42 protein-coding genes and 2 pseudogenes are annotated in these 46,430 nt (G+C 41.5%); 36 read left to right on the top strand and 8 right to left on the bottom strand.

Annotation, left to right across the window (positions count from 1 at the left end):
* Window positions 1-205: 205 nt before the first annotated feature.
* From LQ50_RS18355 to LQ50_RS18225, 27 genes and pseudogenes are all read left to right on the top strand, one after another.
* Entirely contained in the window at window positions 206-466 is a 261-nt protein-coding gene (locus LQ50_RS18355) for a DUF1146 family protein (RefSeq protein ID WP_308417933.1), read from the top strand.
* An 834-nt stretch (window positions 467-1,300) separates the two neighbouring features.
* The gene (gene murA, locus LQ50_RS18350; protein ID WP_034632012.1) at window positions 1,301-2,620 is read left to right on the top strand and encodes a UDP-N-acetylglucosamine 1-carboxyvinyltransferase; all 1,320 of its coding nucleotides are present in this window, start codon (window positions 1,301-1,303) and stop codon (window positions 2,618-2,620) included.
* 164 nt (window positions 2,621-2,784) lie between these two features.
* A complete protein-coding gene (spoIID, locus tag LQ50_RS18345; RefSeq protein WP_034632010.1) occupies window positions 2,785-3,810 on the top strand; it encodes a stage II sporulation protein D in 1,026 nt (341 codons plus the stop codon).
* Window positions 3,811-4,220: 410 nt separating this feature from the next.
* On the top strand, window positions 4,221-5,081 hold the full coding sequence (gene spoIIQ / locus LQ50_RS18340) for a stage II sporulation protein SpoIIQ (protein ID WP_034632008.1): 861 nt from the start codon (window positions 4,221-4,223) through the stop codon (window positions 5,079-5,081).
* Window positions 5,082-5,283: 202 nt separating this feature from the next.
* Entirely contained in the window at window positions 5,284-5,460 is a 177-nt protein-coding gene (locus tag LQ50_RS25820) for a hypothetical protein (protein ID WP_034632005.1), read from the top strand.
* Between the two features lie 378 nt (window positions 5,461-5,838).
* Entirely contained in the window at window positions 5,839-6,141 is a 303-nt protein-coding gene (locus tag LQ50_RS18330) for a DUF4212 domain-containing protein (protein ID WP_034632004.1), read from the top strand.
* A gap of 43 nt (window positions 6,142-6,184) precedes the next feature.
* Window positions 6,185-7,846, top strand: coding sequence for a sodium:solute symporter family protein (locus tag LQ50_RS18325; RefSeq protein WP_034632002.1), 1,662 nt, complete (start codon window positions 6,185-6,187; stop codon window positions 7,844-7,846).
* The gene (locus LQ50_RS18320) at window positions 7,827-9,731 is read left to right on the top strand and encodes a DUF294 nucleotidyltransferase-like domain-containing protein (RefSeq protein WP_034632001.1); all 1,905 of its coding nucleotides are present in this window, start codon (window positions 7,827-7,829) and stop codon (window positions 9,729-9,731) included. Before LQ50_RS18325 ends, LQ50_RS18320 begins: the two co-directional genes overlap by 20 nt.
* 172 nt (window positions 9,732-9,903) lie before the next feature.
* The gene (locus LQ50_RS18315) at window positions 9,904-10,575 is read left to right on the top strand and encodes a 3'-5' exonuclease (RefSeq protein WP_052144850.1); all 672 of its coding nucleotides are present in this window, start codon (window positions 9,904-9,906) and stop codon (window positions 10,573-10,575) included.
* A 95-nt stretch (window positions 10,576-10,670) separates the two neighbouring features.
* Complete coding sequence (gene spoIIID, locus LQ50_RS18310) at window positions 10,671-10,955, top strand: sporulation transcriptional regulator SpoIIID (RefSeq protein WP_034632000.1); 285 nt, start codon at window positions 10,671-10,673, stop codon at window positions 10,953-10,955.
* 127 nt (window positions 10,956-11,082) lie between these two features.
* Entirely contained in the window at window positions 11,083-12,105 is a 1,023-nt protein-coding gene (locus LQ50_RS18305; RefSeq protein ID WP_034631997.1) for a rod shape-determining protein, read from the top strand.
* Between the two features lie 20 nt (window positions 12,106-12,125).
* Window positions 12,126-12,945, top strand: a pseudogene (locus LQ50_RS18300) (flagellar hook-basal body protein).
* Between the two features lie 57 nt (window positions 12,946-13,002).
* Complete coding sequence (locus LQ50_RS18295; RefSeq protein WP_034631996.1) at window positions 13,003-13,845, top strand: flagellar hook-basal body protein; 843 nt, start codon at window positions 13,003-13,005, stop codon at window positions 13,843-13,845.
* Between the two features lie 57 nt (window positions 13,846-13,902).
* The gene (locus LQ50_RS18290) at window positions 13,903-14,538 is read left to right on the top strand and encodes a DNA-directed RNA polymerase subunit beta (RefSeq protein WP_237563748.1); all 636 of its coding nucleotides are present in this window, start codon (window positions 13,903-13,905) and stop codon (window positions 14,536-14,538) included.
* Window positions 14,539-14,653: 115 nt separating this feature from the next.
* Complete coding sequence (fabZ, locus tag LQ50_RS18285; RefSeq protein ID WP_034631994.1) at window positions 14,654-15,076, top strand: 3-hydroxyacyl-ACP dehydratase FabZ; 423 nt, start codon at window positions 14,654-14,656, stop codon at window positions 15,074-15,076.
* Between the two features lie 103 nt (window positions 15,077-15,179).
* Window positions 15,180-16,976, top strand: coding sequence for a putative bifunctional diguanylate cyclase/phosphodiesterase (locus LQ50_RS18280; RefSeq protein ID WP_084138930.1), 1,797 nt, complete (start codon window positions 15,180-15,182; stop codon window positions 16,974-16,976).
* Between the two features lie 312 nt (window positions 16,977-17,288).
* Complete coding sequence (locus LQ50_RS18275) at window positions 17,289-17,567, top strand: hypothetical protein (RefSeq protein ID WP_052144848.1); 279 nt, start codon at window positions 17,289-17,291, stop codon at window positions 17,565-17,567.
* A 543-nt stretch (window positions 17,568-18,110) separates the two neighbouring features.
* The gene (locus LQ50_RS18270) at window positions 18,111-19,175 is read left to right on the top strand and encodes a TRAP transporter substrate-binding protein (RefSeq protein ID WP_034631993.1); all 1,065 of its coding nucleotides are present in this window, start codon (window positions 18,111-18,113) and stop codon (window positions 19,173-19,175) included.
* Between the two features lie 179 nt (window positions 19,176-19,354).
* Window positions 19,355-19,903 carry a TRAP transporter small permease gene (locus LQ50_RS18265; protein ID WP_034631992.1) on the top strand — a complete coding sequence of 183 codons (549 nt, stop codon included), beginning with the start codon at window positions 19,355-19,357 and terminating at the stop codon, window positions 19,901-19,903.
* A gap of 14 nt (window positions 19,904-19,917) precedes the next feature.
* Window positions 19,918-21,189 carry a TRAP transporter large permease gene (locus LQ50_RS18260; RefSeq protein ID WP_034631991.1) on the top strand — a complete coding sequence of 424 codons (1,272 nt, stop codon included), beginning with the start codon at window positions 19,918-19,920 and terminating at the stop codon, window positions 21,187-21,189.
* Window positions 21,190-21,458: 269 nt separating this feature from the next.
* Entirely contained in the window at window positions 21,459-21,719 is a 261-nt protein-coding gene (locus tag LQ50_RS18255; RefSeq protein WP_034631990.1) for an HPr family phosphocarrier protein, read from the top strand.
* 100 nt (window positions 21,720-21,819) lie between these two features.
* Window positions 21,820-22,767: a sugar kinase gene (locus tag LQ50_RS18250; protein WP_034632021.1), complete on the top strand. Its 948-nt coding sequence runs from the start codon at window positions 21,820-21,822 to the stop codon at window positions 22,765-22,767.
* A gap of 14 nt (window positions 22,768-22,781) precedes the next feature.
* Window positions 22,782-23,423 (top strand): bifunctional 4-hydroxy-2-oxoglutarate aldolase/2-dehydro-3-deoxy-phosphogluconate aldolase, encoded by a 642-nt coding sequence (locus tag LQ50_RS18245; protein ID WP_034631989.1) that lies wholly within the window; start codon window positions 22,782-22,784, stop codon window positions 23,421-23,423.
* A gap of 11 nt (window positions 23,424-23,434) precedes the next feature.
* On the top strand, window positions 23,435-24,583 hold the full coding sequence (gene dgoD / locus LQ50_RS18240) for a galactonate dehydratase (protein ID WP_034631988.1): 1,149 nt from the start codon (window positions 23,435-23,437) through the stop codon (window positions 24,581-24,583).
* Window positions 24,584-24,618: 35 nt separating this feature from the next.
* A complete protein-coding gene (locus LQ50_RS18235; RefSeq protein ID WP_034631987.1) occupies window positions 24,619-25,515 on the top strand; it encodes an AEC family transporter in 897 nt (298 codons plus the stop codon).
* An 18-nt stretch (window positions 25,516-25,533) separates the two neighbouring features.
* Window positions 25,534-26,532, top strand: a complete 999-nt coding sequence (locus LQ50_RS18230) for a C-terminal binding protein (protein WP_034631986.1) — start codon at window positions 25,534-25,536, stop codon at window positions 26,530-26,532.
* Window positions 26,533-26,701: 169 nt separating this feature from the next.
* Complete coding sequence (locus tag LQ50_RS18225; RefSeq protein WP_034631984.1) at window positions 26,702-29,749, top strand: efflux RND transporter permease subunit; 3,048 nt, start codon at window positions 26,702-26,704, stop codon at window positions 29,747-29,749.
* Window positions 29,750-29,925: 176 nt separating this feature from the next.
* Here LQ50_RS18225 and LQ50_RS18220 read toward each other — a convergent pair whose 3' ends face one another.
* Window positions 29,926-30,120, bottom strand: coding sequence for a helix-turn-helix transcriptional regulator (locus LQ50_RS18220; RefSeq protein ID WP_034631983.1), 195 nt, complete (start codon window positions 30,118-30,120; stop codon window positions 29,926-29,928).
* 2 nt (window positions 30,121-30,122) lie between these two features.
* Window positions 30,123-30,620, bottom strand: coding sequence for a DUF6773 family protein (locus LQ50_RS18215; protein ID WP_034631982.1), 498 nt, complete (start codon window positions 30,618-30,620; stop codon window positions 30,123-30,125).
* A 215-nt stretch (window positions 30,621-30,835) separates the two neighbouring features.
* Here LQ50_RS18215 and LQ50_RS24465 point away from each other — a divergent pair, with 215 nt between their 5' ends.
* The 3 genes and pseudogenes from LQ50_RS24465 to LQ50_RS18205 all read left to right on the top strand — a co-directional run bounded on the left by LQ50_RS24465 (window position 30,836) and on the right by LQ50_RS18205 (window position 33,737).
* Entirely contained in the window at window positions 30,836-31,924 is a 1,089-nt protein-coding gene (locus LQ50_RS24465) for a methyl-accepting chemotaxis protein (RefSeq protein ID WP_052144847.1), read from the top strand.
* Between the two features lie 15 nt (window positions 31,925-31,939).
* Window positions 31,940-32,518 (top strand): annotated as a pseudogene (locus LQ50_RS24460) (methyl-accepting chemotaxis protein); the annotation flags it as partial.
* 172 nt (window positions 32,519-32,690) lie between these two features.
* Complete coding sequence (locus tag LQ50_RS18205) at window positions 32,691-33,737, top strand: CapA family protein (protein ID WP_052144845.1); 1,047 nt, start codon at window positions 32,691-32,693, stop codon at window positions 33,735-33,737.
* 112 nt (window positions 33,738-33,849) lie between these two features.
* Here the strand turns inward: LQ50_RS18205 and LQ50_RS18200 are convergent, their stop codons facing one another.
* A complete protein-coding gene (locus LQ50_RS18200; RefSeq protein WP_034631981.1) occupies window positions 33,850-34,308 on the bottom strand; it encodes an NUDIX hydrolase in 459 nt (152 codons plus the stop codon).
* 84 nt (window positions 34,309-34,392) lie between these two features.
* On the opposite strand from LQ50_RS18200, the gene LQ50_RS18195 reads away from it, so the two are divergent.
* Window positions 34,393-34,590, top strand: coding sequence for a PLDc N-terminal domain-containing protein (locus LQ50_RS18195; protein WP_034631980.1), 198 nt, complete (start codon window positions 34,393-34,395; stop codon window positions 34,588-34,590).
* Between the two features lie 158 nt (window positions 34,591-34,748).
* On the opposite strand, the gene LQ50_RS26320 is transcribed toward LQ50_RS18195, so the two are convergent.
* From LQ50_RS26320 to LQ50_RS18185, 3 genes are all read right to left on the bottom strand, one after another.
* On the bottom strand, window positions 34,749-34,874 hold the full coding sequence (locus LQ50_RS26320; protein WP_272913734.1) for a hypothetical protein: 126 nt from the start codon (window positions 34,872-34,874) through the stop codon (window positions 34,749-34,751).
* A 384-nt stretch (window positions 34,875-35,258) separates the two neighbouring features.
* Window positions 35,259-35,672, bottom strand: coding sequence for a VanZ family protein (locus LQ50_RS18190; RefSeq protein WP_034631979.1), 414 nt, complete (start codon window positions 35,670-35,672; stop codon window positions 35,259-35,261).
* 196 nt (window positions 35,673-35,868) lie between these two features.
* Window positions 35,869-36,600, bottom strand: coding sequence for an SGNH/GDSL hydrolase family protein (locus LQ50_RS18185; protein WP_034631978.1), 732 nt, complete (start codon window positions 36,598-36,600; stop codon window positions 35,869-35,871).
* A gap of 404 nt (window positions 36,601-37,004) precedes the next feature.
* On the opposite strand from LQ50_RS18185, the gene LQ50_RS18180 reads away from it, so the two are divergent.
* Window positions 37,005-37,901: an LCP family glycopolymer transferase gene (locus LQ50_RS18180; protein ID WP_084138921.1), complete on the top strand. Its 897-nt coding sequence runs from the start codon at window positions 37,005-37,007 to the stop codon at window positions 37,899-37,901.
* A 272-nt stretch (window positions 37,902-38,173) separates the two neighbouring features.
* A complete protein-coding gene (locus LQ50_RS18175) occupies window positions 38,174-39,424 on the top strand; it encodes an ATP-binding protein (protein WP_052144844.1) in 1,251 nt (416 codons plus the stop codon).
* 88 nt (window positions 39,425-39,512) lie between these two features.
* On the opposite strand, the gene LQ50_RS18170 is transcribed toward LQ50_RS18175, so the two are convergent.
* Both LQ50_RS18170 and LQ50_RS18165 read right to left on the bottom strand, forming a co-directional pair.
* Entirely contained in the window at window positions 39,513-41,045 is a 1,533-nt protein-coding gene (locus LQ50_RS18170) for a gluconokinase (RefSeq protein ID WP_034631975.1), read from the bottom strand.
* A gap of 22 nt (window positions 41,046-41,067) precedes the next feature.
* Window positions 41,068-41,943: a MurR/RpiR family transcriptional regulator gene (locus LQ50_RS18165; protein ID WP_237563747.1), complete on the bottom strand. Its 876-nt coding sequence runs from the start codon at window positions 41,941-41,943 to the stop codon at window positions 41,068-41,070.
* Between the two features lie 242 nt (window positions 41,944-42,185).
* Between LQ50_RS18165 and tkt the strand changes: the two genes are divergently transcribed.
* The 3 genes from tkt to LQ50_RS18150 form a co-directional block, all read left to right on the top strand.
* Window positions 42,186-44,195, top strand: a complete 2,010-nt coding sequence (tkt, locus tag LQ50_RS18160; RefSeq protein WP_034631974.1) for a transketolase — start codon at window positions 42,186-42,188, stop codon at window positions 44,193-44,195.
* Between the two features lie 319 nt (window positions 44,196-44,514).
* Window positions 44,515-45,408, top strand: a complete 894-nt coding sequence (gnd, locus tag LQ50_RS18155) for a phosphogluconate dehydrogenase (NAD(+)-dependent, decarboxylating) (RefSeq protein ID WP_034632014.1) — start codon at window positions 44,515-44,517, stop codon at window positions 45,406-45,408.
* Between the two features lie 344 nt (window positions 45,409-45,752).
* The coding region (locus LQ50_RS18150; RefSeq protein ID WP_034631973.1) for an apurinic/apyrimidinic endonuclease family protein at window positions 45,753-46,430 on the top strand (678 nt) is incomplete at its 3' end.

Genomic DNA, 46,430 nt, shown 5'->3' with positions numbered 1-46,430 from the left:
AAAAAGCTCAAAACATAACGGCGGCTGCGCTCATTGCTTAGTTCCAATAAAAAAAGGGAAGATCGTCCTTTTTTTATTGGAACTAAAATAGGTCCGAACAACTAGAAAAATCGTGTGGATTTTTTACAATGAATCAGTTATGATGGAAAATGGGCTGAAATTTGTAAAGATGCTAATACAAAGGGAGCTTCGCCATTTTTTGATCATGAATAAGGGAGTAATGATGACGATGTTTGATGGATTGGGACAGCAAGCGGTCATACATATTGTGGTCAATGTGTTTTTCATTGGCGTTACATGGTGGGCATTACAATCTTTTCGATTTGATCTTTTTGTAAGAGAACCAAAGGGTCCGAAGGCAAAAGTCCTTACGATAATCGTGACGATTGCCATTGCTCAATTGGTTAGTCAGTTCTTTCTTGATTACCTTTATTCTTCGCAAATGCTCAAGTATTTGTGGGAGTAAGCACTTTCAAGTTTGACTACAACTTCCATGTATGCAGAGTCCTCTTCAGGAAAAAATGATAGTAATAAACGTTTTCTTGGGGAGGAGAACAAGCGTGGGGGAAGGTTTCACGGTTGTTGTAATTGGTTTGAATCAATTTGTTTAGGGGTATTAACATGTTCAGCGGGCAAAAAGAACACGTTCTGTCATATCAGCAAACATTCACTGGGTTTCAATTCATTTTTTGAAACTTTAGAGCACGTCTAATCGTTATAAGTATGGAGCATTCAAAGTGGCGTCGAAATTTTCGATGGATGTCAAGCTCTAGAACGAACAGAGAATATGATTGATGATATAGGTGGGACTTAAGTAGAACTGCTCACTTTACATAAAATCCAAGCGATAAGATTTCGGATCAAGTTTTCTAACCGCTTTACCCCAAGAAAAAAACGACGTACCTAGGCATTTATACGGTACATGGAACGAATGGATCTGTACTTGAATCTAATATAGTATGCAATATTAATGTAGGAACTGGGTTTGCGACTATATCTAGTGTTGGAGTGTTCAAGCAGATTCACCCAATAAAGACAAGATAGAAAAATGGGATCTTAGAATTTTAAGCTGAAACGGTAAGCTCACTGACGGATATCAGTTGGTTCTCCTTTTCCGCGTATCATTCAAAATGGACACCATACGAAAAAAATGCAAAAAATTATGAATGTCCAAGTTGCAAAATGAGACTTCAATCAAGGATTGGGCGCAAGGACAACGTTGACAATAGGAACGCCTATTATTACGGATGAATATTGATGATAGAGAAGAGACTATAATTTAGACGCGGAGGGGAATACGTTGGAAAAAATTATTGTCCGGGGTGGCAATCAGCTACGCGGCACTGTAAAGGTAGAAGGCGCTAAAAACGCAGTCTTGCCTGTAATTGCTGCATCAATACTAGCAGGCCGCGGCACAAGCCACATATATGATGTGCCACAATTGGCAGATGTATACACGATGAAAGAGGTATTAAGTAATTTAAATATTGATGTGAAATATGTTGATGGAAAATTTACGGTAAATGCTGAAAAACCATTAAAGACAGAGGCGCCATTTGAATATGTACGTAAAATGCGAGCTTCTTTCCTTGTCATGGGACCTCTTCTTGCGCGTGTAGGAAAAGCAAGAATTGCTCTACCTGGTGGTTGTGCAATTGGATCACGTCCGATTGACCAACACTTAAAAGGTTTTGAAGCAATGGGGGCAACAGTTGAGATCGGAAATGGATTTATTGAAGCCCGCATTGACGGACGTCTGCAAGGTGCAAAAATTTATCTAGACTTTCCAAGTGTAGGTGCAACAGAAAACATTATGATGGCGGCTTCGATGGCAAAAGGAACGACAATTATTGAAAATGCTGCAGAAGAACCTGAAATTGTTTGTGTTGCGAATTACTTGAACGCCATGGGCGCGAAAGTTCGTGGTGCTGGTACGGGCGAAATCCGCATTGAAGGTGTTGACGAATTAGTAGGTGCAGAGCACACGGTGATTCCTGATCGAATCGAAGCTGGAACATTCATGGTAGCAGCAGCGATCACAAAAGGAAATGTTTTAGTTGAAGGAGCCCTTTCGGAACACTTACGTCCACTAATTGCAAAAATGGGTGAAATGGGCGTGAAAATCATTGAAGAGGAAAATGGATTGCGTGTGATTGGCCCAGAAAAACTAAAGCCAGTTGACTTCAAAACGATGCCGCATCCTGGATTCCCAACTGACATGCAAGCTCAAATGATGGCCTTACTCCTTGCAGCTCATGGAACAGGTGTCATAACAGAAACCGTTTTTGAAAATCGTTTCATGCATGTTGAAGAATTCCGCCGTATGAACTCAAACATTAAAATTGAAGGCCGTTCAGCCATTATAACGGGTCCAAACAATCTGCAAGGAGCAGAAGTATCTGCTACAGACTTACGTGCAGGAGCTGCTTTGATCATTGCTGGTCTTATCGCAGAAGGTGTCACACGCGTCATGGAATTAAAACACATCGACCGCGGCTATGTGAACTTAGCTGGGAAGCTTCAAGCCCTAGGTGCAGATGTTGAGCGAGTAGAGGAAGAGCTAGAAGAAGAAATCGAAAATCTAGAGGCTCCCGCTCCACTTCAAATTAAATCAATCTAATATCTAATATGGATCGTGAGAAGGTACAAATCTAATGTGGTTTGTATCTTCTTTTTTTGGATTTTGTTGCAAAATCTCTTATTTTTACATATCGCATGTGAGTTCTATTTCCTGGCAAGCTTTCATATACTTTTTTAGACAGATTAGTAAATGGAGGATCAAACATGAAACGACTTCTCGTAGTAGCCACTATTTTATGCACAGTTGTGCTCATTATTCCAGCCGTATTAGTAGTATTTCTCTCAGATCCTGCAGATAGCACGACAACCGTTACTCGGACCATTACCTTAGAAGAGGCAGAAGAGCAATTCTCTTACAATCCAGAAGATGATGTTGCAGTCAGCGTTTTTAGAACGGGAAGTGAACAATTAGAGGATACTCCGTTAGAAAGATATGTGATGGGGGTTGTAGCATCTGAAATGCACGCCAATTTTGAAATTGAGGCTCTCAAAGCACAGGCGTTAACAGCTAGAACGTATGTGGTGCGACATATTTTACAACCTAATAAGGAAAAACTTCCAGAAGGCGCGATGGTAACGGATACGACCGACCATCAAGTGTATAAAAATGAAGAAGAATTAAGAGAGCTTTGGGGCAGTGACTATGAGCAAAATATGGCGCGCATCCAAGAGGCTGTTCTTTCAACTCAGGGGCAAGTATTAACGTATGAAGGCGAGCCAATAGATGCGTCATTCTTTTCAACGAGCAATGGCTATACAGAAAACTCGGAAGACTATTGGGGAGATGAAATCCCCTATTTACGCAGTGTAGAAAGCCCGTGGGATCAGGTGTCGCCACGATTTACCTCAGAAACAAGCGTGACGGTTAGCGAGTTTCAAGAAAAGCTAGGCGTGACCCTTCCTGAAGATGGATCAGTAGGGACCATTTTAGAGCGAACAGAAGGTGGCCGTGTAGCAAAAGTGATAATAAATGGCAAAGAACTAACTGGCCGTGTCGTAAGGGAAAAACTAGCATTGGATTCATCTGACTTTCAGTGGCAGCGCCAAGGCGAGCAAATTACGATTCAAACAAGAGGATGGGGCCATGGTGTTGGGATGAGTCAATTTGGAGCAGATGGCATGGCAAAGGAAGGCAGCAATTATACCGACATCATCCATCACTATTACAAAGGAGTAGAAATCCAGCCCGTAGAACCATTCGTATCAGAAATGTTAGCAAAAGCTGAATAATGAATGAGAGATAGATTCTTAGCTCTTATAATTGACACAAGGGAAGCCGGAATGGCTCCACGTTGTAAGCCAAGCCTGGTATGAGAAACACTCATACCAGGCTTTTTATAGAGATTGGACCGGCTCGGCACCTCCCCGCGGAAAGCGAGTGACTGAAGCGCAATGGAACGAACAAGAGGAGAACACTTACCCCAGTGACTGAAGCGCAATGAAACGAACAAGAGGAGAACACTTACCTCGAGTGACTGGAGCTCAGGTGGAGCGAACACGTACCACTAAGCCAATCCACACCTTTTTTTAATAAAATGCATAAAAAAACCCCATTTGTCGAAAACTAATTTAAAAAAAGTTTTTACGTGATGTATACATTTCTAGCAATCTGTTCAGAATGATTGCTGAGGTGATGGAAAATGAGAGAAGAAGAAAACAATCGCTCTTCTAAATCTGAAGAAAAATTAAATGTAAAAAGTTTATTACGTAAGCGCTGGGTTTTACCTGCAGTATACTTAGTCGCTGCAGCTGGTGTTTTAAGTGCCGTATTTGTTATGCAAGGTGGAGATGAGTCAGCAGCACCAGAAGATAGTGTTGAAGTGACAGATCCAAGCTATACGGGAGATATGGATCCATATGGTGAAGATGCTGTAGCTGTTACAGCTTCATCTGAAGTGGTAAAAATGCCTGTTATTGATGAAGAAGAAGTCACTGTGGTTGGGTATTTCTATGATGTGAATGGTTCACCTGAAGAACAGCAAGAAGCTCTTGTATACTACAATAATACGTATTTCCCGAATAAAGGAATGGACTTCGCTCATGTAGATGGTGAAAGCTTTGAAGTAGCTGCTGCCCTAAGTGGAACAGTTGTGAAAGCAGAGAAAGATTCATTGCTAGGGTATGTCGTTGAAATTTCTCACGAAGATGGTGTTGTAACACACTATCACAGTCTTGAAAATGTTGAAGTAGAAGAAGGCGCAACACTTGAACAAGGTGAGATTCTTGGACGTGCAGGGCGCAATAGCTACAACGCTGATGCAGGAATCCACGTACACTTTGAAATTCGTTATGATGGCGTAGCTGTTAATCCAAATGATGTGTTCCAACAACCCATTGACTCGGTAAGAGACGTGGCGGATGAACAAGAAAAAGAAGAAGAAGAAAAGCCAGCTGAAGAAGAAGATGGCAAAGAAGACGGCACGGCAGACGAAGACGAAGTAGCACCTGAAGAGAACAATGACGAAGGTGAAGACGAGGAAGAACAAAGCGAAATCGGCTAAACGAAGCCATACACAAACTGACTGATGAAAAAAAAGTCAGTTTGTGTTTTTTTGTCGTACAGAAACATTTGACATTAGTCTGAAATTTTGAAATAATGTGATATAGAACAGTGAGTTGGTTTTGTCATTTCACTGTAACAGCTCACTTTTTTAAAGAACAATAATGATAACGCTTACAAAAATGAGTATTGGAGGGATCAAAATGTTGTATGTCTTCTTAATTATTTTGCTGTTATCAATTATTTTTACCTTTCGCTTAAAAAAGCCATTATTGTTGTCTGTCCCCTTTGTATCTATCTTCATCTACTTGATTGTTCAAATTGCCATGGTACCACTAGGCTTCTTTGAAACCATACGATTTATTATGGGGTTGAGGTAATGTGAAAAAGAATACTAGGAGACATCTACGTCTAATTCAGACCGACCATTCAGTATGTGCCCGGTGTAAACGGGGTGAACTAATCGATATGCCTAACTCAAGGTATGTCCTAATCCTAAGTGTGCTTCCGTGGATGGTTGCTCTACTGTTATCCTTCATGATTCATCCGATTTTCTTTCTTTTTGTGCCGATAGTAACCATCATCAACATGTACATTTCAAAAAAGCAAAAACCTCTCAGACGCTGTAAGTCCTGTCATAAAATCCAACGACATCTAAGAGCAATATAACAAGCTAGTTTACTCTGTAAAGGAGGGATGAAGTAGCTTAACTTGTTATGCTTATTGAAAATTTTATCAAAAAAGAGGAGGAATGAGTTGTGAAGAAAATTGACAAAAAAGTAGCGGACTCTTATTTTTATGCGCGTACGTGGCTTGTCGTCATTTGCTTAATCATCGGTGGACTTGTTTCGTTTGGTGTGGTGGCTTTTGCTGAAAACTTCGCTACATTTACGATTATGGGAATGCCAGCCCATTATTATATGGGGGCACAAGGAGCTGTGGTCACATTCGTTATCTTGCTTTTTGGAAACGCTATCATAAGTGATCAAATTGATAAGAAATTTGGGATTGACGAGGAACATAATACGCGAGTTAGCTCTGGTAAGGTGTTAGATCACTAGGTTTTGTCCGGAAAAAAGAGAACCTGCAGGGGGGAATAAATAAATGGATCAGCAAACAATTGTGTCATTACTACTCATTTTGGCTACATTTGGACTTTATATTGGGATCTCTGTCTACAACAGAGCACGAGCAACCTCTGACTTTTACGTAGCAAGCCGCGGTGTTCCACCTTTCTGGAACGGGATGGCAATCGGTGGAGACTGGATGAGTGCAGCCTCTTTTATTGGTATGGCTGGGACAGTCATGATTCTTGGGTATGATGGTTTAGCCTACATAATGGGTTGGACTGGAGGGTACTTATTCCTAACATTCTTACTAGCACCACAGCTTAGAAAATATGGACGTTACACGGTTCCTGAATTTATCGGTGACCGCTTTGATAGTAACGCTGCACGACTGATTGCGGCGATTGCAACGATTATCATTAGTTTTACGTACATTATTGGTCAGCTTGCAGGCTCCGGGGTGGTAATTGGACGCATCCTTAACATTCCGGCGATGTACGGTACCATGATCGGGGTTGTTGTTATTGCAATTTACGCGACACTTGGTGGGATGAAAGGGATCACGTGGACGCAGGTTGCTCAGTACATGATCTTAATTATCGCCTATATTATTCCAATTGTCTTCATGTCACTTCAGGTAACAAACAATCCGTTGCCATGGCTAACGTATGGAAACATCGTGACACAGCTAGGCGAGCTGGATCGTGAGCTCGGGATTTCGGAGTATTTTGCTCCATTTGCAGAAAGTGATAAATCTCAGTTTATTGCCCTTATGTTTACATTAATGGTTGGTACAGCTGCTCTTCCTCACGTAATCGTTCGTTTCTATACAGTAACAACAATGAAAGCAGCGCGTTGGAGCGGTGCGTGGGCGTTAGTTTTCATCGCGCTTTTATACTTATCAGCTCCTGCTTATGCAGCATTCTCGCGCTTTATTTTAATGACGCGTGTTGCAGGTCAACCACTTGATCAATTACCAGCATGGACAGAAACATGGGTTAACACAGGTTTGTTACAGCTTGCTGATACGAATGGTGATGGCATTTTGCAATGGCAGGAAATTATCATCTCCAATGATATCGTTGTTATGGCGACACCTGAGATTGCCAATATTGGCGTGTTTGTCATCGGGTTAGTGGCAGCCGGAGCAATGGCAGCCGCGCTTTCAACAGCCGGTGGTCTTTTAATTACAATTTCGTCTTCGTTTGCTCATGATATTTACTATCGTTTATTAAAACCAGATGCAAGTGATAAAAAGCGTTTAGCTGCAGGTCGTTGGGCAATTGTTCTTGCAACAATCGTAGCTGGGATTGTAGCCTTAAATCCTCCAGGTGTTATTACGCAGATTGTGGCATGGGCGTTTGGTCTTGCTGGTGGAACGTTCTTCCCCGTCTTGCTTCTTGGTGTGTGGTGGAAGCGTTGTAACAAACAAGGTGCCATTGCCGGGATGTTAACAGGATTAACGGTTACACTGACATATATCTTCTTAGCACGTGAAGGCATTACGCTATTTGGTATTCAAGATACAGGGGCTGGTTTAATTGGGGTTCCGATTAACTTACTCGTTACAATTCTTGTTTCAAAAATGACAGCCGCACCATCGCAAAAACTTCAAGATGAAGTTGTTGACCTCCGTTATCCAGAACAAATGACGTACCGTGACGGAGAGGTATGGATGGATGAGGGCGCTGGAAAATAAATTTCATGAGCGCATTCGAAAGCACCCCATTTTCAAAGGACTCAGTGATCATGAGTTTGCTGAATGCTTGGGTGCATGCGCCCTTAGATCCTATCAAAAAGGCGACAAGGTGCTATACAAAAAGGCACCAAGAGAAGGACTTCTGCTTATCCTACAAGGGGTGGCAGAAGTTTTTGTTGCACAAGAGCACGGGAAGTACCACCAGAAGGAGGTCCTGGAGGTACTCGAGCAAGACGACATGATTGGCTTTTCAAGCTTAGCTGATTTTTTAGATGGAAAGACAGAAGATCCAACGCGTTATGAGGTTGAAGTTGCTGCCGTCTGTGAAACAGTCTGTCTTCATATCCCAAGTGCTGTTGTAAAAGCGCGCTTTGACGACCCGATTGTGAGAGATTTTGCCCTGCAGCAAGCGACGATTCGGTTACGTGATATTTACGGCTCTTTAGCTGAGCAAGTACAACTAGCAAACAAATGGGGGGAGAGCGAACCATTTATTCGCCTGATTCATGATGTCATGAATGAGCCTGTTGTTGTCGCTGATATGGATGATGATGTTCAGGACATTGCTGGGAAGATGGTGGAGCACTCCACGAGCTCGGTTGTTGTGTTAAATGATAGCGACCAATTAATTGGCATTGTGACAGAGAAAGATCTAGTCCAGCGTGTCGTAGCTAGAGGACTCGGTGCAGGGACCGTCGCGCGTGAAATTATGACACCACATCCTTTTATCATTGCCCGCGACGCCTATTACTACGAAGCGATGTCGAGTTTTCTGATGAATGGCATTAAGCATTTACCGGTGATGGATGGCGGACGGGTTATTGGAATGGTGACATTATCGGATTTGCTGAGGAAGAAAAACCGAGGAACAATCGAGTTGCTGCAAACCGTGGAAGAATCAACAGTGGAGACTCTACATGAGTTGAAACCCGCCTTTTATGATGTGTTAGGCCACTTGATTCAAGACGGAATCCCAACGGTTCATACTCTTGAAGTGATGACAAAGCTCTATGATCGCTTCGTCAGGCATGCGATTGATCTAGCTGTAAAAGAGGTCGGCCAGCCGCCAGTTGCGTTCGCTTGGTACATGATGGGAAGTGGTGGTCGGAAGGAGCAATTTATGCTTACAGATCAAGATCATTTTCTTGTGTATGCAGATGGTGGCGATTTGGCAATGGTGGAAGCCTATTTTGAAACATTGGGTGCGGAGATCGTTCGCTGTTTGGAAGCGGCTGGCTATAAGCGGTGCAAAGGCCTCATGATGGCGAGTGAGTCGCAGTGGCGCGGGACTTTGTCGGCTTGGAAAGAGCGATTGCGCAGCTGGGGTGTCCGAGCGACAAATGAAAACATTTTGCTCGCTCATAACTTTTTGGCGTTCCGGTTTGTGTACGGCGATGAAGCATTGCACGATCAATTTGTCGTGAGCGTGACAGAGCAGCTTGAACGTTCTCGTATCTTCTTATTTAGGATGGCTGAGCTTGAGAAAGAGCAACCTGTGCCGACGTTTGACCATCCGATACGCGCGTTATTTCGAATGAAGCGCGAGTCAGTCGACTTGAAAAAGCAGGCTCTCTTTCCGTTTCACCACTGCCTGCAGCTGCTTTGTGCGAGAAAGGGTCTCGTTGGAGGAGGAAGTCCGCTAGAGCAACTAGAGTGGCTCGTGAAGAAAAAGATATTCTCTGAAAACACAGCGGATGAGCTGCGCTTTGCCTATGAAGTGGTGCTCCGGATTCGAGTGGAGCGTGGGTGGGAAGCCTATCGCAAGGGCGAACAAAGTGGTAGTTTAGTAGATTTCAATCAGTTACGGACGAAAGATAAAGAAGAGCTATTATTAGCGCTAAAAACCATTCGGTCCCTACAAAATCAAGTAGTCGGAATGCATTAAGGAGGGTGAAGGCCCCGAGGATCGAGGGGGGCAGGTGACCGTGGGTGGGTTTAATGTGCGAAAATCTCAATATATCGGCGAAACGCCAAAACAACGCCAAAACAACGCCAAAACAACGCCCCTCATCTGCTCATTTTGCCTACTAATAAAGCAAAGGTGGTGCATCAGAACGATGTTTTGGAAAAAGCCGGTTTTACCAGCGGGACAGTCTATTGCACGTGCGGAAACCCCGCTTAATACGCCGATCTCTGACATCACCTTTACGGTTTTCGACACCGAAACGACAGGTTTTGCGGTGGGGAGGCACGATCGGCTCATTGAAATCGGAGCAGTCCATGTGAAGGGAAACAGGGTCCTAGAAACAGAAACCTTCCATATGCATGTGAATCCAGAGCGTAGCATCCCACCAGAAATTACCGAGCTCACCGGTATTTCCATGGAAACGATCGAACATGCACCGAACTCGCTTGAAGCGATAGAGGCCTACCTTCACTATAATGAAAAAGCAAACAGCACGATTTGGGTCGGTCATTATGTGAGCTTTGACTTGCTTGTTATAAAAAAAGAATTGCAACGGCATCAGTACCGTATAGATATGCCTACAACCATCGATACACTTGATCTGATTGGCTATATAAGCCCATCTAAACACATGCTTGATTTAGAAATATACGCTAGTCAATTTGGCACACGAATCTATAATCGCCACGAGGCTTTAGGCGATGCACTGACAACGGCACACCTTTTTTGTGAGCTTTTATATCACCTCGAAAACCGTGGTAAACGTACATTTGCCGACCTTTTGGCGATTAGTGACATGTCTAAAAGGAACATACAATTCTGAAAAGTCAAGCATGTCCTTACAAGAATGTGGTATATCTGGTGACTCCCCCTAATAAACTGTACCAATCACCAACACAGAATTAGGAGGCGAGTCGTGTGCACGATTACATCAAAGAGCGAACTATCAAGATTGGTAGGTATGTTGTTGAGACAAAGAAAACGGTGAGAACAATCGCAAAGGAATTCGGAGTCTCAAAGAGTACCGTACACAAAGACCTCACAGAAAGACTGCCAGAAATCAATCCAGAGCTTGCAAACGAAGTGAAGGAAATTCTGGAATATCACAAGTCCATCCGTCACCTGCGCGGAGGAGAAGCGACTAAAGTAAAATACAGAAAATCAGAAGAATCGACAGAACCAATTGTCAAAGCACGAAACTAATTGTCAAATCATGTAACTTTTTTTAAAAAAATGATCCCTGTTAGAACATTCTGTGATAAAATAGAAAATTAGGTAAATCGTAATACTTAATACGATTATGATCGGATAACAGGGAGGAAAAAGAATCATGTTTGGTCGCGATATTGGAATTGATCTAGGTACTGCAAATGTCCTCATTTATGTAAAAGGTAGTGGAATTGTCCTAAATGAACCGTCTGTGGTTGCGGTTGAAACAACAACCAATCGAGTACTTGCAGTAGGGGAGGAAGCGTTCCGCATGGTCGGGCGTACACCAGGAAATATTGTTGCCCTACGCCCAATGAAAGACGGTGTCATTGCAAACTTTGAAATGACAGAATCCATGCTTAAGCACTTTTTAAGTAAGATTAACGTCAAAAGTCTTTTCTCAAAGCCTAGAATTCTGATTTGCTGCCCAACGAACATTACATCAGTTGAGCAAAAAGCAATCCGTGAAGCAGCAGAGAAAAGCGGTGGGAAAAATGTGTATTTGGAAGAAGAACCAAAGGTTGCCGCAATTGGAGCAGGGATGGATATTTTCCAACCAAGCGGGAACATGGTCGTTGACATAGGCGGTGGAACAACAGATGTTGCTGTTCTTTCTATGGGTGATATCGTCACCGCCTCTTCCATAAAAGTAGCTGGCGATCGCTTTGACTCAGACATTCTGGCATATATAAAGAAGAAGTATAAACTCTTAATTGGTGAGCGAACAGCCGAGAACATCAAAGTCCAAGTTGCAACAGTATTTCCAGGTGCACGACAAGAAGAAATTGACATTCGCGGACGTGATATGGTAAGTGGACTTCCGAGAACAATTACGGTACACTCTAAAGAGATTGAAGAAGCGTTAATGGAATCTGTTTCATACATAGTCCATGCTTCAAAACAAGTGTTAGAACAAACACCTCCAGAGCTTTCAGCCGATATTATTGATCGCGGCGTCATTTTAACAGGTGGAGGAGCCTTATTGCACGGCATCGACCAACTGCTTGCAGAGGAGCTCAAGGTTCCGGTACTCGTAGCAGATGAGCCAATGCATTGTGTGGCAAAAGGAACAGGCATTATTTTAGAAAACCTAGACCGTATGTCTAGTAAAAAGTACGTATTTAAGCGGACAAGCTTAAGATAAAAGTAACAGGAGGAACGAGCATGCTTCGTGGAATGTACGGGGCTGCAGCAGGGATGATTGCCCAACAGCAGCGCCAAGAAATGTTGACAAATAACTTAGCCAATGCGAATACACCGGGGTTCAAAGCAGATCAAGCCTCACTTAGGGCGTTTCCTAATATGCTTGTTAAAGCAATGAACACACAAGGCACACAGGGGACCAGCACAGACGATTGGTGAGTTAACAACAGGGGTGTACCTACAGGAACGCATGCCGAATTTCCGCCAAGGGGATCTGATGGAAACAGGAAACAATACGGATGTTGCCTTGTTACAAGGCGTCCTGCCTGAGACAGAGTCCGGTCGACCAGGTGCTCTTTTTTACATGATGCAAAATGAAAATGGCGATGTTCGTTATGCTCGAAATGGCAATTTTACCGTTGATGGAGCAGGCTTCTTAACGTCACCTGCTGGCCATTATGTGTTAGATACAAATGGAGAGCCGATTGAAGTTGGCAACGAGGAATTTCGAGTGAACGAGACGGGTGTTGTTTTTAATCAAGCTGGAGCACAAGTCGCCCAGTTAAATATTGTCTATTCAGAAGACCCAATGCAGCTTGTGAAAGAGGGAGATGGTCTCCTTCGTTTTGAAGGCGAGGGTGAATTGCCAACAGCGATTGGAAACGGAGAAATTAGTTTTCAACTACAACAAGGCTTCCTAGAGCGTTCAAATGTGGATGCACAACAGACGATGACGGAGATGATGAACGCCTACCGGTCCTTTGAAGCGAACCAACGAGTCCTTCAAGCATATGATCAAAGCATGGATAAGGCAGTAAATGAAATAGGGAAAATAGGCTAGACCATTACGGTTATAGCTCCTGTTTGAGCACGTATTATATATAGAAGAGGGATGACGATGAACACATCGATGATTGCTGCTTCCGTAAGCATGGGGCAGATTCAAAGAAAGCTTGATACGATTTCACACAACATTGCAAACACAAATACAACAGGATATAAGCGCCGTGAATCAACGTTTTCTGATTTGCTTCATCAACAAGTGAACAATCAATCAAGAGCGGAAATGGAAGTGGGCCGTCTTACCCCAAATGGCTTACGTGTTGGAACAGGAGCTAAAATTGCTCAAACGGCCGTTCGTACCGAAGCCGGAGCGCTTTTAGAGACCGAGCGAGAACTTGATTTTGCTTTAACAGAAAAAAATCATTTCTTCCGGATTCAAACGATGGAAAATGGTGCGCCGGTTGAGCGTTTAACTCGAGATGGAGCGTTTTATTTATCGGAAGATCCAGATAATGCCCAAGCGTTAGCACTAGTGACATCAAACGGTGATTTTGTTTTAAATGCAGCGGGTAATCGCATCAATCTACCTAGAAACTTTCAAACTATTAGTTTATCAGGAGAAGGCCAGCTGCTTGTGACATTACAGGATGGAACCGTACAAAACGCCGGACAACTTGGTTTAACGAATGTATTAAAACCACAGCTGCTTGATGCTGTTGGCGACAATATGTACCGCTTTCCAGATCTTCAAGCACTAGGACTTGCTGCTAATGATGTCCGTGAAGATGTGGCAGGAAATGGCCAAATGGTAAGCCAAGGATTTCTTGAAGGATCCAATGTAGACTTGAGCAAAGAAATGAACGATCTCATTGAAGCACAACGTCATTATCAATTCAACGCGCGCTCTATTTCGATGGCAGATGAAATGTCGGGGTTAGTAAACGGACTACGCCGATAAGACAAATAGACGCAAGAAAATCAGCAGGAACGGCTGAACAGATTTGAGGAGAAAACGATGACTGATAACCAATCAAATGACAAAAGCCGAAAAATAGAATCTGAGCTTCCTGAAGACCAGGACTTGCAGACACCAGAGACGGATGTAACAGAGGATGCTCCTGAGAATGAGTTAGATCATGCGGTTGAAGGAGTAGACGACACGGGTGAGAGCTCTCCTGAAGGTTCTTCATTAGAGGAGGAACAACTACTTGATGAAGAGCTCAAAAACTCTGAGCATATGACAGAGACGGAGCTCTTAGATGAAGTAGAAGAACTCAACAAGCTCGATGATAAGAACTCGCTAACATTAGGTGATGAGGACTTGTCAACAGACGATCTCTTAGATGAAGAAGCTCTTGAGGATAAGGAAGGCGAGGAGCTTGTGGACTCAGAAGCCCTCGCCCTCCAAGCACAGGAAGAAAACCAAGATGAGGAAGATAATAGAGAGGCACGAAGAAAGAAACGCCCTAAGAAGGAGCGTCTTCGTCTCATTCCTATTTGGCTTCGTCTTTTGCTTGCAATTCTGTTAGTCGGTGGAAGTCTAATTTTAGGCGTCATTCTTGGCTATAGTGTCATCGGTGGTAAAGACGCTGGTGAAGCGACAAAGCCAGAAACATGGTACCATATTGTTGATATGATTCGAGGACGTTAGACGTCCTCGAATTTTTTTGTTTTATTAGGAGGAAGAAGGTACCTGGCCTGTTATTCATTAGCAATATCTTATGATATAATTGAAGACATATACATATTGAAGGGATGATGGCTTCTTGCTAACTATTGAAGAAATTAAAGAAATTATACCGCATCGCTACCCATTTTTATTAGTTGATCGTATTCTGGAAGTAGAAGATGGGAAAAAAGCAATTGGGATCAAAAATGTGAGTGCAAACGAAGAGTTTTTTAACGGACATTTCCCTGATTATCCGGTTATGCCAGGAGTTTTAATTGTGGAAGCGCTCGCTCAAGTAGGGGCTGTTGCAATCTTAAAGCCAGAGGCAAACCGTGGCAAGCTTGCCTTTTTTGCTGGAATTGATAACTGTCGTTTCAAAAAACAAGTTAAACCAGGTGATCAACTTCGCCTAGAGGTCGAAATTGTTCGCTTGAAAGGGCCAATTGGAAAAGGACATGCGATTGCAACCGTTGATGGGGAGATTGCTTGTGAGACAGACATTACGTTTGCTGTAAAATAAGGAGATAGGGATTAGAGGTCAGTAAGGAGCCTGCGCATAGCCTGTTATGGAAAAAAAGCAGGCTCCACCTAAAGTTTCAGCTTCAAATAGTAGTTAGAGACGAATGAAAAAGAGTAGCGCAGAGTGTACGGAAAAAGCTCAGCCTTTTTTTCATTCGCCTCTACAAGCAACATGGATTACCCCCATGAAAGAGAGGAAAAAGGGAATGAACCTGGCGATTGAGCGTTTCTCAAAAGATCAAAAGAACATAGAAATACTCTTCAACCATATGAATGATGGCTTGATGATTACCGATCATAAACGTGAAATATTGGTTGTTAACCCTGCTTTTGAACGAATGACGGGCTACACAACAGATGAAGTCATTGGGAAAGATCCAAACTTTCTCCAATCAGGGAAAACACCTCGGAAAACCTATGATGAGATGTGGAGTCATATCCGATCAAAGGGTTCTTGGACAGGGGAATTAATCAATAAACGTAAAGGTGGGGCGCTCTTTTGGTCCTACATTACTGTAACTGAAATCAAACAAGATTATCCCGAAGAGACGTTCTTTATTGGCATTATGCGCGATATGACGGCTCGTAAGGACAATGAAGAAGCAATGAAGCATTTGGCCTATCACGATATGCTTACACAGCTGCCAAATAGAATTCACTTTAGGGAATCGCTTGAGAAAGCTCTCGGGTCAGCTAGCAACACTGAAAAAGTCGCTGTGCTTTTTCTTGATTTAGACCGGTTCAAAAAAATTAATGATTCATTTGGGCACCCAGCAGGGGATGAAGTTCTTATTGAGGTGGCTAAGCGCTTAAAAGAGGTAGTTGGCAAAAACGGTCTTGTCAGTCGCTTTGCTGGAGATGAATTCACGATTTTTGTCGTTTATAAAGAAGAGGTCTTTCTACATAGTCTTATCGATTCCCTCTTTGAAGCGATACAAATGCCCATACTAGTGGAGGGTCAATGGTTTCATTTGACCTTAAGCATGGGAATTAGTCTATACCCTGAACATGGACGAGATGTCGACAGCCTGTTAAAAAATGCTGACTCTGCTATGTACATGAAAAAGGGAGAAGGGCGTAACAACTATTGTTTCTATGAGGTTGAAATGGAGAATAAGTCCGTCGATTCACTCACACTTGAAGCAGACTTGATGGATGCTCTTGAACATGAACAGCTTGAAGTTTACTACCAAGTACAAGTGGACTTAGAAACGGGTAAGCCATATGGCGTGGAGGCTCTTGTACGGTGGAACCATCCTAAGCTAGGTTTATTGCCGCCAATTGGTTTCTTGCCAATTGCAGAGGAAATGGGAATGCTTGCGGAGATTGATGAGTGGGTGCTGAAAAAAGCATTGAAACAAGGAAGTCTTTGGCATGAGCAAGGCTTCAACCAATTGAAAGTGTCGGTGAACATTTCAAAGCCTTTTTTCCAAAAAAGCCATTTTACAAATATAATAAATAACGCTTTAGAGGAGTCAAAGATCGATCCTAGTCTCTTATGCCTTGAAATAACGGAGAATATGGCCATTTTGCAATTGAAGGAAATCAGGGAAAAGTTAATGGCATTAAAAGAAAAAGGTGTATGTGTGTCACTAGATGATTTTGGTACCGGTTATTCATCCTTAAGTCAGCTGAATTTCTTTCCAATTGATACATTAAAAATTGATCAATCCTTCGTTAGAGGAAAATCAACGAAGGAGAAGAAAGCAATCGTTAAGCTCATTATCGCGATGGCCCAAAGCTTAGGTGTATCGGTTATTTGCGAAGGAGTCGAAACAGAAGATCAACTGACTCTTATCAAAAACAAAGGATGTACGTACGCACAAGGCTACTTCTTCAGCAAGCCTGTAGCAAGTCACGAATGCGAAGCCATTATACATGAATTAAATTACTCGAAATAGAGAAACTACGACTAGCCTATTAATACCACAAATAGGCTAGTCTTTGTGTATGCCCACCCTACATTGTTACTGTAAAAAAAGAACGTCACTAAAAAGGTGAAAATCCTACTTTTTCAGTACCGTATTGACGTGCTGAGAGGTCTGAGCCTTTTATGTGAAAAGATGTGACAAAGTGAGAAGCTTGTTAGACATTTCCAAAAAAGTACGCAATTCGTAGACGGTCATGAATAATCTTGCTAAGATACACAAAGACTAACAGCAAGCCAAAGATATATCTGCTAGTCATATAATAAATTTTGGGGGTAATTGATTATGAAGAAATTTTTAATGACAACAGCAGCTGCTGCATTAACTGTTGGTTTACTAGCAGCTTGTGGAGCACCTGCAGAAGAAGATCCAATGTTAGAAGAAGATCCAGCTGTTGAGGAGCCTGCAGTAGAAGATCCAGCAATGGATGAGCCTGTAGAAGAGGATCCTGCGTTAGAAGATGAAGAGCTTGATACTGAAGAAGAAATCGACGTTGAATTAGACGAAGATACTGGTGACGAGTTCGCTGACGAGGAAGAAGAAGACGAAGAAGCTACTAACTAATAACAAATATAGAAACCTATCGCCTACGGGCGGTGGGTTTTTTTGTCGTAATAATTTGTTGCGAAGAAATAGGTACCTCCTCGCGTTGGTGGACATTAGCTGAGAAAACAATAGCTAAAAGAAGGGTGTAAGTATTAGAATTTTCTGCGAAATAAAATGTGATAGTTAGATAAATTAAAAAAATTTTTTTTCGTTTTGTATTGAAAAATAATTTTTTTGATTTATAATGAAGTAGAAATTAAATTTCACATTTTGTAAGGGGATTCATTCGCTAACAAAGTTGAATAACTTTTCAAAAGAGTTTTTGCCTAATTATTGCAACCTTTCTTTTCGGACTTACAGAAAGCGCTTTCTTTTTTCTCGGAGCCGTTTAGATGAGAAAAAGGGAAGTAGAGTCCATTATGAAGGCGCTTAAAATTAGGGGGACGAGAAATTTGGTTTGAAGTTTTGACTAATCCTAATATAATAGTCAATCTTGGCAAATCCTTTAAGAGACTAGATCTTACGGGATTAAATACACACACATTATAGGGGGTACTACAAATGAAAAAGAACAAATTATCCTTATTTCTTGCACCTGCAATAGCTCTAATGTTAACAGCGTGTGGTGGCGGTGGCGGAACAGCTACGGATGAGCCAGCACCTGAGGCAGGCGGAGAAGAAGCAGTTGAGCAAGGGGAAACAAAAACAATTCGTGCAGGTATCGGGTTAAATGACGCACATCCACAATATAAAGGGTTATTGAAATTTAAAGAGATTGTTGAAGAAAGAACAGATGGTGCCATTGAGGTACAAACGTATCACAGTGGTCAGCTTGGTGATGACCGTACAATGACGGAAGCTCTTCAATTAGGTTCTCAAGAAGTGGTTATCCCTTCAACTGCACCTATTGCAAACTTCGTACCTGAATACAACCTTTTTGACTTCCCATTCCTCTTCCCTAGTGAAGAAGTAGCGGACGAAGTATTAGATGGTGAAGTTGGACAAATGTTTTTAGATATGCTTCCTGATCAGAACTTAGTTGGGTTAGCATACTGGGAAAATGGCTTCCGTGATTTAACAAACAGCAAACGTGCTGTAGCTTCAGCTGATGACTTTAATGGTCTTCGTATTCGTACAATGGAAAACGATCTTCATTTGGAAGCGTTCCGTGCATTAGGTGCAAACCCAACTCCGATGGCATTTACAGAGCTATTTGCGGCAATGCAGCAAGGAACAGTTGACGGTCAAGAAAACCCAATCGCAACCATCTATTTACAAAGATATCATGAAGTACAAGATCATGTATCAAACACAAATCATGTATATAGCCCGTTCGTTTTCTTAATGAGTAAATCATTCTTTGATGGACTATCTGAAGAGCAACAACAAATTGTAAGTGAAGCAGCATTAGAAGCTGGACAATATCAACGTGAACTGAACCGTGAAGCAAACGCTCAATATCTTGATGAATTACAAGAAGAAGGTATGACTTACACTGAAATCACACCTGAAGCTCGTCAAGAAATGGTCGACATCGTTCAACCTGTTATTGATCAGTATGCAGAGCGTATCGGTCAAGATTTAGTTGATCAAATGTACGAAGCAATTGAAGCTGCACAGCAGTAATTGAACCAATGGGAAAACGGCTGCATAGCCGTTTCCCTTTTTCACTAAAAAATACAGCAGCTAGAACAGACCTAAGTTTTTCTTAATTTAAAAAGGAAAGCAAAAGTGTAGGTCATAAAAATATGAGTATAGTTCTGTTTTCCTTTTTCACCATAAGAAAGAAAGCGAGGTAACGATTGATGAAAGTATTGAAATGGCTTGATGATCATATTGAGGAAGTTTTCTTAGTTCTCTTCTCAGTTATAATGGTTAGCGTTATCTTTGTTCAAGTGTTTATGAGATATATAATGGGCAGTTCTCTTGCTTGGTCAGAGGAACTAGCGCGTTATTGTTTTATTTGGATGATTTACATCGGGATTAGTTACGGGGTAAAGAAACAAAGGCATATTAAAGTAGATGTTTTACTTTTGTTATTTAAAGATAAAGGAAGAATCGTTTTTAATATCATTTCTAACGTATTATTCTTAGCTTTTGCTATCTTTGTTGTTTTTTACGGGTATCAAATGGCGCAACAATTGTTGAATTTCGGACAAAAATCACCAGCCCTTCAAATTCCAATGGGATTTGTCTATATGGCAGGACCTGTAGGGATGGCGCTAACGGCTATTCGCTTAATCCAAAACCTAATTAAGCATATAAAAGCGTTATTAGGTAAAGGTGATACGGAAGTAAAAACAGAGCTAGAAAAAGTGAAAGATGAAGTGAAAGATGAAGTAGCAACTGATTAAAGGAGGCAACAAAGATGACGGCACTCATTTTGTTTGGGGCATTTGCAGTCTTACTGTTTTTAAGTGTTCCCATTGGGATAGCATTGGGTATTGCTACATTAATTACAATCATGTTTTCCGGGTCACTACCGGTTGATTTTTTAGCTAGAGAATTAATAACATCACTTGATTCCTTCCCGTTAATGGCTGTACCATTCTTTATCCTAGCCGGTGAGATTATGGGAAAAGGTGGAATTTCAGATCGCTTGTTTAGAGTTGCTAACTCTTTAGTAGGAAACAAGACAGGCGGATTTGCAATTGCAACGATTATCACTTGTATGTTCTTTGCGGCTATTTCAGGATCAGGTCCGGCAACGGTAGCGGCCATTGGTGGGATAATGATTCCAGCAATGGTTCGTGAAGGATATGATAAAAAGTTTGCGACAGCGGTAGTCGCAGCAGCGGGTTCTTTAGGGGTAATCATCCCACCAAGTATTCCGATGGTTATTTACGGCGTAGTAGGAAGTGTATCGATTGGTGACATGTTCATAGCCGGGATTATTCCAGGACTTTTAGTTGGTTTAGCATTAATCATTTATACGTATTTCCACTCTCGCAAAAAAGGGTACAAAGGAAAAGGGGAAAAGCCAACCATTGCAAATATCGCCAAAGCAACTTGGGAAGCTAAGTGGGCACTTCTTATCCCAATTATTATTTTAGGTGGGATTTATGGAGGGGTTTTCACTCCGACAGAAGCTGCTGTTATCGCGGTTGTGTATGGTTTAGTTGCAGGCCTTTTCCTTTATAAAGAACTTAAAATTAAACAATTACCAAGAGTGATTACGGACGCGGCGCTTACAACAGCGACAGTATTAATTATTGTTGGTTCGGCAACTGCATTTGGTCGACTGTTAACCATTGAGCAAATTCCATACCAGGTTGCAGAAGCGATGATGGCAATTTCCGAAAATCCACTTGTTATTATTTTATTAATTACACTTCTTTTGTTAATTGTTGGTTGTTTTATGGATACCATTGCAGCCATTATTATTCTTACACCAATCCTTTTACCAATTGCGGTAAGTCTAGGATATGACCCCATTCATTTTGGGATCATTATGGTACTTAATTTGGCCATTGGCTTCATTACACCGCCACTTGGTGTTAACTTGTTCGTCGGATCTGGAATATCAGGCCTATCAATTGAAACTCTATCTAAAGCCATTGTTCCATTCTTCTTTGCGATGGTACTAACATTATTAATTGTCGTGTTTGTACCGCAAATTTCATTGTTCTTTTTAAATTAAGGCTGTTTTTCGTAATGATTGCTGCTTTAGATTATGTTTTTTTCTCTTAGTGGAATGAAGCGGAAGTCACTCGACTCCTGCGGGATATAGAGGTAGGGCGAGACCCCACAGCCGAGGAGGCTCGGCACCTCCTTGCTGGTGCGAGTGACTGGAGCTCAGGTGGAACGAGCACGTCACGTCCACCTAACCGATAAAATCAACAAAGTATGTGAAAACAGTCAATTAAAAAGCGCATAACGATTCATACTAGGTAAGAAGGAGGAATGGCCATGGCAACTGAACATACGCAAGAGGTCGTTGTAAATATTTCAGAAGAGCAGACGATTACTGGCTTAAGTGAATTAATTCAACCTTATCAATCTGAAATTTATTTAAAAAAACTAGTACGCGGTACGGTCCATGAAGTCAACTTGAAAAGCTTCCTGGGTCTAATCACCCTTCAAATGCGCAACGGTGACAAAATAACAGTAAGAGCCATTGGCGAAGATAGTGAAGCGGCTATAAATAAAGTAGTTGAATTTTTAACTTAAAAGGAGGAAGGGGAGACTCACAACTAAAAAGGTGCTTGATAGCGACCTATTAGATGAGGGTCTCCTTTTTCTTCTTAATTTAATTGTTGGAGGAAAAGAAATGGATGTAGTAACAATTGGAGAAACAATGGTATTGTTTACGCCTCATAACGGTCAACTAAGATATGCCAGTCAATACGTGAGGTCGTTTGGCGGAGCAGAATCGAATGTTTCCATTGGTCTTTCAAGGCTCGGACATCAAGCCGGCTGGATAAGCGCCATTGGTGATGATGAATTAGGCAAAGGGATGCTTTCTTTTATTAGAGGAGAGGGAGTAGATGTTAGTCAAGTGAAGATAGACCCGACAGCCCCTACAGGAATCTTCTTTAAAGAAATCCGTAATTCTTCTGATATTCGAATTCAATACTACCGCAAAGGATCAGCAGCGAGCCAACTAAGCAAAGAGGATTTGGATGCCGATTATATTGCAAAAGCAAAGTATTTACATATTTCAGGGATCACACCTGCGCTTAGTGAAAGTTGCTGTGACATGATTTTTGAAGCGATCAAAATGGCAAAGGAGCATGGGCTGAAGATTGTTTTTGATCCAAATTTGCGGAAAAAGTTATGGAGCGAAGAACAAGCCCGTGACGTTTTATTAAAAATTGCCGCAGAAGCCGATATTGTTTTGCCTGGAGTAGCTGAGGGAGAATTTTTATTTGGAGAGAGTGACCCGGAAACGTTAGGAAACCGTTTTTTGAATCACGGTGCAAGCGTAGTTATTTTAAAGGTCGGTGCAGAAGGGGCTTATTATTTCACGAATGAGGAAAGTGTGCTCGTACCCGGCTTTAAAGTGGAGCAAGTCATTGACCCGGTAGGAGCAGGAGATGGTTTTGCAGCTGGATTTATGTCTGGTGTGCTCGATGGGCTCTCGCTATATGAGGCTGTTCAAAGAGGAAATGCGGTTGGTGCGATTGTAACAACCGTAACTGGGGATGTAGAAGGATTACCTGAAAAGCAAGAAATTGAACGATTTATCAATAAACCAGCAGATGACGTTAGTCGCTAATATAGGAGGATATGATGAACCATTTATTACAGGAAATTCAAGACAATGGAATAGTAGCTATTATTCGTGGAGCAAAGCCAGAAAACATTTTAGACATCGCAAAAGCATTACGTGAAGGTGGCGTGAAAACTCTTGAAATTACCGTAGAAACACCACGTGTACTCGAGTTGATTTCACAAGTGTCACAACAATTAGATGATGTCATTGTTGGGGCGGGTACCGTATTAGATTCAGAGACTGCTCGGGCAGCGATTATGGCAGGAGCTAAATTCATCTTCTCGCCAACGGTTGATGTCGACACGATTCGTCTTACGAAACGTTACGGAGTAATCAGTATTGCTGGCGCGTTAACACCGACAGAAATTTTAAAGGCGTATGAAAATGGGTCAGATGTGATCAAAGTATTCCCAGCAAACGTATTTGGACCTACATACTTAAAAGATGTTCATGGGCCTCTTCCGCAAATTCCACTAATGCCAACAGGCGGCATTAACCTTTCCAATATTAAAGACTACATTCAAGCAGGAGGGGTGGCTGCAGGTCTTGGAAGTGCTCTTGTTGACACGAAAAAAGAAATCAATGACGAGTACCTAGCTGATCTTACAGCAAAAGCAAAACAATATGTAGAAGCAGTTCAATCTGCTCGCACGAAATAGGAGGCAGGAAAATGAAAATTACAAAATTAGAGTGTTTTATCGTACCGCCTAGATGGTGCTTCTTAAAAGTAGAAACGGATGAAGGCATCACCGGTTGGGGTGAACCTGTGATTGAGGGAAGAGCACATACGGTCAAAGCTGCCGTTGAAGAGCTGAGCGAATACTTAATTGGTAAGGATCCACTTCGTATTGAAGACCATTGGAATGTTCTTTACCGTTCTGGTTTTTACCGTGGTGGTCCGATTTTAATGAGTGCCATTGCCGGTATCGATCAAGCGTTATGGGATATTAAAGGGAAATACTTCAACGCACCTATCTATCAGCTTATGGGAGGAGCTTGCCGTGATTCCATTCGGGTCTATTCTTGGATTGGAGGCGACCGTCCAAGTGATGTTGGGCAAGCAGCGAAAGAGGTCGCTGATAGAGGGTTTACGGCGGTGAAAATGAACGGAACAGAAGAGCTTCAGTACGTGGATTCGTATGAAAAAATTGATCAAGTAGTCGAACGAATAGCAGCGGTACGAGAAGCGGCAGGTGAATACATTGGCATCGGAATTGACTTCCATGGGCGTGTTCACAAGCCAATGGCGAAAATTTTGGCTAAGGAATTAGAGCCATTCCGTCCTATGTTTATTGAAGAGCCCGTACTCTCTGAAAACAATGAAGCATTACGTGAAATAGCGAATCATACTCATATCCCCATTGCAACAGGAGAAAGAATGTATTCAAGATGGGATTTCAAACAATTGCTTGCTGACGGTTATGTAGATATTATTCAGCCAGACTTATCACATGCTGGAGGCATTACAGAGTGCAAGAAGATCGTATCAATGGCAGAAGCATTTGATGTTGCCGTTGCACCACATTGTCCATTAGGTCCGATTGCGCTTGCTGCTTGCTTACAAGTCGATGCAACATCACATAATGCCTATATTCAAGAACAAAGTTTAGGAATTCATTATAATAAAGGCAATGATTTATTGGATTATATAACAGATCCATCTGTGTTTGATTACGAGGATGGACATGTGAAAATTCCACAAGGTCCTGGTTTAGGAATTACCATTAATGAAGAGTACGTGAGAAAAATGGCTGAAGTTGGTCATAATTGGAAAAATCCTGTTTGGCGCCATAAGGACGGTACAGTGGCCGAGTGGTAGGGAGTTAGATTTATATAGAAAAGTGGTCCTGTTAGATGATGATTTTTATAGAAGTCGTATTACCTGTATTACTAGTATTTCTTATTGGGTTTGCGGTTCAAAAGTGGAAGAAGATTGATATAAAGGCAATCTCAACGGTTGCCATCTACATCATGACTCCGTGTCTTGTTTTTCAGACTTTTTATACGGCGGAGCTAGACATGCAGTATTTATATATGGTTCTCTTCGCCGTGATTTTGTTAGCTGCTTTAATTATTTTTAATAAAATTTATGTAAAACTAAGAAACTATTCACAATCAGAAGAAAGTGGCTTAATTTTGTCAACGGCCTTTATGAACTCAGGCAATTATGGGGCTCCGATTGTGTTATTTGCCTATGGAGATGCAGGGTTTGCATATGCCGTTTCCTTCCTGGTCCTTCAGGCGATTATCATGAATTTCTTTGGTGTTTATTATGCTGCAAGAGGGAAGGCTGGAATTGGTGTTGCGTTAAAATCTGTTTTTGAAATGCCGGCAACGTACGCGGTCATCCTTGCACTGATTTTAAAGGGATTGAATTGGGAAATTCCTAATAATCTCTTGATGACAATTGATATTATTGCCGTTGCGACAGTGCCGACTGTAATGGTTATTTTAGGCATGCAATTAGCCCAAATTGAATGGGGAAACTTCAATTGGAGCCATATTACATATGGTGTTGCTGTTCGTCTGTTCGTCTCACCACTAATTGCAGTTGGCATTATCTTGATGTTCCCTTTTGACCCTTTACTTGCAAAAGTATTGATCGTGTCAGCGGCAATGCCATCAGCAGCAACAATTGTCATGTATGCCGTTCAATTTAACTCAGAACCAAAGCTAGTCTCAAGTATTACATTAATTTCAACATTAGTGAGTGTTATTACGATTACCGTATTATTAGCCATTTTAGGATAAACAAGTGGGAGTGTAACTATGAGCAAATATAAAGTGTATGTAACAGATTATGAATATGCGTCGCTTGCACCAGAAGAAGAAGTCTTTAGCAAAATGGATGGGGTGGAGTTTATTCCTGTTCAGTGCAAAACGGAAGAAGAAGTCATTGAACTGTGTAAAGATGCTGATGGTCTGATCAATCAATATGCCCCGATTACGAGAAAGGTCATCGAGAGTTTACCTAACTTAAAGGTCATTTCTCGTTATGGAGTCGGCGTTAATACGATTGATATCGATGCAGCGACTGAAAACGGGATTATTGTAGGGAATGTAACGGATTATTGTATGGATGAAGTATCTGACCATGCTTTCGCACTATTAATGGCATGTGCAAGAAAAGTTGTTTTACTAAACCAAGAGGTGAAAAATCACAATTGGGACTTTAAAGTAAGTGTACCGATTTACCGCCTTCGTGGAACCGTACTTGGGTTAATTGGTCTTGGAAAAATTCCTCAAGCATTAGCGAAAAAAGCTCAAGCATTTGGAATCAAGGTCGTTGCCTATGATCCATTTGTTCCGAAAGAAGTCGCAGAAGAGCTACATGTAGAATTACTTGAGTTGAATGACCTCTGTGCCCAAGCAGATTTCATTTCCGTTCATGCTCCATTAATTGAAAGTACAGTAGGCATGATTAGTGAAGAGCAATTTAATGTAATGAAAAAAGAAGCCTTTATTATTAATACGTCTAGAGGACCAGTGATTGACGAAAAAGCACTAATTGCTGCTTTGCAACAAGAGAAAATTGCTGGAGCGGGCCTAGACGTTGTTGAAGAAGAACCAATTGAGAAAGATAATCCATTGCTTACAATGGATAACGTTATTTTAAATCCGCATGTTGCTTGGTACTCAGAGGAAGCGCAATTAGAACTAAAGAGAAAAACAGCACAAAATGTTGCCGATGTGTTAAGTGGTTACTACCCAACATACTTATTTAATCCAAATGTGAAGGAAAAGGTGAAACTAAGTAACAAAAAATAGGGTTTAATCTAAACACTTATCATAATTTAAAGGGAGAGCGTTATAGGCTTTCTCTTTTTTTGTGATTTAGAGTTGGTTTGGGCGACATTTTTACTGACCTTATACAATTTTGTTAAACTGTTGTATAATATTTGTACAAATGGTTTCGATTAGACTGGGGGAAAAGAAAATGATTTCGTGGCTTATTCGTAAGAGGAAAATTACGATTCTCTTTTTTGTCATGTTTATGCTGGTCGGGGCACTGAGTTTTTTACAGTTGCCGCAACGGGAAATACCCGAAATAAGTCCGTCCGTGGCTCAGGTGACAACGGTCTATCCTGGTGCATCTGCTGAGCTAGTTGAGCAGAACGTCACTAATCTAATGGAGGAAGCCCTTGAACCGATCCAAGAAATCTCCTCTCTGAGTTCAGTTTCCAACCCGAACATCTCCTTAATCACAATTGAACTAGAGGGTGGAGTTGATGCCGATCGCATCTGGAATGAAATAAGGCAACAGTTGACGAATGCAGCAAGCGATTTTCCAGATGATGTTCATACACCGACCTTGAACAGCAACCTTAGCATTCAAGGTCTTGCTACGTATCAGTTAACGTTTAACGAAGAAACAAACCTGACTGAGGTAAATGACCTCATTGATCGTTGGAGCAAACGTATCGTTCAACTAGAGGACATTATCTCCATTAGTGCACAAGGAGCATTAGATAAGGAAGTATTAGTAGAAATTGATTATGAAGCGATGCAGGAAGCGGGTATCATAACAAATCAACTCATCGGTGCGTTAAATGGCGAACTCAGTACGCTTCCTCCTGGTGAATGGAGAACAGACGAGTATAACTATCGAGTCGAGCTTGATACATATGAGTCACTCTCTGATTTAGAGACTCTAGCGCTTGGCTATTCTCAGGAAGAAGTGATTCGACTTGGGGACATTGCCTCGATTAATGAAGTGTTTCAAGCGCCAGCGGAAAAAGTATTTTATAACGGCGAAGAAGCGATTTCGCTCACGTTTTACTTAAAAGAGGGCGCAAGTGTAACGAAAGCTCAATCAGAGCTCGATCAATTTGTAACTGAAATGGAACAAGATCTTCCGACTGGTGTTGAGATGAATCTTCTTTATTCTCAAGCAGACCTAGTTGAAGAATTATTTAAGGATTTAGCTATTTCCTTTGCCATTGCTGTTGCATCCGTTCTTTTGGTTTGTTCACTTGGGTTAAACGTGTCAACGGCGCTCAGTGTGGCATTAGCTATTCCTGTGTCTCTCAGTCTTGGTGCGATTGTTTATCCGTTTGTCGGGATCGATTTGAATCTCATCTCTTTGATCGCGATTATTATTGCTCTTGGGATATTGGTGGATGATGGGATTGTTGTCAACGAAAATATCGAGCGACGGCTGCAGTTAGGTGATAAGCCGCTCCATGCGGCGATCAATGGAACGAAGGAGGTTGCTGTTTCGGTTGTTACATCAACATTGACGGTTGTCTTCACATTCTTACCGTTGCTATTGCTACCGGGTGAAGCAGGAGCATTTATTCGGCCATTACCTGTTGTTTTAATTGCGACGATGATTGCTTCTACGTTTGTCGCACTCTTTTTGATTCCGACATTCCGATCAATAAAAGAGAGCAAAAAAGGTCGTCAGCAAGAACGGAAATCAGCTGGCTTTCTTGGAAAGGCGTTTGATCATTCGTCAACATTTTATAGTGAAAACGTGGTTCGTCGAATAACGAGACGTCCGCTATTAACGGTGATCATCGGCTTTCTTATAGGAACGGCAGCTTATGGATTAATTCCGTTTATTCCACTGGAGTTTTTCCCGGATACAGATCGTGAAGAAGTATTCCTTGAAATGAAGCTTGCAGAGGGCACGTCACTTGCTGAAACAGAGCGGCAAGCGAACGTTGTAGAGGATTGGCTTGAAAACATTGAGTATGTGGAGTCCGTAACATCCTATATTGGAACGACTGTCCCACGATTATTCGGTCCTGGCGGTGGTGGTGTGGCAGGTGAGCACGTCGCAAACTTCTTCGTTTTTATTAACAAAGATAAAATAACCACACGTGAAACGGTGGACACGTGGAATGAAAAATTAGTAGAGTTGTTCCCTGACAAAACGTTTACAGCCTCCATGATTGAGTCTGGTCCTCCTGTTGGAGCTCCGATTGCGATTGAGATAAGAGGGGAATCTATGGAGCGGCTAGGTGAAATGGCTACTGAGGTGAAAACGATTTTAGCAGCTGCAGAGGGTGTAACAACGGTGAATGATGATGTAGGTGTGCCTCTTACAGCCGTGCAATTTGTTCCGGAACGTGACGAACTCGAATCTCATGGATTATCAAGCAATGACCTTGCCGAAACGCTGAGGTTAGTTGGTGAAGGCATCCCAATTGGGCAGCTGCAAACACCAGGAGAACTACTAGATATGCGGATGATTATTGACAAAGGGGAACTTGATTCACAAGAGGTACTTGCGGAGCTTACACTTCCTTCGGTACAAGGAGACACGGTTTCGGTTGCTGACTTAGTATCAATGGAGGAGGCAACGACCGCGCCAAGCATTCCTCATCAAAATATGGTAAGAACGATTACGGTTCGCGCTTACCCAGGAGGAGAGCGCAGTACCGATGAGATTTTAAATGATACGCGTGACTCCTTAGAAGAAGTCGTTGCAGATAACGGGTATTCGCTTGTCATTGGCGGGGAAACCTCAGCAAGAACAGACGTCTTTATTGATATCGGCAAAATTTTCATTGTAGTTGTTTTCTTGATTTTAATTGTCATCGCCATTCAGTTCTATTCGCTGACGATTCCTGTGCTCATCATGAGTACCGTTTACTTGGCGGTTGCCGGTGCGTTGCTTGGCCTATTTATCACTCAAACCGGCCTCGGGTTTATGTCGATGATGGGAGCGGTCAGTCTCGCCGGAATTGTTGTTCGAAATGGCATTGTCCTTATTGAATTTATCGAGCAAAGACGAAAAGAGGGGGCAGACCCGAAAGAGGCAGTGATTGTTGCATCGAAACAGCGTTTTCGTCCAATTGTTCTTACGACGATGACGTCAATTGCTGGACTATTACCGATTGCTCTTGGCAATAGTACGCTATTTAAGCCACTTGGCATCGCCATCGTCTCTGGACTCATCTTCTCTACCGTGCTCACATTAATCATTGTCCCAGCTCTATACTTGCTTGGGGTCAGATTTCGCAGCAAAAGGATATAGCGGTGAAGGAGTTGGGGCGCATTCTGTCCAAAGTCGTCTAGTTGCAGTCGAAACTACGCCGCATTCTGTCCAAAAAGTGGAATTTGCTGTCCAAACTGAGCAATTTGCTGTCCAAACACCCCTTTTAGGCGGGGGTTACCCCGCCTACTTTCCTATACCATTTACCGCAGCACCCATCATTCCTCCCAAAACAATTCATTTAAAGTCTTCGATAACTCCTTACATATCGCTATACATAAATTTAATGTCGGATTGTATTTTCCTGATTCAATTAATCCAATGGTTTGTCTAGAAACCCCAACCCGTTTGGCAAGTTCCTCTTGTGATAAGTCTTTCTCGACTCTAGCTAGCTTCAACCTCATATTCTTCATAATTATTCCTCGTCAATGGTTTTATTTTTGTTTAGTTTCTTCATGAACTCATGCCCAAGTAAGCTGATGATGGTAAGCGCAGGCACATAGATAATAAAACTGACGAAAAAGATAAGCAAGAAAAACCAAAGTCGATTTGTTTCATCTCCATAGAGGAAGGAGTTCCTAATACCAAAAAATAGAGATATCGCTAAACCGAATAATAAACCACCAATTAATGTCTTTGTACTTAGTGAGTATTTACTGGAACGCTCACTAATTTCCACATCAGCGGCATAAATGCCAAGTCGTGCTGCACGTATCGAATAATAAAATCCACCAACGAGCAAAATCAGTAGTTCTATTAAAAATAGATCATAATCCATCCCGTATATGCTTGATTTAATTACGACTGAAAGCAAACAGATGACAGTAACCAACATATAAATCTCTTTATAAATTTTATTCCGCAAAGCTTCGACGCGCTCATCTAATACTTTTGTTTTCTTAAATAGTCCCATGGTTTCTCCCCCAATCAAAATATTCAGTTTCCAATAATTACAATATATATTATACCTCACTAAATGTCAAATATATATTACATTTTGGGCGTTATATATGACAAATGGTAAATGTCAAAAAAACACCAGTGTGCGCGACATCACAGTTTTTCAGGTGGGAAAGCGTTATAATCGTCCTATAAATATGTAGTTTTTATCAGTGGAGGGTGAACCTTTTGAAGCTAGGATTGAAGTTATTATTATCGTTTTTATCCATTATTGTTATTTTTATTGGATTGTCGCTATACGCCATTTTTAATATGGCTCATTTAAATGATAATGCCACGGAGTTGTATGAAGACCGACTGCTTCCGACCGCGTACTTAGTCGAGCTCTCTCGGTTAACAGAAAACACTAGAGTACAGATGGTCACAGCTGTACTGAATGAAGATCCTTCATTCACTGAATCTGCATTATCAAACTTAGAAGAAATCGAGCTTGTTATAGAAAAATATGGAAATACAACATTAACCGAAGAAGAGGAAGCGAGCTTTACTAGCTTTGTTACGAATTGGCAGCTCTTTGATGAGCGCGTTAGGTTGAATCGAGATTTAATCTATGCAGGAGAATATGAAGCAGCAAATGAAGGGCTCCGTCTCGGGGGAGAACTGTACTATTCGGCAACGGATCAACTGGCAACGTTGGTGGAGATCAATATTGACGTAGCAGAACGATTGCTAGCTCAGAAGCAACAAACCTATGAAATAAGCCGGCTGGCGATGGGCGCTGGTGTCTTACTCGCAACCATCATTGCTGTTGTCATTACCATTCTCTTTAGTCGCTACATCACAAATGCGATCAAACAGGTCGTCGAACGACTAAAGGCGATTGCTGATGGGAACTTAGGTGGCGCAGAAATTACAATTAAAACAAAAGATGAGTTTTTAGATTTATCAATAGGTGTTAACCAAATGCAACATAGTTTACGGGAATTAGTCTCCAACACAACAGAAGCAAGCCAGCAAGTTTCGGCGAGTTCTGAAGAATTATCTGCAAGCGCAGAACAAAGCACAGAGGCGACTGAACAAATGGCTGCTATTGCCCAAATATCAGCAGAGGGCGCAGATAAGCAACTCCAAAGCTTAAGTGAAGTATCATCAGCTGTTGAACAAATGGCAGTAAGCCTCCAGCAGATTGGAGAAAACAGTGAAGAAATGGTCAAATCATCAGAGACCGCTTCTCATCAAACAAAATCAGGAGCCCGGTCCATCGATCTAGTTGATGAACAAATGAACAGCATATCAGAAGCCGTCCAAACTACATGAAAGTCTGTAGAAAAACTAGGCGCCAAATCATCCGAAATTGGCGACATTGTCCATTTGATCACAGGGATCGCTGAACAAACAAATCTGCTTGCGCTAAATGCAGCGATCGAAGCGGCTCGTGCAGGCGAACATGGAAAAGGCTTTGCTGTTGTAGCAGATGAGGTTCGCAAACTAGCTGAAGAGTCAAAGCGTTCTGCAGAAAAAATATATACAATGATCTCAGATATTCAGCATGAAACAAATAGCGTTATGGCGTCAATGAAACATGGAACAGAACGAGTAGAAACTGGACTGAAGACAACGAGAGAAGTAAATGAAACCTTTGCAAATATCCAAGAATCCATCCAACGTGTAACTCAAAAAGTTCATGAAGTAACAGCATCAGTTCAAGAAATGACAAGCGTTAGCGATCACGTTGTTCACTCCCTACAAGAAGTGAAAGAGGTTGCGGAGAAATCAGCTGTTGCAAGCCAAGAAAGCTCAGCTGCAACAGAGGAACAGTTAGCGACGATGGAAGAAATCGCTGCCTCTTCAACAGCACTCGCTAATCTTGCTGAAGGGTTACAGGAATCGATATCGAGGTTTAGGTTGTAAGGAGGGGGATCAGCCCCCTCTCTTTACCAAATCACTGCATGAAACTACACGCCGAACCAACCCACAATTAGATTTACACCCCCCTCAAAAAACCTCCATATGTTACACTAAAGAAAAAGTCGAAAAATTCATTCTTTAAACGTTTAATCTATTAAACTACTGGAGTGTAACGATGAAACTAAACATACTGTACGCACTACTGATTGCCCTATTGCTCACAGCTTGTTCTCAGCCAGAAGAAGTAACAGTGGAGCCAGCTGTTACAGAAATCGATGCGGAAATGATTCGCCAAGAAACTCCGCCTGAACCAGAAGAAGAGGAGACGACGATTACGATCGGTGCAATAGGAGATGTCCTCCTGCATGAGCGAGTCTATGTTCCTGCAGAAACAGAAGATGGCTATGACTTTATGCCAATGCTAGAAAAAATGGGCCCGCTCCTAGAAGAGCCAGACTTTTTAATGGCCAATTTTGAATCAATCCCAGGAGGTGTTGAGATTGGCTTATCAACCTATCCTTCATTCAATAGTCCTCAAGCAATTGTAACCGATCTCATGTCGCTAGGAGTCGATATGGCGATTGGAGCCAATAACCATACAATTGATCGAGGAGTGAAGGCGGTTGAAAGTGCTCTGGACTTTTTTGATGAAGTAGGAATGGACTATGTAGGTGTCTACAGAGACACAGCTGATCGTGAAACAGAACGAATTATTCATGTGAAAGACATGAGCTTAGGCGTTCTTGCTTACACATACGGAACAAATGGCATCCCTATCCCAGAAGGTCATGAAGACATTGTCGCACTCATTGAGCCTGACCGAATGGAAAAAGATATTCAAGATCTCCGTGACAAAGTCGATGTACTCATCGTCCATATGCACTGGGGAGATGAGTACATACATGAACCAAACCAAGAACAAAAGGAGCTAGCCCAGCTATTATCAGAGGCAGGTACGGATATCATTTTCGGTCACCATCCCCATGTCCTGCAGCCGATGGATGTGCTTGAACAAGAAGACGGGCATGAAACCTTTGTCTTTTATTCCTTAGGAAATTTTTTCTCCGGTCAAAATTTTGAGTATACGGACATAGGTGGCCTAGCCACAATTAACGTCACCAAAACAACAAAAGGGGAGGACTCATCTATTGAAATCCATTCCCCTGACATTGAACCAACACTAGTCGTATTAGAAGATAATGTTACAGCGTCATGCCGATGAAGGACTCTGAAGGCTCACTTATCAACGGAGTCACGACGGAAGAGACGCGCGAACACATCAGGAAATACCTCAATGACTCGAAATAAATAACAAAAAGACCCCCTTTATCCACTTAACGTGGTAAAGAGGGGTCTGCACCTAATTTCTCCAACATCCTCCGACTTGTCGGAATCATGTCTTCAGGCAAGGAATCTAAATCAAAATAACGCAGGTCATATCCCTCGTGATCAGCCTGCAACGTACCAGAGACATCCTTTGAAAGAAATGTAACAATGACGTTATACACTTCATCTCCATTCGGATATTGAAAATAAAATTCCTTACCAGAAAATACATTATATAAGGTCATTTCGCCAACGGTTAATCCTGTTTCTTCAAGAATCTCTCGGCGGGCTGCGTCTTCAACGGATTCACCCATCTCCATAAACCCTCCAGGTACACCCCAATTATCGGTATCGGTACGATGTTGCAAGAGAACCCGCCCTTTTTCATCTTGAATAAAAATAGCACATGCTGTTAAAATTAATGGTCTACTTCCAGCGATAGACCGTATCATATCAATATAATTCATCATTTCCTCCTTCTGGGGCTAGCCCCTTGTTATTATAGTACCAAAGAGGGGGCTGACCCCAAGAAAGCAGAAAGGAGCATCAAAATGGAAATCTCAATCGTGCTATTCTTTTTATTTATTGTCGTCTTTGGTGGACTTATCTTAAACATTATCACAAGTATCTGGTGTTATCGAGATTCTTTGAGACAAGGGAACAGCAAGGAATATAGCTTACTATGGCTAGTAGCAACACTCTTTTTTCCTATTATCGGAGTGATTATTTACCTGTTTGTCCGAAGGTAAAAGCCAATAATTTTCACTATCGCTCACTAAAGAGGGGTCTGATCCCGGTGGGAAGAAGGCCACTGAAAAAGGTGAAAATCATCCCTTTTTCAGTGACCTTTAAAAAAGAACGTATGCGATCGCATACGTTCTTAATAATGCCTACATACCACCATTATTTATATGAGTTTTTTCATTTGACCATTAAATATTCGAATATAGTACTTGTTTTCGTCATCTTTTAGCAGCTTAATTCCGAACAGTGAAAGCGGTGTCCAAATTGGTTTAACTCTGATTAATGGCATATAGTTATCCTCCCTATCATATAATAATCATCTCATTTGATTCACAGATGTAATTAAAAAGTCATAGGTAAAACGATGAAATCTAATTGACTAAAACTACCATTTAATACAGTTGTTACTATTATCCTATTACTAACAGTATAAAACAATTCAATGGATATTTTAAGGGAAATCTTCCACAAAGTTTCGACAGAAGTCCACAAAAGACAGACGCAAAAAGCTCTCTCAACCCTGACGCTTGATTGAGCATTTGAGTCATGTATTAAAACCATGCCAATAAAAAAGCCCCCTATGAGAGGGAGCCACATCATCAAGCATTCTTTTTTTAGTGACTTCCTAAAATCGGAGGCCAAACCACTCTATGATCGCTGAGGGTTAATAGAGTTACTCAGTTTTAAGAGAGGAAATCCTTCTTCGTCTCTCTACTAAATAAACGATGAAGAGCACAATAAAAGCTCCGACCGAATCAATCACAACATCCGAAACTACGCCAGATCTTTCTGGAATAAAGGATTGGTGCCATTCATCGATCGCTCCATAGAACGTCGCTAGACCCCATGCTGACACATACCGATAACGCACTCCCCGTAATGCTAACCAAAAAAACAAACCCAATATACCGAATGCTGCTAAATGAACGCCTTTTCTAGCGATATAATTGATAATTGCTGAATCAAAAAAAGGATTTCGTAGCATCTCCTCCGTTGAATCCCCTGTAAACATTGGCTGGCGAGTCGCAATGGCAATCCCCACGCACCATAGGACCGCAACGGCCCACCAAAACGTTGAACCTTTCATATCATCACCCATAACAATTATACACGAAACCCTAGGTTAATCGGAATTAATAAAATGAGACAACAACGAATACGATGGACTATAGAAACAAACGAATGGAAAATTCTTTGGGACTTTAATCAATAAAATGTACGATACAAAACCCGTGTGAGTCATTTCGCTCTAGACTCACACGGGTTTTTATAAGGTAGAAACACTAATTTACTAAAAAGTCCATTAAGTAATCAGACCAAATCCGATGCCACTGTTCATTTGGCAGTTCATTTGCCACTGTCGGCCATGCTTCCCAGTGGTCAGCATATAAATACTCATGTTTGGCGGAGAAAGCTTTTATTTTATCCGTAAATGTTAGGTAACCATCGTCATCAAGAGGATGAGCAGGAGACAAAACGATCAAGGTATCAGAGAGCTGCTCTTCTAATTCACTCATGACGGTTTCTAGATTGCTAAGGGAATCTTCAACGGGTAATTGGTCATAATCATTTAATAGGAAAGGCTCAATGACTAAGAGATCTGGATTATTCTTAATGATCTTATCTATGTAGTTATCAGCTAACACTTCACTTGAGGTCGCATTGTTCACATCGATAACGGTTAAAGCGACGTCCTGACTAGCAAGAAGTGATTTGAACTGTGGAAGTAATAATTGTGGCATAGAAGAGCTTTCTTCGACACTTGTAACAGCTGATGAACCGATAACCATTAGAAGAAACTCTTCCTCATCTTCATTTTGCTTGGCCACTTCCTCAAGAAGGCCACCAAGCTCATAGGATGTCTGTTCTTCTTGAATGTCTTGGCTAGCGAGCTCCGGCTCATGATCAGCAGAATCCGAAACAACGGTCGTTAGCTGTTGACCATAATGGAGGTATCCAAGAAAGATGATAATGATGCTTGATAAAATCATAATGTAATAAAAGAATTGCTTCATTGTAAATGACTCCACCTTTCTACTAGTCAAAAAGCGCTAGTTCTCTCTCTACCCAAACTATAGCAAGCATTACCTGGGAAGTAAGCCGAATGATGTCAGGGTCAAGGTAATTTTTACCGACAGATTCCCGAGGAAAAAGTCGAACCAATAGGGATAGGGAAGAAATTAGTATATAGCTAAAAAGTCCTTTCAGGAGATTCGAGTAAGCAGCAATGGCTCCACACGTTGCGCGCCTGCTACGAGAAGCCCACTCATTGCCTAAAGTTCACAGAAAAAGAGAAGAAGATTACCTTTTTCTGTGAACTCGAAAATAGGTATTGCTAGCTTAGGCTGGATTCACTATAATATCTAAGAATCTATCTTCATTAAAAAAGGTTCGAGAATATATAGAGATGAGGCAAGAAATGAAAAAGAAAAAGGTTTTCATATCACTTGGGTTAGTTGTTGGCGTTGTATTGTTGTCGGTTGTTGCGTATTTCTTTTATATATACAAATCTGTAACGGACACGGTTCAGGAAATGCATGAACCATTCTCGCCCTCTCGAGTCGTTGATCTAGAGAGCCAAGAACCACTTTCATTTCTTATAGCGGGTGTCGATTCAAGAGGGGACACTCATGCGGGGCGTTCAGATACGATTATCGTGATGACGGTCAATCCAAATGAGCGATCCATTAAAATGCTAAGCATTCCGCGTGATACACGCACTGAAATTATCGGACGCGGAACATTAGATAAAATCAATCATGCCTATGCATTTGGCGGAGTTCAAATGACAGCAGATACAGTAGCAAACTTTTTAGATATTCCAATTGATCATTATATAAGTATTAACATGGAAGGCTTCAAAGGGGTCGTTGATGCCCTTGGTGGCGTGAAAGTAGACAATCCATTTGCCTTTGATTACGGAAGCCACACTTTTGAAGAAGGCGAACTATTCCTAACAGGTGAAGAAGCACTTGCGTATTCACGTATGAGAAAAGAAGATCCGCGTGGCGATTTCGGTCGTAACGATCGTCAACGTGAAATTGTTGAAGCGGTTATTCAAGAAGCGGCCAACATAGGAACAGTCACAAAAGCTGGTGGTATTTTAGGAGCAGTCGGTGAGTCGGTGCGTACCGATATGACATTAGATGAAATGTGGAAACTTCAAGCTAATTACCGTGATGCCCGCCACAATGTCGAGCAATTGGAGATCAAAGGAAATAACGCAACTATTAACGGAATTTATTATTTACAGGTTCCAGATGATGAACTAGCTCGTGTCAGAAGTGAGCTAAAAGGACATTTGGGATTGGAATAAAGATGGAGAGCTCTGCTTATGTGAAGGCCACTGAAAAAGGTACGATTTTTACCTTTTTCAGTGGCCTCGCTTATGTAGCAGAGCTCTTTTTGTGGATGGAGGAGGTTGGAGCTATAAAGTAGAAGGCGTTTCCCTATCCCCACCACTTTGACTAGTCCAAATCACACTCACCTTTATTAATACAATTGTAACCCTTGAAAAAAAGGGGTTTCTCAACGTTTAGGAGAATAGGAGAGTTGAGTAACATTTTTTAATATAAGGGTGGCGATCTTTTGTATGGTCTTGAACATTTATTATTAAACGTTTTTGTTTTGTTGGTGTTTTTGTTGTTTGTTCCGATTGTGTTGGAAATTAATACGTATAAATTTTTCAACGAACATAAAAGGAGCATTCATGTTGTTTCAGCCATGCTCGCCATTACCGCTTGTTTGTTATTTCCAATTCCTATTATGGATGGCTATATTTTTGATTTACGCTTAGCTGCGTTAACGATTGGTGGATTATATGGAGGAATTCCTGCTGCAATGGTGTTAGCGGGATTTACGATTTTCTTTCGCTTTATTATTGGGGGAATAGGAGCTATTGCATCTGTGATTGTTATTTCCATACTTTTTATTTTGTTAGTGTGTATGGCGCGCTCGTTTCAAAAAGCTTCGCGTAAGCGGAAAATAGTTATTGCGAGCTCACTTTCTACATTGGCTGCGATAGTGGCTATTCTAAACTCAATGGTGTTATTTGGTGCTTCATTTTCAATTTTATTTTTGACGCTCTATGGATTTACCACGCTTTGCACCACCGCTTTTATTGTTTATTTATATGAAGTGTTTCATGATCATATATTAGTCCATAAACGAGTCATGAGGGCTGAGAAAATGGAGGTTGTTAGTCATTTGGCCTCATCCATTTCACATGAAGTGAGAAACCCACTAACAACGGTGAGAGGCTTTATGCAGATGATGCTGCAAAATGAGTTTTCAGAAGAAAAGCGCAAGGAATTTTTGAAAATCTCGATCGATGAGATTGATCGAGCCAATGATATCATTCGTGATTATTTGACGTTTGCGAAGCCTTCACCAGAGAAAGTGACGAACCTAAATATTAAAGAAGAGCTTGAGCGAACGTTACATATTGTCACCCCTTTTGCAAAGATGAACGGAGTAGAAATTCAAGAAAAGGTTGATGATTATTCGTTCAGAGGGGAAGAGCAGTTAATTCAACAGTGCTTAATCAATTTGACCAAAAACTGCATTGAGGCGATGCCAAATAAAGGACGGCTGACGATTGAAACAAAGGAGGAACATGGCAATCTCTTGCTTGTTATTTCTGATAATGGAAAAGGAATGACAAAGGAACAGCTTGCCCGTATCGGAGAGCCCTATTTCACGACAAAAGGTAGAGAGGGTACCGGTCTAGGGATGCTAGTATCGATTCGGATTATTGAATCGATGAGCGGCAAATTAAGTGTAGAAAGCCAGGTAAATGAGGGGACGAGCTTCTTCATTCGGTTCCCTCTTGTTGAGTAAGAGCATAAATTGCTGTACACCTATAAAAGGGGAGCATATTAAAGGTCTGCTTTTGACCTTTGAGCCCCCCTGATTACGTATTAGACTCCTATACTCTCTGAAATGCAGAGAGCTTGTGGAAGTGTGGTTTTAAAGCGAAGTATAGCTCGCTATAAGTTCTGTATAATTCTTGATAGCGTGCATGATTCACTGCATGAGGGACAAATGCCTCCTTCATTGGAATGTCTTCTTTAATCGCTGCTAAAGAGGAAACCTCTCCAAGGGCATAAAGACCAAACCAAGCGGCTCCCCAAGCCGAGCTTTGGTGACTAACGGGAACTTGTACGTCATGACCGAAAATATCGGTTAAAATCTGTAACCATAGAGGAGAGCGGGCAAATCCACCACTGGCAAATATGTTTGAAGGCTTGCCGGCTAACCGTTCAAGAGCTTCACCAATGCTGTATATACTAAAAATGACACCCTCTAAGCCAGCGCGAATCATATGCTGCTTTTGATGAGATTGAGTTAATCCGATGAAACTCCCGCGTGCATCCGCGTCCCAATAGGGAGCACGTTCTCCGTTTAAAAATGGCAAAAATAACAATCCATCAGCTCCAGGATTGACTCCTTTGGCTAAAGCGGTCAGTAGATCGTAAGGATTTTCATTTGAAGCAAGCGCTCGTTCCACTTCCACTTCACCAAAAACTTCTTTTAACCAATAAAACACATTTCCGCCGTTGTTTGTTGGTCCGCCCATAATCCATAAGTCTTTCGTTACACCGTAACAAAAGATTTCTTGCAAATCATCTGTTTGCGGTTTCGAAGCCATTTGCCTTATGGCTCCACTTGTTCCAACTGTTATTGCCACATCACCTGGATTGATCGCTCCAATACCAAGATTGGCTAGGGGACCATCACTAGAACCAATGACAAAAGGAATGTCTTGTGGCAATGATAATCTTTCGGCTAACTCTGTTGTGAGTCCTTGGCAAATAGCCGTTGATGGAACAGGTTCTGATAACTGATCTGCTGTGATTCCAGCTGATGATAATGCCAATTGATCCCAAGTAAAAGTATGAATGTTAAACAGACCTGTGGCAGAGGCGATCGCATAATCGACAATGTATTTCCCGAACCACTTTTGTAACAAGAACTCTTTAATGGAAACAAACTTTGCAGCATTTAAATAGGGTTGATAGTGTGTTTCCTTCATCCAAATTAACTTAACTAAAGGCGACATTGGGTGAATCGGTGTTCCTGTATTTAAATAAATATCCTTGCCATCTGTTTGTTTCAAGTAATTCGCTTGCTCGACGCTTCTACCGTCTGCCCAAGTAATGGAAGGAGAGATGGCCTCATGTTGATCATTCATACAAATCAATGAATGCATGGCGCTCGATATTCCAACGCAAATAATCTCGCGATGGCTAATCCCACTTTTTTGGACGGCACCCGAAATAGCGTTAATGGCTGCTTGCTCTATTTCAAGTGGATCTTGTTCAACCCAAGAAGGGTGGGAATGGTACACAGGGTATGCGTTTTCATCTTCAGCGACAACGCGACCGTTTCTTTGGAATAAGACGGCTTTTGCGCTCGTTGTACCAATATCTAGCGCTAATACATATTTTTTTTCGGTCATGGTAACAAATCCTTTCAGTTCACTACAAACGCTTCATTGAAATAGCATTACGCATCTTCTGAAGTGAATCTTTCACAATATCTTGACGTTTCAAGCTGATATTTACAAATAAGGCATCAACAATACTTAGCTGAGCAATACGGGAGGCGAGAGCTTCTGAACGATGCTCTGTCTCGGCCGATACAGTATACAAAGCAATGTCAACAAGCTGGCTTAATGGAGACTTAGCTAAGTTTGTGATAGCGATGGTTTTTGCCCCAGCCTCTTTGGCGACCTCGGCTATTTCCAAAATGTCTTTTGTCGCACCAGAGTGTGAGAACAACACAACTAGGTCTTTTGACGTTAACTGGGAAGCAGACATGATTTGCAAGTGGCTATCACTATAAAAAAACGTTTTCATTCCGTTACGTAAGAATTTATGTTGAGCATCATGAGCGATCATAGCCGAACCACCCGCACCATAAAACTCTACACGATCCGCTTGTAAGAAAGCCTCGACCGCTTTTTTAAAAGCGGGTTTCTCAATGATATTCATCGTTTCTTCCAAAGTGCGAATATTTGACTTGAAGACCTTTTCAGCAATGACATCTTCATCATCGTCCTCTGAAATCGTTTCATGGATATCTTTGATCGGTTGAACAAGTTCAGAAGCCAAGGCAATCTTCAAATCTTGATACCCTTTGTAACCAATTCGCTTACAAAAACGAAAGACCGTTGCTTCGGCAACCCCTAAATCATCAGCCACTAAACTGATGGTCGAATGAATAATTTTTTTAGGATTATCAATTATATATTTAGCAATTATTTGTTCTTTGCTACTAAATGAAGAAAAGGAAGAAGTGATCCGAGTAACTGTAGGATGAGTCTCGTTAAATGGCATAGGTACTAGTCCCTTCATTATTTTATTTCCTTACAGCTTTATCATATACGATCCCAAATAATAAAAAAATATTTTTTTTTATAAAAACCTTGAAAAAGATTTTAATTTCTCTATAATCAATTGTGAAAGAAATTTTCTTTCATGTCAATTAAAAAGAAATAAATTTTATGAAATACATCTACATATTTTTTTGTGACACACTGAAAGCAGTTACATTTTATTGGAAAATGATATAAATGACAATTTGGAGGTAATGAAATATGAGTAAAAAGATTGAAACATTAGCGGTTCATACGATTCGTACATTATCAATCGACGCTATTAATAAGGCTAATTCAGGACATCCTGGTCTACCGATGGGGGCTGCGCCAATGGCGTACGCGTTATGGGCAAACCATTTAAACCACAACCCGAATCATTCAAAATGGGTTAACCGTGATCGCTTTGTCCTTTCTGCTGGGCACGGATCAAGTATGTTATACAGCATGCTTCATCTAGCTGGCTATGATGTCTCCATTGATGACATCAAAGATTTCCGTCAGTTAAACAGCAAAACACCTGGTCATCCAGAGTTTGGCCACACGGACGGAGTTGAAGCAACGACGGGGCCTCTTGGTCAAGGAATTGCTAACGCTGTTGGAATGGCAATGGCGGAGGCACATCTTGCATCCAAATTTAATAAAGTCGATTATTCCGTAGTCGATCATCATACGTATGCCTTGGTCGGAGATGGCGATCTAATGGAAGGTGTAGCGTATGAAGCGATGTCAATGGCTGGTCATATGAAGCTAGGCAAACTTGTTGTTTTATACGACTCGAATGATATTTCTCTTGATGGGGAGTTGAATTTGTCCTTCTCGGAAAATATAGAAAAAAGAGCTGAGTCAGTCAATTGGCAGTATTTACGTGTAGAAGATGGCAATGATGTTGCAGAAATTTCCCGAGCAATCGAACGAGCAAAAGAAAATACAGAACAGCCAACTTTGATTGAAGTAAGAACCATCATCGGCTACGGAAGCCCAAGCGGAGCCGGAACAAGTAAGGTGCATGGTGCGCCGCTAGGGTTGGATGAAGCCAAAGCAACGAAAGAATACTATGGTTGGGAATATGAAGATGAATTTTATGTACCAGTAGAAGTAAAAGCACATTTTGATGACTTAAAAGAAAAAGGGAATGAAGCAGAACGTAATTGGGATAGGTTATTCACTTCTTATAAACAAGCCCATCCGGAATTAGCGGCTGAATTTGAGCGTGCCATGAAAAATGAAGTTCACATTTCAGAGGAAGATATTTTGACATTTGATGAAGGAAAATCCGTGGCGACGCGTAGTGCAAGTGGCGAGGCGATTAATCACTTTGCTAAACAAATTCCTGCCATCTTTGGGGGAAGTGCAGACCTTTCTGGTTCAACAAAAACAGATATCAAGGATGAACCGAAATTCGCCGTTGAAGATTTCTCAGGTCGTAATGTTTACTTTGGTGTTCGTGAACACGCAATGGGGGCAGCTGGAAACGGAATGGCTCTTCATGGCGGTGTGAAGCCATTTGTTAGTACATTCTTTGTCTTCAATGATTATCTACGCCCATCGATTCGTCTTGCGGCTCTTTCCAAGCTACCAGTAACGTATGTGTTTACCCACGATTCGATCGCAGTAGGAGAAGATGGCCCAACTCATGAGCCAGTTGAACAACTAGCCGCTTTGCGTTCCATTCCTGGATTAACCGTTATTAGGCCAACAGATGCCAATGAAACGGCAAGTGCATGGGCATATGCATTGCAACAAACGGAAGAACCAGTTGCCCTTGTATTAAGTCGTCAAAACCTACCAGTATTTGCTGAAACGAAGGCAAATATTAAGAACCTGTCAAAAGGTGCGTATGTGTTAAGTGAAACAAATGACCGCTCAGATGTCATCTTGATGGCGACAGGATCAGAAGTGTCACTAGCTATGGGTGCAAAAGCAGAACTTGAAAAAGAAGATATCTCCGTTCGAGTTGTTGCAATGCCGAGCTGGGAGCTGTTTAATCGCCAGCCAGCCGAATACAAAGAAGCGGTATTACCGGCATCCAACAAAAACCGACTAGCCATCGAAGCGGGAATTTCACTTGGCTGGGAACGTTTCACTGGTTTTGAAGGGGAAATTCTATCGATTGATACATTCGGGGCCTCAGGAGAAGGCAACGCAGTCATGGAATCGTTTGGTTTTACGACCGAACATGTCGTAGAAAAAGCAAAAGAGTTAATAAAGTCAACAGTAGAAACAGTGTAGGTTTAATGATCTAGAAATGAGTGTCACCACAGTTGTCGGTATGGCTGTGGTGGCCGGGTCATTTCGTTAGGTTGTTTTTGTAAAAGATTGTTGCTGTAAAGTAAAGGGCACTGAAAAAAGTGAAAATCGTACCTTTTTCAGTGCCCTTAAAAAGAGGTAGAGCCGAGACCCCACAGGCGTAGCCGAGAAGGCTCGGCACCTCCTTGCGGGTGCGAGTGGCTGGAGCTCAGGTGGAACAAACATGTGAGGAACACCTCACCTATAAACAACAAAGAATACGAAAACAGCCTTTCGTTAAATTATTTGGAGGGAACAAATGATGAAAATAGGTTTAATCGGTTTAGGAAAAATGGGTTTAAATATTGGACAAAACTTGATGGATCATAACCATGAAGTCGTAGCATTTGATGTCAACCCAGACGCAGTGGATGAGATAAGTAAGCATGGCGCGAAAGGAGTAACAAGCTACCAGCAGTTAGTAGAATCCTTAGAAGCGCCAAGAGTCATTTGGGTAATGGTTCCGCATAGTGTAGTTGATGCGGTCATTAGCGAACTTACTCCCGTTTTATCAGAAGGGGATATTGTCATTGAGGCTGGAAACTCACACTATAAAGAGTCGGTTCGCCGTTATCAGGAGTTGAAGGAATTTGGCATCAGATTTATGGATGTAGGAACGTCTGGTGGAATGGCAGGTGCTAGAAATGGAGCTTGCTACATGGTTGGTGGAGACGCGGACGCATGGTCTGTTGTTGAACCTGTTTTTCGTGACACAGCTGTCGAAAACGGCTATATCTATGCAGGAAAAGCTGGAAGCGGCCACTATTTGAAAATGGTTCATAATGGAATCGAGTATGGCATGATGGCTGCGATTGGTGAAGGATTTGAAGTCCTTGAAAAGAGCGACTTCGACTTTGACTATGAGCAAGTAGCCAAGGTGTGGAACAACGGCTCAGTCATCCGATCATGGTTAATGGAATTAACGGAAAATGCATTTTCAAAAGATGCAAAACTTGATGAACTAAAAGGTGTTATGCATTCCTCAGGAGAAGGCAAATGGACAATTGAGGAAGCATTAGATCTACAAACGGCAACCCCTGTCATTGCTATGTCTCTATTAATGCGTTATCGCTCGTTAGAAAATGATACGTTTACAGGTAAAGTAGTAGCTGCACTTCGAAATGAATTCGGAGGACATGCGGTCGAGAAAAAGTAAAAAAGCTAGGACCTAGCAAGGGAAGTAGGTAGCTTCTATAAACATTTCGGATCAATAAAAAACAGAAAGAGGGTAGTCGCCTTCCCTCTTTCTTATCACTAGTTACAGGAGTTTTTACCTAATTTATTATTTTCTTTGTTTATTCGATAGACAAACTAAGTATTTGTTGTTACAATCATGTCATAAGGAATAAAACCTTATCAATAAATAAGCAACTCCGTATTGAGTTTTAGTGTAAGGGCTTACTTTACAAGAAAAAAGAATCAAATGAGATTTGGAAGCGTTTTATAATCAATCATGAATTTACGTAGATCATAAAAAACATAACCGTAGGAGGAATAAACATGAGCTATTTTAAAAATGTAAATCAAGTGAAATTTGAAGGTTCTCGTTCTGAAAATCCATTCGCGTATAAATATTACAATCCTGAAGAACAAATCAATGGAAAATCAATGGAAGAATTTCTACGCTTTGCGGTTTCTTATTGGCATACATTCACAGGAGAAGGAAATGACCCATTTGGTAGCGGTACAGCGGTGCGTCCTTATAACCACCTAACGGGCATGGATTTAGCGAAGGCTCGTGTGGAAGCATCGTTTGAATTTTTTGAGAAGCTAGGGGTTCCATACTTCTGTTTCCATGATATTGATATTGCTCCTGAATCCGATTCATTAAGTGAAACGTTCAAGAACTTAGATGAAATTGTCGACATGATCGAAGAGTATTTGAAAACAAGCAAAGTAAAACTTCTATGGAATACAGCGAATATGTTTACACATTCACGCTGGGTACACGGTGCAGCAACGGCTCCAAATGCGGATGTATTTGCGTATGCGGCAGCGAAAGTAAAGAAAGGTTTAGAAGTAGGGAAGCGTTTAGGCTCTGAAAACTATGTATTCTGGGGTGGTCGTGAAGGTTATGATACGCTTCTAAATACAGATATGGGCCTTGAGCTAGATAATCTTGCGCGTTTCTTCCATATGGCGAAGGATTATGCGAAGGAAATTGGATTTGACGCTCAG

Source organism: Halalkalibacter okhensis (assembly GCF_000787375.1).
Lineage (GTDB): Bacteria > Bacillota > Bacilli > Bacillales > Bacillaceae_D > Halalkalibacter > Halalkalibacter okhensis.
Note: the sequence above shows the minus strand (reverse complement) of the source record. Positions and strands in the feature narration are given on the sequence as shown.

Excerpts from the sequence above, each read along its gene's own strand:
- LQ50_RS18235 (WP_034631987.1), top strand. The coding sequence starts at position 24,619 with ATGATGATTTTTATAGAAGTCGTATTACCTGTATTACTAGTATTTCTT.
- spoIID (WP_034632010.1), top strand. The coding sequence starts at position 2,785 with ATGAAACGACTTCTCGTAGTAGCCACTATTTTATGCACAGTTGTGCTC.
- LQ50_RS18305 (WP_034631997.1), top strand. The coding sequence starts at position 11,083 with ATGTTTGGTCGCGATATTGGAATTGATCTAGGTACTGCAAATGTCCTC.
- LQ50_RS25820 (WP_034632005.1), top strand. The coding sequence starts at position 5,284 with ATGTTGTATGTCTTCTTAATTATTTTGCTGTTATCAATTATTTTTACC.
- LQ50_RS18205 (WP_052144845.1), top strand. The coding sequence starts at position 32,691 with ATGAAACTAAACATACTGTACGCACTACTGATTGCCCTATTGCTCACA.
- LQ50_RS18320 (WP_034632001.1), top strand. The coding sequence starts at position 7,827 with ATGAGGGCGCTGGAAAATAAATTTCATGAGCGCATTCGAAAGCACCCC.
- LQ50_RS18260 (WP_034631991.1), top strand. The coding sequence starts at position 19,918 with ATGACGGCACTCATTTTGTTTGGGGCATTTGCAGTCTTACTGTTTTTA.
- LQ50_RS18250 (WP_034632021.1), top strand. The coding sequence starts at position 21,820 with ATGGATGTAGTAACAATTGGAGAAACAATGGTATTGTTTACGCCTCAT.
- LQ50_RS18180 (WP_084138921.1), top strand. The coding sequence starts at position 37,005 with ATGAAAAAGAAAAAGGTTTTCATATCACTTGGGTTAGTTGTTGGCGTT.
- LQ50_RS18325 (WP_034632002.1), top strand. The coding sequence starts at position 6,185 with ATGGATCAGCAAACAATTGTGTCATTACTACTCATTTTGGCTACATTT.
- LQ50_RS18245 (WP_034631989.1), top strand. The coding sequence starts at position 22,782 with ATGAACCATTTATTACAGGAAATTCAAGACAATGGAATAGTAGCTATT.
- LQ50_RS18170 (WP_034631975.1), bottom strand. The coding sequence starts at position 41,045 with ATGACCGAAAAAAAATATGTATTAGCGCTAGATATTGGTACAACGAGC.
- LQ50_RS18265 (WP_034631992.1), top strand. The coding sequence starts at position 19,355 with ATGAAAGTATTGAAATGGCTTGATGATCATATTGAGGAAGTTTTCTTA.
- LQ50_RS18255 (WP_034631990.1), top strand. The coding sequence starts at position 21,459 with ATGGCAACTGAACATACGCAAGAGGTCGTTGTAAATATTTCAGAAGAG.
- LQ50_RS18195 (WP_034631980.1), top strand. The coding sequence starts at position 34,393 with ATGGAAATCTCAATCGTGCTATTCTTTTTATTTATTGTCGTCTTTGGT.
- LQ50_RS18315 (WP_052144850.1), top strand. The coding sequence starts at position 9,904 with ATGTTTTGGAAAAAGCCGGTTTTACCAGCGGGACAGTCTATTGCACGT.
- dgoD (WP_034631988.1), top strand. The coding sequence starts at position 23,435 with ATGAAAATTACAAAATTAGAGTGTTTTATCGTACCGCCTAGATGGTGC.
- LQ50_RS18270 (WP_034631993.1), top strand. The coding sequence starts at position 18,111 with ATGAAAAAGAACAAATTATCCTTATTTCTTGCACCTGCAATAGCTCTA.
- LQ50_RS18295 (WP_034631996.1), top strand. The coding sequence starts at position 13,003 with ATGAACACATCGATGATTGCTGCTTCCGTAAGCATGGGGCAGATTCAA.
- LQ50_RS18230 (WP_034631986.1), top strand. The coding sequence starts at position 25,534 with ATGAGCAAATATAAAGTGTATGTAACAGATTATGAATATGCGTCGCTT.
- LQ50_RS18275 (WP_052144848.1), top strand. The coding sequence starts at position 17,289 with ATGAAGAAATTTTTAATGACAACAGCAGCTGCTGCATTAACTGTTGGT.
- spoIIQ (WP_034632008.1), top strand. The coding sequence starts at position 4,221 with ATGAGAGAAGAAGAAAACAATCGCTCTTCTAAATCTGAAGAAAAATTA.
- tkt (WP_034631974.1), top strand. The coding sequence starts at position 42,186 with ATGAGTAAAAAGATTGAAACATTAGCGGTTCATACGATTCGTACATTA.
- LQ50_RS18355 (WP_308417933.1), top strand. The coding sequence starts at position 206 with ATGAATAAGGGAGTAATGATGACGATGTTTGATGGATTGGGACAGCAA.
- LQ50_RS26320 (WP_272913734.1), bottom strand. The coding sequence starts at position 34,874 with ATGCCATTAATCAGAGTTAAACCAATTTGGACACCGCTTTCACTGTTC.
- LQ50_RS18290 (WP_237563748.1), top strand. The coding sequence starts at position 13,903 with ATGACTGATAACCAATCAAATGACAAAAGCCGAAAAATAGAATCTGAG.
- LQ50_RS18215 (WP_034631982.1), bottom strand. The coding sequence starts at position 30,620 with ATGGGACTATTTAAGAAAACAAAAGTATTAGATGAGCGCGTCGAAGCT.
- gnd (WP_034632014.1), top strand. The coding sequence starts at position 44,515 with ATGAAAATAGGTTTAATCGGTTTAGGAAAAATGGGTTTAAATATTGGA.
- LQ50_RS18200 (WP_034631981.1), bottom strand. The coding sequence starts at position 34,308 with ATGAATTATATTGATATGATACGGTCTATCGCTGGAAGTAGACCATTA.
- LQ50_RS18190 (WP_034631979.1), bottom strand. The coding sequence starts at position 35,672 with ATGAAAGGTTCAACGTTTTGGTGGGCCGTTGCGGTCCTATGGTGCGTG.
- LQ50_RS18165 (WP_237563747.1), bottom strand. The coding sequence starts at position 41,943 with ATGAAGGGACTAGTACCTATGCCATTTAACGAGACTCATCCTACAGTT.
- LQ50_RS18220 (WP_034631983.1), bottom strand. The coding sequence starts at position 30,120 with ATGAAGAATATGAGGTTGAAGCTAGCTAGAGTCGAGAAAGACTTATCA.
- LQ50_RS18185 (WP_034631978.1), bottom strand. The coding sequence starts at position 36,600 with ATGAAGCAATTCTTTTATTACATTATGATTTTATCAAGCATCATTATC.
- LQ50_RS18280 (WP_084138930.1), top strand. The coding sequence starts at position 15,180 with ATGAAAAAGAGTAGCGCAGAGTGTACGGAAAAAGCTCAGCCTTTTTTT.
- LQ50_RS18225 (WP_034631984.1), top strand. The coding sequence starts at position 26,702 with ATGATTTCGTGGCTTATTCGTAAGAGGAAAATTACGATTCTCTTTTTT.